The 47131-nt window shown below is 68.9% G+C and carries 92 protein-coding genes and 1 pseudogene (1 of these 93 cut by a window edge); 79 read left to right on the top strand and 14 right to left on the bottom strand.

The genetic code is table 11. The annotated features are described in order from the left end of the window. Together arsB and ACFYO9_RS37755 are read right to left on the bottom strand one after the other, a co-directional pair. On the bottom strand, positions 1–450 hold the 5' portion of the coding sequence (gene arsB, locus ACFYO9_RS37760) for an ACR3 family arsenite efflux transporter (protein ID WP_355814980.1). 687 nt of this gene lie to the left of the window's left edge; the window shows 450 of its 1137 coding nt (coding positions 1–450); it begins with the start codon at positions 448–450; its stop codon lies beyond the left edge, outside the window. Further along, on the bottom strand, positions 447–860 hold the full coding sequence (locus ACFYO9_RS37755) for a metalloregulator ArsR/SmtB family transcription factor (protein WP_355814982.1): 414 nt from the start codon (positions 858–860) through the stop codon (positions 447–449). Before ACFYO9_RS37755 ends, arsB begins: the two co-directional genes overlap by 4 nt. A 121-nt stretch (positions 861–981) precedes the next feature. Between ACFYO9_RS37755 and arsM the strand changes: the two genes are divergently transcribed. Both arsM and ACFYO9_RS37745 read left to right on the top strand, forming a co-directional pair. Next, positions 982–1788, top strand: a complete 807-nt coding sequence (arsM, locus tag ACFYO9_RS37750; protein WP_355814985.1) for an arsenite methyltransferase — start codon at positions 982–984, stop codon at positions 1786–1788. 128 nt (positions 1789–1916) lie between these two features. Beyond that, entirely contained in the window at positions 1917–2837 is a 921-nt protein-coding gene (locus ACFYO9_RS37745; protein ID WP_355814988.1) for an NADP-dependent oxidoreductase, read from the top strand. 87 nt (positions 2838–2924) lie between these two features. Here the strand turns inward: ACFYO9_RS37745 and ACFYO9_RS37740 are convergent, their stop codons facing one another. Continuing rightward, a complete protein-coding gene (locus ACFYO9_RS37740) occupies positions 2925–3815 on the bottom strand; it encodes a LysR family transcriptional regulator (RefSeq protein WP_355814991.1) in 891 nt (296 codons plus the stop codon). 223 nt (positions 3816–4038) lie between these two features. Here ACFYO9_RS37740 and ACFYO9_RS37735 point away from each other — a divergent pair, with 223 nt between their 5' ends. After that, positions 4039–4383, top strand: coding sequence for a DoxX family protein (locus ACFYO9_RS37735; protein WP_355814993.1), 345 nt, complete (start codon positions 4039–4041; stop codon positions 4381–4383). A gap of 61 nt (positions 4384–4444) precedes the next feature. Here the strand turns inward: ACFYO9_RS37735 and ACFYO9_RS37730 are convergent. The 3 genes and pseudogenes from ACFYO9_RS37730 to ACFYO9_RS37720 all read right to left on the bottom strand — a co-directional run. Next, a pseudogene (locus ACFYO9_RS37730) lies at positions 4445–4585 on the bottom strand (undecaprenyl-diphosphatase); the annotation flags it as partial. Beyond that, positions 4582–5970, bottom strand: a complete 1389-nt coding sequence (locus ACFYO9_RS37725) for an integrase (RefSeq protein ID WP_388667315.1) — start codon at positions 5968–5970, stop codon at positions 4582–4584. The pseudogene ACFYO9_RS37730 and the gene ACFYO9_RS37725, both read right to left, overlap by 4 nt. 419 nt (positions 5971–6389) lie before the next feature. Continuing rightward, positions 6390–6830 carry a hypothetical protein gene (locus tag ACFYO9_RS37720; RefSeq protein ID WP_388667313.1) on the bottom strand — a complete coding sequence of 147 codons (441 nt, stop codon included), beginning with the start codon at positions 6828–6830 and terminating at the stop codon, positions 6390–6392. Between the two features lie 175 nt (positions 6831–7005). Here ACFYO9_RS37720 and ACFYO9_RS37715 point away from each other — a divergent pair, with 175 nt between their 5' ends. The 29 genes from ACFYO9_RS37715 to ACFYO9_RS37575 all read left to right on the top strand — a co-directional run bounded on the left by ACFYO9_RS37715 (position 7006) and on the right by ACFYO9_RS37575 (position 18851). Continuing rightward, positions 7006–7239 (top strand): helix-turn-helix domain-containing protein, encoded by a 234-nt coding sequence (locus ACFYO9_RS37715; RefSeq protein ID WP_388667311.1) that lies wholly within the window; start codon positions 7006–7008, stop codon positions 7237–7239. Between the two features lie 13 nt (positions 7240–7252). Beyond that, complete coding sequence (locus ACFYO9_RS37710) at positions 7253–7540, top strand: hypothetical protein (protein ID WP_388667309.1); 288 nt, start codon at positions 7253–7255, stop codon at positions 7538–7540. A gap of 111 nt (positions 7541–7651) precedes the next feature. Continuing rightward, entirely contained in the window at positions 7652–8083 is a 432-nt protein-coding gene (locus tag ACFYO9_RS37705; protein WP_388667306.1) for a hypothetical protein, read from the top strand. Then, positions 8080–8475, top strand: coding sequence for a hypothetical protein (locus ACFYO9_RS37700; protein WP_388667304.1), 396 nt, complete (start codon positions 8080–8082; stop codon positions 8473–8475). Before ACFYO9_RS37705 ends, ACFYO9_RS37700 begins: the two co-directional genes overlap by 4 nt. Next, positions 8472–8702, top strand: coding sequence for a hypothetical protein (locus ACFYO9_RS37695; protein WP_388667301.1), 231 nt, complete (start codon positions 8472–8474; stop codon positions 8700–8702). Before ACFYO9_RS37700 ends, ACFYO9_RS37695 begins: the two co-directional genes overlap by 4 nt. Further along, positions 8699–9079 (top strand): hypothetical protein, encoded by a 381-nt coding sequence (locus ACFYO9_RS37690; protein ID WP_388667299.1) that lies wholly within the window; start codon positions 8699–8701, stop codon positions 9077–9079. Before ACFYO9_RS37695 ends, ACFYO9_RS37690 begins: the two co-directional genes overlap by 4 nt. Continuing rightward, on the top strand, positions 9076–9606 hold the full coding sequence (locus tag ACFYO9_RS37685; RefSeq protein WP_388667296.1) for a hypothetical protein: 531 nt from the start codon (positions 9076–9078) through the stop codon (positions 9604–9606). The genes ACFYO9_RS37690 and ACFYO9_RS37685 overlap by 4 nt, the downstream gene beginning before the upstream one ends. After that, complete coding sequence (locus ACFYO9_RS37680; RefSeq protein WP_388667293.1) at positions 9603–9875, top strand: hypothetical protein; 273 nt, start codon at positions 9603–9605, stop codon at positions 9873–9875. Before ACFYO9_RS37685 ends, ACFYO9_RS37680 begins: the two co-directional genes overlap by 4 nt. Beyond that, the gene (locus ACFYO9_RS37675; protein WP_388667291.1) at positions 9872–10120 is read left to right on the top strand and encodes a hypothetical protein; all 249 of its coding nucleotides are present in this window, start codon (positions 9872–9874) and stop codon (positions 10118–10120) included. The genes ACFYO9_RS37680 and ACFYO9_RS37675 overlap by 4 nt, the downstream gene beginning before the upstream one ends. Next, positions 10120–10302: a hypothetical protein gene (locus ACFYO9_RS37670; protein WP_388667289.1), complete on the top strand. Its 183-nt coding sequence runs from the start codon at positions 10120–10122 to the stop codon at positions 10300–10302. Before ACFYO9_RS37675 ends, ACFYO9_RS37670 begins: the two co-directional genes overlap by 1 nt. Continuing rightward, positions 10299–10523 (top strand): hypothetical protein, encoded by a 225-nt coding sequence (locus tag ACFYO9_RS37665; protein WP_388667287.1) that lies wholly within the window; start codon positions 10299–10301, stop codon positions 10521–10523. The genes ACFYO9_RS37670 and ACFYO9_RS37665 overlap by 4 nt, the downstream gene beginning before the upstream one ends. Further along, positions 10511–10729: a hypothetical protein gene (locus ACFYO9_RS37660; protein ID WP_388667284.1), complete on the top strand. Its 219-nt coding sequence runs from the start codon at positions 10511–10513 to the stop codon at positions 10727–10729. Before ACFYO9_RS37665 ends, ACFYO9_RS37660 begins: the two co-directional genes overlap by 13 nt. Beyond that, on the top strand, positions 10726–10857 hold the full coding sequence (locus ACFYO9_RS37655; RefSeq protein WP_388667281.1) for a hypothetical protein: 132 nt from the start codon (positions 10726–10728) through the stop codon (positions 10855–10857). Before ACFYO9_RS37660 ends, ACFYO9_RS37655 begins: the two co-directional genes overlap by 4 nt. Beyond that, positions 10854–11114, top strand: a complete 261-nt coding sequence (locus tag ACFYO9_RS37650) for a hypothetical protein (protein ID WP_388667279.1) — start codon at positions 10854–10856, stop codon at positions 11112–11114. The genes ACFYO9_RS37655 and ACFYO9_RS37650 overlap by 4 nt, the downstream gene beginning before the upstream one ends. Continuing rightward, on the top strand, positions 11111–11584 hold the full coding sequence (locus tag ACFYO9_RS37645; protein WP_388667276.1) for a hypothetical protein: 474 nt from the start codon (positions 11111–11113) through the stop codon (positions 11582–11584). The genes ACFYO9_RS37650 and ACFYO9_RS37645 overlap by 4 nt, the downstream gene beginning before the upstream one ends. Then, on the top strand, positions 11584–12363 hold the full coding sequence (locus ACFYO9_RS37640) for a DNA-methyltransferase (RefSeq protein WP_388667321.1): 780 nt from the start codon (positions 11584–11586) through the stop codon (positions 12361–12363). The genes ACFYO9_RS37645 and ACFYO9_RS37640 overlap by 1 nt, the downstream gene beginning before the upstream one ends. A 172-nt stretch (positions 12364–12535) precedes the next feature. Continuing rightward, positions 12536–12928, top strand: coding sequence for a hypothetical protein (locus ACFYO9_RS37635; protein WP_388667273.1), 393 nt, complete (start codon positions 12536–12538; stop codon positions 12926–12928). A gap of 103 nt (positions 12929–13031) precedes the next feature. Then, the gene (locus tag ACFYO9_RS37630; protein ID WP_388667270.1) at positions 13032–13892 is read left to right on the top strand and encodes a PD-(D/E)XK nuclease-like domain-containing protein; all 861 of its coding nucleotides are present in this window, start codon (positions 13032–13034) and stop codon (positions 13890–13892) included. After that, entirely contained in the window at positions 13889–14710 is an 822-nt protein-coding gene (locus ACFYO9_RS37625; RefSeq protein ID WP_388667267.1) for a hypothetical protein, read from the top strand. Before ACFYO9_RS37630 ends, ACFYO9_RS37625 begins: the two co-directional genes overlap by 4 nt. 64 nt (positions 14711–14774) lie before the next feature. Continuing rightward, entirely contained in the window at positions 14775–15176 is a 402-nt protein-coding gene (locus ACFYO9_RS37620; RefSeq protein WP_388667264.1) for an ASCH domain-containing protein, read from the top strand. After that, the gene (locus ACFYO9_RS37615; RefSeq protein WP_388667261.1) at positions 15173–15475 is read left to right on the top strand and encodes a hypothetical protein; all 303 of its coding nucleotides are present in this window, start codon (positions 15173–15175) and stop codon (positions 15473–15475) included. Before ACFYO9_RS37620 ends, ACFYO9_RS37615 begins: the two co-directional genes overlap by 4 nt. Beyond that, entirely contained in the window at positions 15472–16233 is a 762-nt protein-coding gene (locus ACFYO9_RS37610; RefSeq protein WP_388667259.1) for a hypothetical protein, read from the top strand. Before ACFYO9_RS37615 ends, ACFYO9_RS37610 begins: the two co-directional genes overlap by 4 nt. Beyond that, positions 16233–16610: a hypothetical protein gene (locus ACFYO9_RS37605; RefSeq protein WP_388667256.1), complete on the top strand. Its 378-nt coding sequence runs from the start codon at positions 16233–16235 to the stop codon at positions 16608–16610. Before ACFYO9_RS37610 ends, ACFYO9_RS37605 begins: the two co-directional genes overlap by 1 nt. Next, the gene (locus ACFYO9_RS37600; protein ID WP_388667253.1) at positions 16607–16735 is read left to right on the top strand and encodes a hypothetical protein; all 129 of its coding nucleotides are present in this window, start codon (positions 16607–16609) and stop codon (positions 16733–16735) included. Before ACFYO9_RS37605 ends, ACFYO9_RS37600 begins: the two co-directional genes overlap by 4 nt. Then, entirely contained in the window at positions 16732–16947 is a 216-nt protein-coding gene (locus ACFYO9_RS37595; RefSeq protein WP_388667250.1) for a hypothetical protein, read from the top strand. The genes ACFYO9_RS37600 and ACFYO9_RS37595 overlap by 4 nt, the downstream gene beginning before the upstream one ends. Next, positions 16944–17333: a WhiB family transcriptional regulator gene (locus tag ACFYO9_RS37590; RefSeq protein ID WP_388667247.1), complete on the top strand. Its 390-nt coding sequence runs from the start codon at positions 16944–16946 to the stop codon at positions 17331–17333. Before ACFYO9_RS37595 ends, ACFYO9_RS37590 begins: the two co-directional genes overlap by 4 nt. Continuing rightward, positions 17330–17752 carry a hypothetical protein gene (locus tag ACFYO9_RS37585; RefSeq protein ID WP_388667244.1) on the top strand — a complete coding sequence of 141 codons (423 nt, stop codon included), beginning with the start codon at positions 17330–17332 and terminating at the stop codon, positions 17750–17752. The genes ACFYO9_RS37590 and ACFYO9_RS37585 overlap by 4 nt, the downstream gene beginning before the upstream one ends. Next, positions 17749–18699 (top strand): DNA cytosine methyltransferase, encoded by a 951-nt coding sequence (locus tag ACFYO9_RS37580; protein WP_388667241.1) that lies wholly within the window; start codon positions 17749–17751, stop codon positions 18697–18699. Before ACFYO9_RS37585 ends, ACFYO9_RS37580 begins: the two co-directional genes overlap by 4 nt. Continuing rightward, positions 18696–18851 carry a hypothetical protein gene (locus ACFYO9_RS37575; RefSeq protein ID WP_388667238.1) on the top strand — a complete coding sequence of 52 codons (156 nt, stop codon included), beginning with the start codon at positions 18696–18698 and terminating at the stop codon, positions 18849–18851. Before ACFYO9_RS37580 ends, ACFYO9_RS37575 begins: the two co-directional genes overlap by 4 nt. Positions 18852–18943: 92 nt before the next feature. Here ACFYO9_RS37575 and ACFYO9_RS37570 read toward each other — a convergent pair whose 3' ends face one another. Then, complete coding sequence (locus tag ACFYO9_RS37570) at positions 18944–19402, bottom strand: hypothetical protein (protein ID WP_388667235.1); 459 nt, start codon at positions 19400–19402, stop codon at positions 18944–18946. Between the two features lie 15 nt (positions 19403–19417). After that, on the bottom strand, positions 19418–19618 hold the full coding sequence (locus ACFYO9_RS37565) for a type II toxin-antitoxin system prevent-host-death family antitoxin (RefSeq protein ID WP_388667232.1): 201 nt from the start codon (positions 19616–19618) through the stop codon (positions 19418–19420). A 119-nt stretch (positions 19619–19737) separates the two neighbouring features. Between ACFYO9_RS37565 and ACFYO9_RS37560 the strand changes: the two genes are divergently transcribed. The 24 genes from ACFYO9_RS37560 (at position 19738) to ACFYO9_RS37445 (ending at position 31839) form a co-directional block, all read left to right on the top strand. Continuing rightward, the gene (locus tag ACFYO9_RS37560) at positions 19738–19908 is read left to right on the top strand and encodes a hypothetical protein (RefSeq protein WP_388667229.1); all 171 of its coding nucleotides are present in this window, start codon (positions 19738–19740) and stop codon (positions 19906–19908) included. Further along, complete coding sequence (locus tag ACFYO9_RS37555; protein WP_388667226.1) at positions 19905–21755, top strand: DEAD/DEAH box helicase family protein; 1851 nt, start codon at positions 19905–19907, stop codon at positions 21753–21755. The genes ACFYO9_RS37560 and ACFYO9_RS37555 overlap by 4 nt, the downstream gene beginning before the upstream one ends. Continuing rightward, on the top strand, positions 21752–22330 hold the full coding sequence (locus ACFYO9_RS37550) for a hypothetical protein (RefSeq protein WP_388667224.1): 579 nt from the start codon (positions 21752–21754) through the stop codon (positions 22328–22330). The genes ACFYO9_RS37555 and ACFYO9_RS37550 overlap by 4 nt, the downstream gene beginning before the upstream one ends. 76 nt (positions 22331–22406) lie before the next feature. Continuing rightward, entirely contained in the window at positions 22407–23555 is a 1149-nt protein-coding gene (locus ACFYO9_RS37545) for an HNH endonuclease (RefSeq protein ID WP_388667221.1), read from the top strand. After that, on the top strand, positions 23552–24316 hold the full coding sequence (locus ACFYO9_RS37540) for a hypothetical protein (protein ID WP_388667218.1): 765 nt from the start codon (positions 23552–23554) through the stop codon (positions 24314–24316). Before ACFYO9_RS37545 ends, ACFYO9_RS37540 begins: the two co-directional genes overlap by 4 nt. Further along, positions 24313–24648: a hypothetical protein gene (locus ACFYO9_RS37535; RefSeq protein WP_388667215.1), complete on the top strand. Its 336-nt coding sequence runs from the start codon at positions 24313–24315 to the stop codon at positions 24646–24648. Before ACFYO9_RS37540 ends, ACFYO9_RS37535 begins: the two co-directional genes overlap by 4 nt. After that, complete coding sequence (locus ACFYO9_RS37530) at positions 24645–24932, top strand: hypothetical protein (protein WP_388667213.1); 288 nt, start codon at positions 24645–24647, stop codon at positions 24930–24932. The genes ACFYO9_RS37535 and ACFYO9_RS37530 overlap by 4 nt, the downstream gene beginning before the upstream one ends. A 298-nt stretch (positions 24933–25230) precedes the next feature. Then, complete coding sequence (locus tag ACFYO9_RS37525) at positions 25231–25509, top strand: helix-turn-helix domain-containing protein (protein WP_388667210.1); 279 nt, start codon at positions 25231–25233, stop codon at positions 25507–25509. After that, complete coding sequence (locus ACFYO9_RS37520; protein ID WP_388667208.1) at positions 25509–26039, top strand: AAA family ATPase; 531 nt, start codon at positions 25509–25511, stop codon at positions 26037–26039. Before ACFYO9_RS37525 ends, ACFYO9_RS37520 begins: the two co-directional genes overlap by 1 nt. Positions 26040–26223: 184 nt before the next feature. Then, the gene (locus ACFYO9_RS37515) at positions 26224–26454 is read left to right on the top strand and encodes a hypothetical protein (RefSeq protein WP_388667205.1); all 231 of its coding nucleotides are present in this window, start codon (positions 26224–26226) and stop codon (positions 26452–26454) included. Further along, a complete protein-coding gene (locus ACFYO9_RS37510; RefSeq protein WP_388667202.1) occupies positions 26451–26666 on the top strand; it encodes a hypothetical protein in 216 nt (71 codons plus the stop codon). Before ACFYO9_RS37515 ends, ACFYO9_RS37510 begins: the two co-directional genes overlap by 4 nt. A gap of 28 nt (positions 26667–26694) precedes the next feature. Further along, on the top strand, positions 26695–26922 hold the full coding sequence (locus ACFYO9_RS37505; protein ID WP_388667200.1) for a hypothetical protein: 228 nt from the start codon (positions 26695–26697) through the stop codon (positions 26920–26922). Positions 26923–26999: 77 nt separating this feature from the next. Then, positions 27000–27587, top strand: a complete 588-nt coding sequence (locus tag ACFYO9_RS37500) for a hypothetical protein (protein ID WP_388667197.1) — start codon at positions 27000–27002, stop codon at positions 27585–27587. Between the two features lie 89 nt (positions 27588–27676). Then, positions 27677–27877, top strand: coding sequence for a hypothetical protein (locus ACFYO9_RS37495; RefSeq protein ID WP_388667195.1), 201 nt, complete (start codon positions 27677–27679; stop codon positions 27875–27877). Between the two features lie 21 nt (positions 27878–27898). Then, complete coding sequence (locus ACFYO9_RS37490; protein ID WP_388667192.1) at positions 27899–28219, top strand: MazG-like family protein; 321 nt, start codon at positions 27899–27901, stop codon at positions 28217–28219. Beyond that, positions 28219–29139, top strand: coding sequence for a hypothetical protein (locus tag ACFYO9_RS37485; RefSeq protein WP_388667189.1), 921 nt, complete (start codon positions 28219–28221; stop codon positions 29137–29139). Before ACFYO9_RS37490 ends, ACFYO9_RS37485 begins: the two co-directional genes overlap by 1 nt. Before the next feature lie 55 nt (positions 29140–29194). Next, positions 29195–29569, top strand: coding sequence for a helix-turn-helix domain-containing protein (locus ACFYO9_RS37480; RefSeq protein WP_388667186.1), 375 nt, complete (start codon positions 29195–29197; stop codon positions 29567–29569). After that, positions 29566–29997, top strand: coding sequence for a hypothetical protein (locus ACFYO9_RS37475; RefSeq protein WP_388667184.1), 432 nt, complete (start codon positions 29566–29568; stop codon positions 29995–29997). The genes ACFYO9_RS37480 and ACFYO9_RS37475 overlap by 4 nt, the downstream gene beginning before the upstream one ends. A 25-nt stretch (positions 29998–30022) precedes the next feature. Then, positions 30023–30313 (top strand): hypothetical protein, encoded by a 291-nt coding sequence (locus tag ACFYO9_RS37470; protein ID WP_388667181.1) that lies wholly within the window; start codon positions 30023–30025, stop codon positions 30311–30313. After that, a complete protein-coding gene (locus ACFYO9_RS37465; protein ID WP_388667179.1) occupies positions 30310–30501 on the top strand; it encodes a hypothetical protein in 192 nt (63 codons plus the stop codon). Before ACFYO9_RS37470 ends, ACFYO9_RS37465 begins: the two co-directional genes overlap by 4 nt. After that, complete coding sequence (locus ACFYO9_RS37460) at positions 30498–30656, top strand: hypothetical protein (RefSeq protein ID WP_388667176.1); 159 nt, start codon at positions 30498–30500, stop codon at positions 30654–30656. Before ACFYO9_RS37465 ends, ACFYO9_RS37460 begins: the two co-directional genes overlap by 4 nt. Then, positions 30653–31141 (top strand): LuxR C-terminal-related transcriptional regulator, encoded by a 489-nt coding sequence (locus ACFYO9_RS37455; protein ID WP_388667173.1) that lies wholly within the window; start codon positions 30653–30655, stop codon positions 31139–31141. Before ACFYO9_RS37460 ends, ACFYO9_RS37455 begins: the two co-directional genes overlap by 4 nt. Next, positions 31138–31341, top strand: a complete 204-nt coding sequence (locus ACFYO9_RS37450) for a hypothetical protein (RefSeq protein ID WP_388667170.1) — start codon at positions 31138–31140, stop codon at positions 31339–31341. The genes ACFYO9_RS37455 and ACFYO9_RS37450 overlap by 4 nt, the downstream gene beginning before the upstream one ends. A 156-nt stretch (positions 31342–31497) precedes the next feature. Then, positions 31498–31839: a hypothetical protein gene (locus ACFYO9_RS37445; protein ID WP_388667168.1), complete on the top strand. Its 342-nt coding sequence runs from the start codon at positions 31498–31500 to the stop codon at positions 31837–31839. Here the strand turns inward: ACFYO9_RS37445 and ACFYO9_RS37440 are convergent, their stop codons facing one another. Further along, the gene (locus tag ACFYO9_RS37440) at positions 31840–32076 is read right to left on the bottom strand and encodes a hypothetical protein (RefSeq protein ID WP_388667166.1); all 237 of its coding nucleotides are present in this window, start codon (positions 32074–32076) and stop codon (positions 31840–31842) included. Between the two features lie 118 nt (positions 32077–32194). Between ACFYO9_RS37440 and ACFYO9_RS37435 the strand changes: the two genes are divergently transcribed. From ACFYO9_RS37435 to ACFYO9_RS37425, 3 genes are read left to right on the top strand one after another with little or no spacing between them, the layout of a single operon-like run. Next, complete coding sequence (locus tag ACFYO9_RS37435; protein ID WP_388667163.1) at positions 32195–32479, top strand: hypothetical protein; 285 nt, start codon at positions 32195–32197, stop codon at positions 32477–32479. 18 nt (positions 32480–32497) lie between these two features. Further along, positions 32498–32740: a hypothetical protein gene (locus ACFYO9_RS37430; protein ID WP_388667160.1), complete on the top strand. Its 243-nt coding sequence runs from the start codon at positions 32498–32500 to the stop codon at positions 32738–32740. Between the two features lie 29 nt (positions 32741–32769). Beyond that, entirely contained in the window at positions 32770–33099 is a 330-nt protein-coding gene (locus ACFYO9_RS37425) for a hypothetical protein (RefSeq protein WP_388667158.1), read from the top strand. A gap of 93 nt (positions 33100–33192) precedes the next feature. Here the strand turns inward: ACFYO9_RS37425 and ACFYO9_RS37420 are convergent, their stop codons facing one another. From ACFYO9_RS37420 to ACFYO9_RS37405, 4 genes are all read right to left on the bottom strand, one after another. Then, positions 33193–33492, bottom strand: a complete 300-nt coding sequence (locus tag ACFYO9_RS37420) for a hypothetical protein (protein ID WP_388667155.1) — start codon at positions 33490–33492, stop codon at positions 33193–33195. A 342-nt stretch (positions 33493–33834) separates the two neighbouring features. Continuing rightward, positions 33835–34296 carry a GIY-YIG nuclease family protein gene (locus ACFYO9_RS37415; protein WP_388667152.1) on the bottom strand — a complete coding sequence of 154 codons (462 nt, stop codon included), beginning with the start codon at positions 34294–34296 and terminating at the stop codon, positions 33835–33837. 137 nt (positions 34297–34433) lie between these two features. After that, positions 34434–35195 carry a GntR family transcriptional regulator gene (locus ACFYO9_RS37410; RefSeq protein ID WP_388667149.1) on the bottom strand — a complete coding sequence of 254 codons (762 nt, stop codon included), beginning with the start codon at positions 35193–35195 and terminating at the stop codon, positions 34434–34436. Between the two features lies 1 nt (position 35196). Then, positions 35197–35733, bottom strand: coding sequence for a UTRA domain-containing protein (locus ACFYO9_RS37405; protein ID WP_388667146.1), 537 nt, complete (start codon positions 35731–35733; stop codon positions 35197–35199). A 213-nt stretch (positions 35734–35946) separates the two neighbouring features. On the opposite strand from ACFYO9_RS37405, the gene ACFYO9_RS37400 reads away from it, so the two are divergent. The 20 genes from ACFYO9_RS37400 to ACFYO9_RS37305 all read left to right on the top strand — a co-directional run bounded on the left by ACFYO9_RS37400 (position 35947) and on the right by ACFYO9_RS37305 (position 46704). Beyond that, positions 35947–36132, top strand: coding sequence for a helix-turn-helix domain-containing protein (locus ACFYO9_RS37400; protein WP_388667143.1), 186 nt, complete (start codon positions 35947–35949; stop codon positions 36130–36132). Further along, a complete protein-coding gene (locus ACFYO9_RS37395; protein ID WP_388667323.1) occupies positions 36132–36365 on the top strand; it encodes a hypothetical protein in 234 nt (77 codons plus the stop codon). The genes ACFYO9_RS37400 and ACFYO9_RS37395 overlap by 1 nt, the downstream gene beginning before the upstream one ends. After that, the gene (locus ACFYO9_RS37390; protein ID WP_388667140.1) at positions 36362–36625 is read left to right on the top strand and encodes a hypothetical protein; all 264 of its coding nucleotides are present in this window, start codon (positions 36362–36364) and stop codon (positions 36623–36625) included. The genes ACFYO9_RS37395 and ACFYO9_RS37390 overlap by 4 nt, the downstream gene beginning before the upstream one ends. Positions 36626–36807: 182 nt before the next feature. Further along, a complete protein-coding gene (locus tag ACFYO9_RS37385) occupies positions 36808–36981 on the top strand; it encodes a hypothetical protein (protein ID WP_388667137.1) in 174 nt (57 codons plus the stop codon). Positions 36982–37072: 91 nt separating this feature from the next. Further along, positions 37073–37852 carry a hypothetical protein gene (locus ACFYO9_RS37380; protein ID WP_388667134.1) on the top strand — a complete coding sequence of 260 codons (780 nt, stop codon included), beginning with the start codon at positions 37073–37075 and terminating at the stop codon, positions 37850–37852. Between the two features lie 34 nt (positions 37853–37886). After that, complete coding sequence (locus tag ACFYO9_RS37375) at positions 37887–38186, top strand: hypothetical protein (RefSeq protein ID WP_388667131.1); 300 nt, start codon at positions 37887–37889, stop codon at positions 38184–38186. Then, a complete protein-coding gene (locus tag ACFYO9_RS37370; RefSeq protein WP_388667319.1) occupies positions 38186–38776 on the top strand; it encodes a nucleoside 2-deoxyribosyltransferase domain-containing protein in 591 nt (196 codons plus the stop codon). The genes ACFYO9_RS37375 and ACFYO9_RS37370 overlap by 1 nt, the downstream gene beginning before the upstream one ends. 100 nt (positions 38777–38876) lie before the next feature. Next, positions 38877–39065: a hypothetical protein gene (locus ACFYO9_RS37365; protein WP_388667129.1), complete on the top strand. Its 189-nt coding sequence runs from the start codon at positions 38877–38879 to the stop codon at positions 39063–39065. Positions 39066–39163: 98 nt separating this feature from the next. Next, positions 39164–39376: a hypothetical protein gene (locus tag ACFYO9_RS37360; RefSeq protein WP_388667126.1), complete on the top strand. Its 213-nt coding sequence runs from the start codon at positions 39164–39166 to the stop codon at positions 39374–39376. A gap of 132 nt (positions 39377–39508) precedes the next feature. Further along, entirely contained in the window at positions 39509–39919 is a 411-nt protein-coding gene (locus ACFYO9_RS37355; protein WP_388667124.1) for a hypothetical protein, read from the top strand. Between the two features lie 130 nt (positions 39920–40049). Further along, positions 40050–40223: a hypothetical protein gene (locus tag ACFYO9_RS37350; RefSeq protein ID WP_388667121.1), complete on the top strand. Its 174-nt coding sequence runs from the start codon at positions 40050–40052 to the stop codon at positions 40221–40223. Positions 40224–40300: 77 nt separating this feature from the next. Then, positions 40301–41617: a hypothetical protein gene (locus ACFYO9_RS37345; protein ID WP_388667119.1), complete on the top strand. Its 1317-nt coding sequence runs from the start codon at positions 40301–40303 to the stop codon at positions 41615–41617. 23 nt (positions 41618–41640) lie between these two features. Then, a complete protein-coding gene (locus ACFYO9_RS37340) occupies positions 41641–42234 on the top strand; it encodes a hypothetical protein (protein WP_388667116.1) in 594 nt (197 codons plus the stop codon). Positions 42235–42294: 60 nt separating this feature from the next. Next, a complete protein-coding gene (locus ACFYO9_RS37335; protein WP_388667112.1) occupies positions 42295–44499 on the top strand; it encodes a hypothetical protein in 2205 nt (734 codons plus the stop codon). A gap of 186 nt (positions 44500–44685) precedes the next feature. Then, positions 44686–45096 carry a hypothetical protein gene (locus ACFYO9_RS37330; protein WP_388667109.1) on the top strand — a complete coding sequence of 137 codons (411 nt, stop codon included), beginning with the start codon at positions 44686–44688 and terminating at the stop codon, positions 45094–45096. 17 nt (positions 45097–45113) lie between these two features. Then, entirely contained in the window at positions 45114–45305 is a 192-nt protein-coding gene (locus ACFYO9_RS37325) for a hypothetical protein (protein WP_388667107.1), read from the top strand. A gap of 5 nt (positions 45306–45310) precedes the next feature. After that, the gene (locus ACFYO9_RS37320) at positions 45311–45556 is read left to right on the top strand and encodes a hypothetical protein (protein WP_388667104.1); all 246 of its coding nucleotides are present in this window, start codon (positions 45311–45313) and stop codon (positions 45554–45556) included. 88 nt (positions 45557–45644) lie between these two features. Then, positions 45645–46169: a hypothetical protein gene (locus ACFYO9_RS37315; protein ID WP_388667101.1), complete on the top strand. Its 525-nt coding sequence runs from the start codon at positions 45645–45647 to the stop codon at positions 46167–46169. A 20-nt stretch (positions 46170–46189) separates the two neighbouring features. After that, positions 46190–46489, top strand: coding sequence for a hypothetical protein (locus ACFYO9_RS37310; protein WP_388667098.1), 300 nt, complete (start codon positions 46190–46192; stop codon positions 46487–46489). Positions 46490–46491: 2 nt separating this feature from the next. After that, entirely contained in the window at positions 46492–46704 is a 213-nt protein-coding gene (locus ACFYO9_RS37305) for a hypothetical protein (protein WP_388667096.1), read from the top strand. A 7-nt stretch (positions 46705–46711) separates the two neighbouring features. Here the strand turns inward: ACFYO9_RS37305 and ACFYO9_RS37300 are convergent, their stop codons facing one another. Continuing rightward, the gene (locus ACFYO9_RS37300) at positions 46712–46906 is read right to left on the bottom strand and encodes a hypothetical protein (RefSeq protein ID WP_388667093.1); all 195 of its coding nucleotides are present in this window, start codon (positions 46904–46906) and stop codon (positions 46712–46714) included. Between the last annotated feature and the right edge of the window lie 225 nt (positions 46907–47131).

Genomic DNA, 47131 nt, shown 5'->3' with positions numbered 1-47131 from the left:
GGCCGCGGCTTCGCGGTCGCCGCAGGCCAGGTCGTTCCAGATGATCACCATGGCGATACAGCGGGCGAGCCCGACGATGATCAGGCCGGTCCGGTATTCCGGCAGGTCCGGCAGGAGGAGCCAGGCCAGCGCGAACATGAGCGCGGGCCCGAGGATCCAGTTCAGGACCAGGGAGGGGATCAGCAGGCGGCGGTCGCGGGTGACGGAGTCGAGCCGGTCGTAGCGGACCTTGGCCAGCACCGGATACATCATCACCAGCAGGCCCAGCGCGATCGGCAGCGAGACGCCGGTGACCGTCACCTTCGCGAGTGCGTCCCCGAGCTCAGGGACGAGACGGCCCAGGCCGAGGCCGGCGGTCATCGCGATGAGGATCCACACCGCGAGGAACCGGTCCAGGAGCGAGAGCCGGCCCGCGACCGGGGCCGCCGCGGCGGAGGTCGTTTCGCTCACGAGGCGGCCCCCGCCGGGTTTTCCACGGGCGCATCGGGGCGGACATCCGGGGTGCCCGGGCGGGTCAGGGCTTGGGCCAGCCCGTCGGTCATCGCCGGCAGCAGCCGGTAGTACACCCACGTCCCGCGCCGTTCGGAGGCGATCAGCCCGGCCTGCCTGAGCAGCTTGAGGTGGTGGGAGATCGTCGGCTGGGACAGGTCGAAGGCCGGGGTCAGGTCGCACACGCAGATCTCCCCGCCCTCCCGCGAAGCGATCATCGACAGCAGCCGCAGCCGCACGGGATCGCCCAGGGCCTTGAACACCTTCGCCAGCTCGACGGCCCGGTCCTCGTCCATGGGGGCGGTCAGCAGGGTCGGGCAGCACCCCTCGGCGCTGTCCTGGCCGAGCACGACCAGCTCTTGTTTCGACATGCGTCTATGTTGACATCCTTCGATCCAGGGCGCAATGTTGCATCGAGAAACGTCAATGCAAGACGCATCGACGCACGTCGAACCGGGCCTCGCCGGGCCCTGTCATCGAGGGGTGAAGGTCATGAACGAGCAGACAGACGACCTGCGCGAAACCGTCCGCCGCCGCTATGCCGCGGCCGCCGTCCAGGTCACCGCGGGCGGCACCGGCTGCTGCGGACCGGCCGCGATCGAGGTCGACGAGAACTTCGGCGGCACCCTCTACGCCGCCGACGAGCGCGACCAGCTGCCCGCCGAGGCGGTCGCCGCCTCACTGGGCTGCGGCAACCCCACCGCCGTCGCCGATCTGCGGGAAGGCGAACGCGTCCTGGACCTCGGCTCCGGCGGCGGCATCGACGTCCTCCTCTCCGCCCGCCGCGTCGGCTCCACCGGCAAGGCCTACGGCCTCGACATGACCGAGGAGATGCTCGCCCTGGCCCTCGCCAACCAGAAGAAGGCCGGCGCCACCAACGTCGAGTTCCTCAAGGGCACCATCGAAGCGATCCCGCTGCCCGCACACACCGTCGACGTGGTCATCTCCAACTGCGTGATCAATCTGTCCACCGACAAGCCCGCCGTCTTCGCCGAGATGATCCGCGTCCTCACCCCCGGCGGCCGGATCGGCATCTCCGACGTCGTCGCCGACGACACCCTCACCCCGGCCCGGCGCGCCGAACGCGGCGACTACGTCGGCTGCATCGCCGGCGCCCTCTCCTTCGCCGAATACCGCCAGGGCCTCGAAGCCGCCGGCTTCACCGACATCGAGATCACGCCGACCCACTCCGTCGCCGACGGCATGCACTCGGCCGTCGTCCGCGCCGTCAAGCCCACCGCCGCCCGGGGCGTTCCCGCCTCGGAGGCTCCAGCGAGTACCCGCTCCGCGCGGGGGTGACCCGGCAACTGGCCCAGCCAAGTCGGCCGCCATTGGCCCAGGTGTCCGGGCCGCATCACCTCTAGGGTCGGAAATGCACCGACAGCGTGACCTCGTCACGGAATGTCCGCCCTCCGGAGGAGCACCGCATGCAAGCCATCACCGTTCACGACCGCGACGCCGGCGTCTCCGGTCTCGCCCTCACCGACCTTCCGGACCCGCACGCCGGGGAGAACGACGTGATCGTGCGCGTCCACGCCGCCGGATTCACCCCGGGCGAGCTCGCGTGGCCAGGCACCTGGACGGACCGGGCAGGCCGGGACCGTACGCCCAGCGTTCCCGGCCACGAACTGTCCGGCGTCGTCACGGAACTGGGCTACGGCACCACAGGCCTGAGTGTCGGACAGCGCGTCTTCGGCCTGGCCGACTGGACCCGTAACGGCACGCTCGCCGAGTACGTCGCCGTCGAAGCCCGCAATCTCGCTCCGCTGCCGGCCGACATCGACCACGTCACGGCCGCCGCTCTGCCGATCTCCGGACTCACCGCCTGGCAGGCCCTGTTCGACCACGCCCACCTCACCACCGGTCAGACGGTGCTCATCCACGGCGCGGCGGGCGGCGTGGGCTCCCTGGCCGTGCAACTGGCCCGCGAAGCCGGGGCCCGGGTCGTCGGCACCGGCCGGGCCGCCGACCGGGACACCGCCCACGACCTGGGCGTGGACACCTTCGTGGACCTCCAGGCCGAGCGCCTCGAAGACGTCGGTCACGTCGACGTGGTGTTCGACGTGATCGGGGGCGAGATCCTCGACCGGTCCACCGCCCTGGTACGCCCCGGCGGCACGCTGGTCACCATCGCCCGCCCCGTCACCGTCCACCCCGCGGACGGGCGAGCGGTCTTCTTCGTCGTCGAGCCCGACCGCGCCCGGCTGGCGGACCTCGCCGCCCGCGTCCGCGACGGGCGCCTCAAGCCGATCGTCGGCTCCGTACGTCCACTCGCCGAGTCCCCGGACGCGTTCGCTCCCGGCCGGCGGACCCCCGGCAAGACGGTCATCCGCGTCACGGAGGGCTGAGTCGCACGCCGCCACGCGCACGCCGCCACGCGCACGCCGCCACGCGCACGCCGCCACGCGCACGCCGCCACGCGCACGCCGCACGTCTTACATCGGACGGGACCCCGCGGTCTCCGCGGCCCGGACGAACGCACGGATCAGCGCGGTCTCGCCGCTGGTGCGCCAGACAAGTGCCCATGAGGTGGGGGAGGCGTCGGGAAGGGGCAGGAACTCCACCCCGGGGTGGGTGTAATAGCGCTGCACATGGGCGTTGAGCGGGCAGACCGCCCTCTTGGCGGCCACCTGGGTCAGGAGCTCGTGAAAGGTCCGCACCCTGGGGCCGGCCTTGACGGGCCGTCCGCCAGGGGTGTGCGGCGGGAGCAGCGACGCGCGCCACTCCGGTGGCGCCCCGGGGCCCGGATCGGGCACCGTGCGGCCGGCGAGGTCCTCCAGGTCGACGCTGTCCCGGCCCGCGAGTTCGTGCCCGGTCCAGACCGCCAGCACCCGCCCCTCGGTCAACAGCACCGGGCCGACGGTCAGATCCGGCTCGTCCACGGGGAGCCAGAGCAGCACGAGGTCGGCGGAGCCGTCGCGCAGCGGCCCGAACGGATCCGAGAAGTGCACTTCGCAGAACCGGACTTCACGGCCGGGGTGCTCGGCGCGGAACCGTTCGACCACGTCGCGGATCTCGTGCCCGAGCGCGCCCATGATGCCGATCGACAGCGTGCCCGACAGGCTGCGGGCGGCCTCCGTGGCCTCGGTGAGCGCCGTGCGGATGGTGTCGTGCCCGAGCCGCAGCCGTTCGGCCAGCCGGTCGCCGATCGGCGTCAGCCGCACCGACCGGCTGGTGCGCTCGAACAGGGCGGCGCCGATCAGTCGCTCCTGCTTCCGGATCGCCTGGCTGACCCGGGCCTGCGAGATGAACAGCCGCTCGGCGGTCCGCCCGAAATGGAGCTCCTCGGAGAGCGTCAGGAAGATCTCGATGTCCCGCAGTTCCATTCCGGCCCCCGATCGACAACCCGGAGATTAATCGATAACCCGGGGATTATGGGTGGCGGCGGAATCCGCCGTTGATCACCGGCCGGGGTGGGGGCAGGCTCGGAACACGCCGCAGCTGCAGGCCGTCTCCCGGACCGGTACCGGGTCGGGGGCCGTGCTCCGGCGGACGCCTCCCGCCCGTTCCCGCCGGTCGTATCCGGTCCGCCCCTCCAGGAGCACGCCCATGTCCACCACCGCAGTCGTCCTCACCGTCCTGACCTCCGCCTGGGTCGCCTTCTCCGGCGTCTCCCTACTGCGCCGCGCCGCGTTCGTCGTCGACCCGCTGATCGCCTACGGTGTGCCCCGGTCCTGGTGGCCGTGGCTCGGTACGGCCAAACTCCTGGGCGCGGCGGGCCTGTTGGTGGGCCTCGCGGTGACCGCCGTAGGCTTGGTGGCGGCGATCGGCCTGGTCGTCTATTTCGTCGGCGCGGTGGTCACGGTGGTCCGCGTGCGCTCCTGGAAGACGCTCGCCTTCCCGGTCCTCTACCTGGCTCCGGTGGCGGCCACGCCGACCATCGGTTTCGCCTGAGCCGCCCGGTCGCCGGGCGAAGGCCGGCCGCAGGCGACGGTGTGCCGCCGCCGAGCCGCGGCTATCCCGCCGACTCACCCGCGTGAGGGCTCAGCGAACCCGCCCCCACCAGGGCGAACAGCACGATGCCCAGCAGGATCCGGTAGTACACGAACGGCATGAAGCTCTTGGTCGTGATGAACTTCATGAACCAGATCATCAAGCACGGTGCTGCACCGCTGTGACCTGCCGGTTCCACCACTCGACAAGAGAAACTGGGAGAGAAGTGGGAGAACCGTCCGGCAACTCCGGCCTAGCCTCCCGCAGGAACCGCTCGAAGCGCTCCTGCAACGAATCCATGATGGCCCGCTCCATCGCCGTTGTCACGTTCGCATACAGCCCCTCGACGCCAGCCACTTCGTGCCCCATCCGGCTCTCTGTAGCGATCCGGCTGTGCCCGTCCTCGTCGATCCACTCCTTGTGGCCGTGCCGCAGCAAGTACAGGCGCTTCCCGGCGTAGGCAGTCGCCGGTATCTCCGGCAGGGGCCTGCGGGAAGTGACCGTCTGACGCTGGCCCAGGCGGGTCCGCTCGAACTCCGCCGAGGCGTCCCGGCCGTCTGCGATTGGCCGCCAGTAGTAGTAGGTGAAGTTCGCGTTCGCCAGCAGGCCGCCCGTCACCGACCGGAAAACGTACTCGCCCTCATGGCTGGCGAGCAGCAGCCCCAGCAGCGAGGTGAGGAACGGGGGCAGGACCAGGGCCCGCCGCGACTCGTACTTCGGCGGGAACAACTGGACCCTGCCGTTTTTCCGCTGGTGCTGCCACTGGACACGCACCGCGGGCATCAGGCCGGAGCCGTAGCGCTCGAGATCCTCCGCGTGCCGCTCGGCACGGTCCAACTCGTCCGGGTCGTCGAGTGGGTCGGAGGCAGGCCAGGCGGGGTGTGTGTAGACCCGGCGCAGCGCGTACAGCTCCGCAGGGCGCATGCCGGTGCAGGCCATCGTCCACACGAAGACGAAGCCGTCCAGGCCCCAGAACGTGAGCGCGTTGCAGGCCAGCTGGTGGACATCGGCGATGCGCATCTCACGCTTCCGCTCGCGCGGCTTCTTCTTGTACTTCCCGCGGCGGGCCTGCTTGCCTTTCGGGACCGGCGAGGCGGCGCGCAGACCGTCATCGACGGCGTCGTCCATAAGCATGGAGAAGACGGTGAGGATCTCCTCGCCGTATTTGTCGCCGACGTTCGGCTGCGCCTTGAGCTGGATCTTCCACGCCCGGTATGCCGACGGCTTGATGTCCCCGACCGCGGCGTCGCCCCAGCGGGGCACGATGTACAGCCGCAGCATGGACCGGATTGCCTTGTCGCGAAGGTGTCCGACGTCGAGAGTCTCTGGCCAGGTGCGGCAGTAGTCCCGCATGAGCAAGGAGCCGTCACGCTTGCTGATGTAGCGGTCGTTGCGGATGTCGGCCTCGCGGTCGAGGCCGTATTTCTTGGCGACGGTTTCGTCGTTGAATCCGCCCTGCTGGTCGTAGATCCACTTGCCGCGGTCGTCCTTGGCCCCGGTGTTCCACACGACTCTGCAGGTGTTCCCGCGCCATTCGACATAGGCCATGGCTGCCCCTTGGGTTTGCTGTGCGGTGACCGGCCGGCACCCCTACCGCCGGTCCTCCGCCGCCCCTGCTCCTACTACTCGTGTCTGCCTATGACGCAGTTACGGCAGTCGGCGCAGGCGCCTCCTTGACGCTCGATGAGGCTGCGCACTCTGCTTCGTGCTTGCGCATCGTGCTCAACCATCGGCGTCGCGACACACACGATCCTCCCAGCCACGCGACCATGGAAACCGAAGAAACCGGGACCCAAGTCGACCATGAGCAGCTCGTGCATGGGCTCCCCCTTTCGGGTGCGAGGGAACCTCCCAAGTACTGGTTGATGCTGCCATGTTGACGGGCTGTTGTGACCGGAATCGTCCGGAGTGGTGGCTGATATCAGATAACGAATCGGTGTATCGGAAAGGTTGTACGGCCTTCTTGGTCAACTGTGCTCAATTCCGCGCTCTTTCCATCGCTGCAGCACCTCGTTGACGGCTTGCTGCTTGAGGGCGCGAATCTGTGCGGCGCTGAGATCGTCGCTGACCGAGATGGCAGCGTTCTGTACGGCATCGCCTACATCCTTCGCCAAGTCTTCGACGTGAAGGGGGGAGATGGTGGCGGGGCTGCGCCGCTCGATGAGGGTGGGCGCGGTGGCGCCGTTGAGGATGTCCGTGCACGTGCCCCGGGCCCAGCCGAGCACGTTCTCGACCTTGCCGTAGGTCGTAGGACGCACGGGTTTCGCATCCTCGATCTTGCTGTAGGTGTTGATCTGCAGCTCCGCGGCCCGCGCGACGTCGATCTTGTTGTAGCCGAGGTCGACGCGTTGCTGGGTGACGGCGGAGGCGAGCCGCTGAAGTGCGGCTGCGTCATAGGGGGGTGCCATGACGCACATCATCGCAGGAGCTCTCAGGAACAGCTAGGAACACCCTGCTATCTGGCCGGAACCTTAACGATTCCGGTACCCGCGTGAGCCGCTGGGCCGCGATCAATTACGTGTTTCTGCATGTTACTGCGAAGTAGAGGTAGCGTAAGCGCGTAGAAACGCGTAACTTCAGTGCATGGAAAGACCCCCAGCCACCTACCAGGTGCACGGGCCATCGCTCCGAAGACACCGCATGGGCCAGGGCCGCTCAGTCCAAGCAGTCGCTGAAGCGGCAGGGATCTCACGCAGCTACCTGCAACGGCTTGAAACCGGCACCCGGGAGTGCATGGGACCCGAGCGCTACATACGGCTCCGCACCGTCCTCAACGCCACAGACGACCAGATCCTCGCCCCAACAGAGGACCCATAGAAGAGAGGTGAACGTGTCCACTCCCACCCCCACCGACCAGCCTGCGACCGCAGACACCGAGTCGATGATGCGCCGCGACGGCTACCTTCCGCCCGACGAAGCCGCCGCCGACCTCGGCTGCGGCAAGCGCTGGCTCCTCGACGGGCTCAACAGGCACGGCTTCCCCCACACCCGCATGGGCCGCGCGAAGTGGCTCAGCCCCGAAGACCGTCAAGAGATCCGCAAGCTGTGCCGCGTGCCGGCCGAGCCCGCGAAGATCTCCCGCCTGCGCCGCCGCAAGCCCGCCAAGTCCGCCGCTTAGGGCGGTATGCGGCCCCAACCGCCGGTTTCTGGCGAGTCACCGGCAGCCGGAGCCACTGCGACCCGTAGGTCGCTAGATCCACCCGCATCCCTCAGAGAACAGGAGTGGACCTTGTCCACATCGTCGCACGCCAAGTCGATCAGCGACACGAAGGCGTTCACGGCCCTCGTCGCTGCGATCGACCGCAATGTATCGCCGGATCGGGCGGCCGAGCTGCTGGCCGACTTCCGCAACGCCGTCCGCACCGAGACCTTCGCTTCGGCCGAGATCGACAGCACTGTCTACCGCGTGGTGCAGGACGCCGAGACCCTCGGGACCTACACCACCGCCGTCGAGGCCCGTAAGCACTGCGAGTCTGTGGCCCGCGAGGAGTATGGCGGCGAGCACAGCCTCTTCTGGTGCGAGGGTGAAGACACCGTCGATCAGCCGGAGCAGGGCCCGGCGTGGCTGGTGCAGAGCCCGCGCCCCGGCGTGAAGCTGCCGACCGGTCTCGCGATCTCTCCGATCGCCGTGAAGTCCGCGTTCGAGGCAGGTGCCCGATGAGTGACCTGACTGACTTCGAGGCCATGGTCGTAGGCCACCCCCAGTTGGTGATGACCCCGCTGCAGGCGATGTTCGCCGAGGCGGAGGAGGAGCTGCGGGCTGAGTGCCCGGATGGTTTCGAGGTCCACGAGATCGTCGAGCGGGCGTTCTTCCAGCTTCCGGAGGCCGAGCGCGAGGCGGCGCGTCGCGAGCTCAACACCGTGTATTGGGAGGCTCGGATCGCCGACGAGGCGAACTTGGCCCACTCGGACGAACTGCAGGCTCAGCGCCAGGAACTCCGGCGCCTGCTCGGCCGGTTCGAGGATCTCGCGCAGGGCTCCGGGATGGTGCCGTATGCGCTGCTCGCTGAGATCGCCCGTCTGTCCCTTCCGCTGATGGGGACGGCGTCATGACGACTTCGATCCCCGCCTTCCTGTCCGCCCTGTCCGGCGGTGACCTCCCCGCGACTGCGGTGGCGGAGGAGCGCTGCCTGAAGCCTCCGATCGGCTGCGGTGAGCCGCTGACCGACGACGGAGACGACCGCAGCGCTGAGGCGGCCCGCTATCAGGCGGAGTGGCGAATCACCGGACTGTGCCCCAACTGCCAGGACTCCCTCGAAGGCGAGGAGGTGGCGTCATGAGCGCCCGCCTGTCGCCGCAGTGCGAAGCCGAGACGGTGGCTGCCCGCAAAAGGATCGCCGACCTGCTCTGGTACAGCGTCCCGTCCAGTGACGACGCCGAGGCCAAGTCCATCACCGAGGATCTGCTCGACAAGCTGGTCGAGGCCGTTCGCGCAGAGTCTGCCACCGAGTTGGCTGCGGTCCGCGCCGAACGCGACGAGGTGAAGGACCGCTTCGACGAGTTGGAGGCGCTCGGTCGGGAGCTGCTCGACCACTGCACCGCGGAGTACGGCGGACCTGGCTACACGCACTGTGAGCTCCCTGCCGGGCATGGCGGACAGCACGAGTCGGCGATCGGCAACCTGCAGCGCGCCACGTGGGGCGGTGAGTCCCGATGACGACGACTGCCGAGGCTCGCCTTGCGCAGTACGGCGAGCGCACCAAGACGTGGTCCACGGCCACCTACGACACCGGTACCGAGCGAGCCCTGCACCAGATCGCCTTGGAGCTCAAGGGCGAGCTCGACCGGCTGCGCGTCGAGCTGGCGAAGTACGTCGGCCACGAGCCGACGGTCGCCGAGGAGATGTCCGAGCTCGCCCGCCGCCTCGACAACGTGCACGCCGTGTGCGACGAAGCCGAGGAGGAGTCGCTCCGCTGGGAGCATCCGCTGCCCGTACCGGAGTGGGTGCCCGTGGTCCGCGAGGCCGCCGACGGTGTACGGCCCGAGAGGAAGCGGCGCCCCGCTGAAGCCGCCCGGCCGAGCGCTAATCGCGACGAGCTGAAGCAGCGCATCGCGCGCGCCATCTACGCCCTGAAGTCGCCTGCACCGTCCGGCTCCGAGCACTACCGGTCCGGCTGGGACAACGGCCTCGAAGCGTCGATCGACGCCGCACGTACCGCCGTGGACGAGGGAGCAAGCCGATGACCGCGAACCCGATCGAGCGCCTGGACGTGCCGCTGAAGCAGGTCGCCGCGGTGGCCGTGCTCCTGGAAGCGAAGGTCCGCAGCTGGTCTCCGTCGGACCGGCTCGCCTGGAGCCTCGACCAGCAGCTCGTCACCCACCCGGAGGCGCCCGTCGCCACCGACAGCGACTACCCCGGATGGGCCGAACACATCGCCGCCCTCCAAGCCCACAACGCCAATGCCCGCATCGCCCTCACCCACACCGACGCGCCCCCCGGAGGTGCCGCATGACCGCCCGCATCATCGGCAGCCTGAGCGTCGAACTCGACGACGGCCCGGTCCGTACCCGCTACGACCGCGACACCGACGGCAAACAGCGCGCCACGCTGCTCCTCGGCGAGGGCAGCCACGAGATCGGCATCACCGTGACCGCCAGCAGCCCCGAACTCCTCGACCTGCTCGCCGACAAGGTCGCCGAACTCCGCGACTGGGCGATCCGGCAGGAACGGCTCGCGAAGCTCCCGGAGGTGGCGTGATGGCCACCGTGATCAGTCGCCCGTTGGCGGACCGCGAGGAAGACGCGTTCATCGACGTCTACCGCTACGCACACCGCACCTTCGGCAACAACGAGGCGTTGTGGACGCCCGCCCAGTGGGACGCCGTCCGCGTCGCCTTGGCGACCGTGCACGCCGAGTTCGAGCAGGAGGCCGCCGCATGACCGCGATCCTCCCGGAGCGGCCGACCGTCCTCGACGAGCTGCCGCCGATGCCCGCAACGGCGCCGCCGGTCATCCTGCCCGGCCTCCTCTCCGCCGTCGGCCTCACCGAACGCCGCGTCCCCGCCTGGATCACCGACCCGGACCTCATCCAATCGATCCTCGCCGGCCACGTCGACATCCCCGACGAACTCATCCCGCAGGAGGCGTCATGCACGCCTTGACCGCCCGCCAGACACGCCTCCTGGAACGCCTGAGGGCCGACGGCGGCGACATCACCACCGGCCGCATCCACACCCTCAACCGCGAACTCGGCGCCCCGAAACGCACCACCGCCCGCCGCGACATCGCCGACCTCCACCGGCGAGGACTGCTCGCCCCGGGCCGCCGCGAAGGCGCCTACCACCTCACCCGGAAGGCCACCTCATGACCGCCGACACACTCCTGCTGCTCTTCTGCAGCCTGCTGTTCCTCGCCGGCGTCGAGGCGACCGTCCAGTCCACCCTCGCCCGCATCAAGACCGACCGTGCCGCCCGCACCTCCGGGAGCCCGCGATGACCTTCCCCGACCCGATCCTCCCGCCCGCCCCGCAGCGCGACACGGTGGCCCGCCTGGAGGCGGAGCTCCGGCAGTACAAGGACATCGTCGCCCGCCAGGACGAACTCCTGCGGGCACTTCAGACGGCGAATGAGGGCGCATACCGCGACCAGTACGACGCCGCCGGCGGACCCCACCTCTGCCCCGCCCACCCGCTCGGCGAAACCGTCGCCCGGCCCCGGCCCGGCATCCGCGACCTCGCAGGAGGCGCGCCGTGACCTTCACCATCCCCGGCCTGCGGGCCAAGCCGCTGAAGAGCGGCAACCCCCGCCACCGCGTCGACGACTACATCCGTGCCCTCAAGGACGGCCACGAGAAGCAGCTCGCCGAACTCCGCGACGAGAACGTGGCCCTGCTCAACGCGAAGGGCGCCGCGGATGACGGCGCCGCCATCCAAGAGCAGCTCATCGCCGACCTCGAAGCCGACGTCCGCAAGCTCAAAGAGCAGGCGCACATCGACCACAAACACCTCGCCCAGCAGGCGGGCATCATCCGCACCCTGCGCGAAGACCTCGACGAAGCCCGCGGGCGCCGCACCGACCGCACCAAGGTCGAGACGGCCACCACCGAAACCCAGCCGATCCCCGTCCTTCCGCTGCACCAGTCGCCGCTCGCCGCCGTCACCGACCCCGGCCGCGTCCGGCAGACGACGTGGGGCCGGGAGCGGGAGCGGGAGGGGGCGACGTGATGGACCCGTACTGGGAAGACAAGGAAGCCGGAATCGCTCTCTACCTCGGCGACATGCGGGAGATCCTCCCCGCACTCAATGTGCAGGCCGACCTGGTCGTAGCAGATCCACCGTATGAAGAGACATCGCACCAGTGGGACCGCTGGCCGGCTGGCTGGCTCGACACGGCGGCGACTGTAGCGAAGAGCCTCTGGTGCTTCGGCGGACTGCGGATGTTCATGCGCTACGCCCCCGAGTTCACTGCCGCGGGCTGGAAGCTCTCCCACGACACGATCGGCAAGGACGACGTCGACGTCATCTGGGAGAAGCACAACGCCTCCGGCCCGAACAGCGACCGCTTCCGTCGCATCCACGAGCAGGCCGCCCTCTTCTACCAGGGGCAGTGGCGAGATGTTCACCGTGAACCGCAGCGCATCACCTCCGGCGTCATCGAGCGTGGGCGAATCATCGGCAAGGGCGCGCAGGCGATAGTCCAGCGTGGCGAGTACGGCGATCGCAACTGGTCCGACGACGGGACCCGATTGATGACCTCCGTCATCTTCGCCCGGTCGATGCACAGGAACGGCGGGATCCACCCGACCGAGAAGCCCGTAGCTCTGCTAGACCCGCTGATCCGCTACGCCTGCCCAGAAGGCGGCCTCGTCGTCGACCCCTTTGCTGGCAGCTGCTCCACGTTGGACGCATCCCGGCAGGCCGGACGACGCGCGATCGGGGTCGAGCGCCACGAACCCTACGCGGAAGCCGCAGCGCGCCGTTTGGACGCGCTGGTCTTCACCTGAGACGGCCGGGCCGCTGGATGGCACCGGCCAGCGAGCCCGGCCCCCACACCCCCTATAGCCCGCCGCGTGGAGCAGCCGGCCAGCTCCGCGGCCTCCCAGGGCAGCTCGCCCCGCACCCACCCCCGGTCGGGGCGAGCTGCCCGCCACCCAGCACACCCTCAAGGAGCGCCACATGAACCCCATGAGCCCCACCATTCCACCAGACATCGCCGCTCACGTCCTCAGTCACTTCGGTCGCGGCGGCTACCCGGCAGGCGGCTGGACCGAGTCGCTGATCACGCTCATCGACCGGGCCGACATGAGCAATCGCGCCAAGCTCGTCACCGCGTTCCCAGAGGTTGGTGCGGCCGTCCTCCTCGCCAAGTACGACGAGGAAGGCATCGCCAAGCTCCAGCGGCTCGCCGGGGCCGACACGCCGAAACCCCAGTGCCCCGAAGCCCTCTTCAGCCCGGATACCGGCGACCTGCGCAGCTGCGTCCAGAACGGCCGACACGACGACCACCAGGCCGCCGACGGCGCCCAGTGGCGCATCGGCCTCGACGAGGCGACGGGGGTGCCGTGGTGATGGCCAGCAGCCAGCAGCCCCTCCGCTGCCCCGAATGCGGCAGCGAGGACGGCGACTTCGACCTCGAAACCGGACTCTGCGACGACTGCATGGAGGCCGCCGCATGACCGCCGCGGTGGAGGTCGAAGCTCCCGCCATCGTGGACGGGCTTCCGGCCGACGAGTACCACGCTGACAAGACGTCGATCTCCTCGACGGGCCTGCGCGCGCTCCTCGCACCCGGCTGCCCCGCCCAGTTCAAGTACGACCGCGACCACCCGCAGCCGCCGAAGAAGGAGTTCGACCTCGGCAACGCTGCACACGCCGCGGTGCTGGGGGAGGGCCACGACATCGTCGAGATCCAGTACCCCGACTACAAGGCCGGCGCCGCGCAGGCGGCGAAGCGCGAGGCCTACGCCGCAGGCAAGGTGCCGCTCCTCCCCAAGGAGAAGGACCAAGTCGACGCCATGGCCGCAGCGATCCGGCAGCACCCGATAGCCGGTCCGCTGTTCGCTCCCGGTACAGGCGTCGCCGAGCAGTCGATCTACTGGACCGACCAGGCGACCGGCGTCCGATGCAGGTGTCGCCCGGACTGGATGCCGCACCGCGGCGACGGCCGTCTCGTCGTCGTCGACTACAAGACCGCTAAGGCAGTCGACGAAGCCGCGCTGCAGAAGGCCGTGTACGAGCGGGGCTACCACGCGCAGGCCGCTCATTACCTCGACGGTGTCAAGGCTGCAGGCCTGCACGGCGATCGCGAGCCAGCGTTCGTCTTCGTCTTCCAGGCGAAGACGGCCCCGTACCTGGTGCACCTCGTCGAGCTCGACATGCCCGCCCTGTTCTTGGGTGCCGCCCGCAACGAGCGGGCCCTGCGCCGCTACGCCGAATGCGAGCGCACCGGTATCTGGCCGGGATTCAACGACCGCATCACCTACCTGCCGCTGCCTCCGTGGGCGGAGAAGCGCGACCAAGAGGAGTACTCGTGAACCAGCCCGTCCCCGTCCCCTCCAACAACGCCCCGGCCCGCATCGGGCAAGGCACCGCCGTCGAACAGTCCCGCGCGGCCGCCGAAGTGCAGGCCGCGGTCGTCGTCGCCCAGCAGTGCCCCCGCAACATCCAGGCAGCCGTCGCCGAGATGCGCGAGTCCTGCAAGCAGCAGGGCCTCGCCGAACGCGCCTTCTTCCGCTACAGCCGCGGAGGCCAGAACATCACCGGCGCCTCCGTGCACCTGGCCCGCGAACTGGCCCGCGTCTGGGGCAACGTCCAGTACGGGCTGGTGGAGATGCGCCGCGATGACGAGTACGGCCAGTCCGAGATGCAGGCCTTTGCCTGGGACGTACAGACCAACTCCCGCAACTCCTCCACGTTCATCGTTCCGCACCGCCGCGACACGAAGAACGGCCCCAAGCAACTCACCGACATGCGGGACATCTACGAGACGAACGCCAACAACGGTGCCCGCCGCGTCCGTGAAGCGATCTTCGCGATCCTCCCGCCGTGGTTCGTCGAGGAAGCCAAGGACCTCTGCAACCAGACGCTGCGCGACGGCGGAGGCAAGCCCCTCGCTCAGCGCGTCGCCGACGCCATCAAGACGTTCGAGGGCATCGGCGTGACCGCGGACCGCATCGAAGCCCGCCTCGATCGGGCGTCGGCGAAGTGGACCGAGCACGACGTCGCCCAGCTGATCGTCATCTTCAAGTCGATCCAGCGCGGCGAGGTCACCGCCGAGGACGAGTTCCCTGCTCCGCGCGTCAGCGCCGACGAACTCACCGGCGGCAAGACCGACAAGCCGGCCGCCGCCTAGCCCGCACACGCCTGAGCCGCCCGCGGGCTTAGCGCGGGCGGCTCCCTCCAAGGAGACCACACCCATGAAGTCACTGACCATTAAGCAGCCCTGGGCGGACGCGATCGCCCACAGCACGAAGCGGACCGAGAACCGCACCTGGACCACCCGCCACCGCGGCCCGATCCTCATCCACGCAAGTGGCGCCTACGACCAGACCGCCGGGCTGATGGTCCCCGACCTGGCCGCCCTCCACTCCTGGCCCGACTGCCGCGGTGCGATCATCGCCACCGCCGACCTCGTCGACATCCACTTCGCCGACGGCTGCTGCACGCCATGGGGCGAGCCCGACGTCTACCACTGGCAGCTCGACAACGTGCACGCCCTGCCCGAGCCCGTGCTCACCAAGGGCCGCCAGCAGCTGTGGAACCCGGCGCCCGCCATCATCCGCGCCGCCCTCGACCAGATCGAGGAGGACGAGTCGTGAGCTACCGCCCGATCACCGTGTACGCCGTCGCCTGCGACGCCACCGGCTGCCAGCAGACCGTCCACTTCTACGACTACGACGCCGACGACCAGTACGAGATGCGCCTCGACCAGCCGGAGATGAGTGCCGGGATCCGCCGCGAGATCGCGCAGCAGGGCTGGATCGTCTCCGGCCGCACCCTCTGCCCCGACGATGCCGCCGCAGCCACCGCGACCACCGTCGAGCGCATGGAGATCGAGCTCACGCATGAGGCGCTCTTCGAGATGCAGCAGGACGCCAAGACGGGAGACGTGTCATGAGCCGCTGGTTCCCGCGCCAGAACACGAAAGGTGGCGGCACCCGTCCGCCCCGCACGGCCGTCAACCGGATCGGCGAGGCATCCTCCGCGATGCGCCGCCAGGAACAGCGGATCGACGACAAGCGGATCCTCGCCAACTACGTCCAGCTCGCCCCCGGCGTCCTCGTCATCTGGGACCGCAAGCCGCACCGCGTCATCGAACTCGCCGAACGACCTCTCGACCTGTGGGGCGAGAAGCACGAGATGCGGTACGCGACCGCCCTCGAACACTGGGAGATCGGCGGGAGGCGCCGCGAACGGCCCGAGAAGACCACGTGGGAAGCCCGGCCTTACGTGTTCGTCCTCCAGACCGACGGCAAGCCGCAGGAGAAGCCACTCCACCTGATCGGCCCCGCCAACCACGTCTGGGACGTCCTGCCCGAGCACTATTGGATCTGCTCCGCGTGCGGCGAACTCCCGCCCTGCCGCCATGAAGAGGCCGAGTGGATCGCCGACACGCAGGCCGCCCGCGCCGACGTCCTCATGGACATCCCGCCCGGCCACTGCCTGGGCTGCGGCGAGTTCGTCACCAGCCGCCAGAAGGCCGCGCGCTTCCCCGGCCCCAACCTGTGGCGCCCCGATCTCCCCGAACACTCCGCGGTCTTCCACGCCCGCAGTGAGTGCTCTGGCGAAGTCGAACGCTACCGGCAGCAGTGGGAAGCCCGCGGCAACACCACCGAAGTCCAGCCCAGCCTGCTCAGCGATGAGGAGTCCGAGTAATGACCAAGCGCCTCACTGTCGCCGAGCGGCTCGCGTCCACCGCCAAGGACGCGCTCCTCGACGACATCGCCCGCCACTCCGAGTGGGACAAGTACCTGGTCGAGCAGGCCGTCCTCCACTTCGGGGCACACCACGACACGTTCAGTTGCAACGTGATCCGCGAGGTCCTCCCCGACCTAGGGACCGGCTTCCTCGGCGCCGCCATCAACTCGCTGCGCACCGCCGGGATCATCGAGCGGACCGGGCAGTACGTGCCCTCCACCAGCGGCCCCACCCACGGACATCCCATCGCCGTCTGGCAGTTGACCGACAAGGGCCGCCGCATCGCCGCCCAGCACCGTCGGGCCCGCGCACAGCAGCGGAGGGCGGCAGCGTGACGGACCGCCTCCTCAACAACTTGCCGCGCCTGTACGCCGCCCTCATCGCCGCCGGAGCCGTCGTCGGGGCGCTCGCCGCCACCGTCGACTGCCTCCTCGACACCCGGCGCGGGAGGCGGACGTGAAGACCGACGCCCTCGCCCTCATCGACGCCTACGCGACGGCCATGCAGTGGGCCATGTGGATCTGGGCTGGCTCCGCGCTGCTCCTCGCAGGGGCCGGCGCCTGGCTCGTCATCGCCATCGGCCGGCTCGCCTTCGACCACATCGGCGCCAGCTTCCGGCGCGCCCACCAGACCATCGCCGAAATCCAGCAGCCGAAGGAGGAGAAGCCGTGAGCCGCTACGACTGGATGGACTCTGCTCTCTGCGCACAGACCGACCCCGAGCTGTTCCACATCGACGGCAGCGGCGGCTCCTACGGCCAGGCCAACCAGATCTGCGCCAAATGCCCAGTCGCCCGAGCGTGCGCCGCCTTCGCCATCGCCGCAGAGGAGGGCTCCGCACACCACAGCCGCTTCGGCCTCTACGGAGGCATGTCGCCGCGGAAGCGGGTCGAGCAGGAAGACAAGAGGCCCCGCCGTGAAACCCACGCCACGATCCTGCGCCTCCACGACCGCGGCGGCTTCGACGCCTACCAGATTGCCGAGCTGGCCGATGTCGACCCGCGCACCGTCTGGCGGGTCGTCGCCAACAACCGGGACCAGCTCGGGGAGGCGGCATGAACACACGCAACGCGATCATCGAGCTGCTGCACGCCAACTACAGCGACAAGGCCATCGAACGGCAGCTCCACGTCTCCCGCCGCCGCGCACGCGACCTCCGCACCGAACTCGGCCTGCCCCGGCACAAGCCCGGCCCCACCCCCGCAAGCAGCCCGGAGGAAGTGCTGTGGCGCCGCGCCCAGCCCACCGATGACGGGCACCTTCTGTGGCCGTCCTACGCGTCCACGCACGGCTCCTGGATCCGTCACGGCGGACAGCGCCACTCCGTCCACCACATCGCCTTCCGGATCGGCAACGGCCGCGAACCCATCGGCCGCGTCACCACCGGCTGCGGCCGCGACGGCTGCATCCACCCCGACCACGTCGAAGACCAGCCCATGCGGGACACGTACCGGGCCATCTTCGGAGGTGGGGCATGATCGTCCACGGTTTCGCCGGAATCGGCTGGTCGGAGGCGCTCGCCGCCCGCGGCCTGTCTGACGTCGGCCTCGAACTCGACACCGCCGCCTGCCGCACCCGCATCGCAGCCGGCCACATCACCGTCCAGTGCGACGTCACCCAGTACCCCACCTGGCGGTTCAAGGGCCGCGACATCGAGAAGATCGACTCCCCGCCGTGCCCCGGCTTCGGGAAGTCCGGCAAGAAGCTCGGACTCCAGGATCTGCCCCGCGTCCACCAGGCCATCGAAGACCTGTCCCGCGGCAAAGACACCCGGGCGAAGATCGGCGACGCCTGCCTCGATGAGCGGTCGATCCTCACCGCCGAACCCATGCGCTGGCACTACGACTTGCAGCCCCGCTGGATCTGCATGGAACAGGTGCCGTCCGTGCTCGTCGTCTGGCAGCAGTACGCCGAGATCCTCTGCAGCTGGGGGTACAGCGCCGTCGCCGGAATCCTCGACGCCGCCGACTACGGGCTCGGACAGACCCGCAAGCGGGCCGTGCTCATCGCCTCCCGCGAGCAGAACGTGCAGCTCCCGGCTCCCACCCACGGCGGACTCGGCCAGCCGCCCCAGGTCGCCATGGCCGACGTCACCGGCTGGGGCTACACCCAGCGCCCCGCCCCGTCCGTCACCGGCGGCGGCACCTACACCGGGGGAGCCGAACCCTTCGGCAACGGGACCCGGCAGGCCATGAAGCGGGCCATGGGCACGCCGCTGTGGGCAGACCGGGTTGGCGTCCACCACCTGCGGCCGTCGATCGCCGAATGCGCCCGGCTCCAGGGGTTCAGGCCCGGCCTCCAGTTCCATGGCGGCGCCGGACAGAAGCACCTGATCGTCGGCAACGCTGTGCCGCTGCCGCTGGCCGACGCCGCGCTCGCTGCGGCCGGAGCGTTCGCCGAGACGTCGATGGCGGTGGCCGCATGACCTGCCTGACCGGCAAGCGCCGCTACCGGGACCGCATCGGCGCCCAGCTCGCCCTCGCCGTCATCCGACGCCGCGGCGGCCAACAGCGCCGCGAAACCCGCGCCTACCACTGCCACGGATGCGACGGCTGGCACCTCACCAGCAAGCCGTAACCGCCTGAGCCGGCCGCCGCGCCGGGACCTGCACCAGCCGCACAACAAAGCCCCGCACATGGCGGGGCTGGAGGAGAGGAGGAGGGATGCGATCAGTCGGACGACTCGGCACGCAGCCGGCGCTTGTGGGCGGCGACCTCTCGCTTGATGTACATGCGCAGATCCGCAGTGCGGGACAGCCCCTTGTCCCAGCACGCCGCTTCATAGGCAGCCCAATCCCCGTCGCTGGCTTTGACCTGTCGAGGCTGCGGCGCGCCCGGCTTGCGAGCAACGTGCTTGAGGTGCGGCCCGTCGACTTCGATGACGTTATATACGGGCGCCTCAGCCTTGATGGCGGCTACCTCGGCCTTAAGTGCGCCAGTGCGCGTCTCGTGCCACACCACGCGCCGCTCAATCACATCGCCCCACCACGGCTTCTCTGTGGCGTGGGCTCGCCAGCGGGCTTCGGGGTCGAACGCAATGCCCACGTAGAGCAGCCGACCTTCCGCATCGAAAAGGCGGTACAGGGCGGTGCGTCGACTGAAGTCGATCTGCTCGCCACGAAGCGGCATTGGGCTTCTCCTCGGTCAGACCGGGGAGTCGTCGCCCTCCGGCTGCTTCTTCGCCTCGATGGTTTCCGCGTCCGGTACGGGCACGATCGCGGCGATGCGGCGACCGCGGCTCGTCACGTAGGTGATGCGACCGCGCACGGCGGTCTCGTTCAGCACGTCGGACAGCGCGGCCCGCAGTTCGCGGATCCCAATCTCGTCGCTTGTGTTCGCAGGCATGCACTCATGGTAGCTGATGCACGCTCGCGTACCCAAGTGTACACTTGGGGCTACATTGGATCCATGCGGCATCACACAAAGGCCCCGGTTCCGCACGCCCAAACCCATAGGAGGGCGGCATGAGGCACCTCCGACTCGTCCCCGACGAAGACGACCTCGAGCCCTATGAGGTCGTAGCCACCCCCGACTGGCCGCCCGTCGCGATACCCGGACGCCCCGGCTGGTGGCGGCACTGCATCGACGGACAGCAAGTCGACCTGCCCCAAGTCGAAGCCACCGCAGAGAGATGACCAGGCGCTTCAACTCCAGCCAGCGCGTCGCCCTCTACCTCGCCGCCGACGGCCACTGCGCCGGATGCGGAGTTGAGCTCGAGCCCGGATGGCACGGCGACCACGTCAAGCCCTACTCCATCGGCGGCCCCACCGACGTCACCAACGGCCAAGCCCTCTGCCCCGACTGCAATCTCAAGAAAGGCAACCGCCACATGCAGCTCCGCCCCTGGCAGGAAGCAGCCCTCGACCTGTTCCTGAGTAGCCGAGACGACTTCCTCGCCGTTGCCACCCCGGGCGCCGGAAAGACGACGTTCGCGATCGTCGCCGCCCAGCGACTCGTCGACCGCGGCCTCATCTCCCGCATCATCGTCGTCGTCCCGACTGCTCACCTGCGCAAGCAGTGGGCCGAATCCGCAGCCCGCCTTGGCGTGCAACTCGATCACGGCTACGCGAACGGCGCCGGGAACCTCGCCCGCGACTATGACGGCACGGTCGTCACCTACGCCACCGTCGCTTCACAGCCGCTCCTGTGGCGCAAGCTCGCCACGCAGGCCCCCACCCTCGTCATCCTCGACGAGGTCCACCACGCCGGGGACGCCGAACACCTCTCGTGGGGACGCGCCCTGCAGGAGGCGTTCTCTCCCGCCGTCCGCCGACTTCTGTTGTCTGGTACGCCGTTCCGCTCGGACAAGCAGCGCATCCCGTTCATCCGTTACGACGGCACCGAGTGCGTCCCCTCCTACAACTACGACTACGGCATGGCCCTCCAGGACGGGAGTGTCGTCCGCCCCGTCTCGTTCCCCGTCCTCGACGGCGACATGCGATGGAGCAGCGCCGGCGTCGTCTCCCAGGCGCTCTTGTCTGAAGCGGGGGACGACCAGGCAAAGGCGCTGCTCGCCGCCTACGACCCGGCTGGAAGCTGGATCCCCTCCGTCCTGCGTCAGGCCGATGCGGACCTCACCCAGGCCCGCGAAGAGATGCCCGACGCTGCTGGCCTCGTCGTCGCCTCCAGCCAGTTCAACGCCCGTAGGTACGCGAACCTGCTGCAGCAGATCACCGGAGAGCCGGCGGCCGTTGCCGTCTCCGACGATCCCGAGGCATCGAAAATCATCGAGCGATTCGGGAAGGCCACCTCCCGGTGGATCGTCGCCGTACAGATGGTCGCCGAAGGTGTCGACATCCCGCGCCTCGCGATTGGCGTGTACGCCTCTCGGATCACAACGCAGATGTTCTTCCGGCAGGTCGTGGGCCGGTTCGTGCGGATGCGTGGCGCTGATGACACGACCACCGCCCGCCTCTATATCCCCTCGCTTGACACACTCCTCGACTACGCCCGCGACATCGAGCAGACCGTCGACAAGGTCCTCGCCGAGGAAGAGCGGAAGATCCGCTACCAGCAGGAGGAGTTCGACCTGCCGCGCGAGTCCCGGCAGTTCACCGAGGTTCTGCCGGTCGCCTCGTCGGAAGCGACACTGCACTCCACCATCTTCCGCTCCGACGAGTTCACCGCCGATGAGTTGAACCGTGCCCGCGAACTCGCCGACCTCGCCGGGATCCGGACCACGACAGTGGAGGAGGTCGCACGACTGGCCCGTTTGATGGGCAGTCGACCGGCTTCCGCTCCGGAGGACGCTGCGGTGGCGACACCGCGGCTGCCGGAGATGACGCGGGCCGAGCAGAAGAGCCAGCTCCGGTTGAGGATCCGCAACCTCGTCGCCCGGTACGTACACGCGTCGGGCGTCGAGTACCCGCAGGTGCACGCGAAGCTCAACAAGCTGTGCCACGAGAAGAGCATCAACCAGGCCACGATCGCGACGCTCGAGAAGCGCATCGAACTGCTGACGCAGTGGCTGGTGACGGCGTGAACGCCAAGGGGAACGCGGTCATCGTTGAGGCGCTTGGCTCGTCCTTGCGTCGGACCGGCAACGGCCTTGAGGCGGTGCCGGGCCTCGTAAAGGAGGTACTCCGCGAGGAAGCGTGGCGGGAATTCGTCACGCCGCGGGGCGAGTTGGTGCGGCACGAGCGGTTCGTCGACTTCGTGACGACGCCGCCAACGAAGGGTCTCGGTGCGTCCATCGATCTGCTTAAGCGGCTCGTGGCGCCGGATGCCGAAGCGGCCGATCTTCTCGACCGGGCTCTGCAGAACCGTGAAGGGAGCCCCGGAACTAATAACAACGTAATCAGTTCCGGCGAGACGAATCCTCAAGGCAATTCGCGAGCGCGCGCTCTCCGTCGCCTGCGCAAGGACGAGCCCGAGTTGCACGCCGACGTTCTTGCCGGTCGCCTCTCCGCGCACGCCGCCATGGTGCAAGCCGGCTTCCGCCCCAAGACGGTCAGTCTGCCTGTCAGCCAGCCGGACTCCATCGCCGCGGCACTGCGCCGACATCTCTCACCGGACGACATCGCCCGGTTGGTCAAGCTCCTGCTCGAAGGGCCATAGCCGCACCTTCTGAGCCCGCGCCGAACCCTCACCCGTATCGCTCGAAAGAAGATCGCCAATGCCTCGCATTCGCACAGTGAAGCCAGAGTTCTGGGAAGACGAACTCCTTGGCGTCATGCCGCGGGACGCCCGGCTGCTCTTTATTGCCACGTTCAACATGGCGGATGACGAGGGGATCCTGCGCTGGACGCCGGCGTACATCAAGGCGCAGGCGTTCATGTACGACAACGACATTGGTCCCAAAGAAGCCGACCAGTTGATGCGGTGCCTCACCGACACGGGGCTCGTCTTCCCGTTCATCGGGGGAGTAGCGCGCCAGCAGATGGCGCTGGTCGTCAACTTCCGCAAGCACCAGCGGATCAACCGGCCACAGAAGAGCAAGCTGCCGCCGCCGTCGACTGGCGCCTGGCAGGTGCGGGAGATGTACGCACGGCGCGACGGCTGGGTGTGCCAGCTGTGCGGCGGCGAGATCCCGCGACGGCTGGTCGCGAACGATGATCACAATCTCTGGGTCGATCACATCCGTCCGGTGGCCGCGGGGGGCACCGATCATCCGTCCAACGTCCGCGCCGTACACCGGGTGTGCGGACGTAGCCGGGGCGCCTCCACGGACGAGGAGGGCTTCATTCCGCCCGCCGGGCTGGCAGGCATTGAGGATTCACTGAACGATTCACTGAATCATTCAGTGAATGACACCGTGAAGGAATCTCACGCTCAGTCGAAATCTCACGACGTGACAGATACGCACGGTGAGTTTTCTTCCATGAACCATTCACTGACGGAAGGGAAAGGAAAGGAAGGGAACAGGGAAGGGAAGGGAAACCCCCCTACCCCCCGCGATCAGTCCGGCCGCCCCGCCGTCGCGCAGACGGGCGAGAGGGCCATCGAAGACCGGATGACCGACGCCTTCCTCGAGCGCTACGCCCGCGGCAACTCCTACAAGCGCCGCCAGATCCGCTCCACCCTCGCTGACGCACTCGCGAACGACACGGATCCCAGCGAACTGTGGCGCGCCCTCGAGCAGCTCGGCGAGACCAGCAAGCCAGTCACCGCCAACACCCTCCAGTTCGCATTCTCCAAGATCCGCGGCAACTACCAGCCCGGCAACGTCATCGACCTCACGTCCGGCCAGCCGCTGCCCGGCACCGACACCAACCTCGCCGGCTGGGGCGCCATTGCTGCGTCTCTCGCCGACTACGACACCAACTCCGAGGACTCTGCATGAACCCACAAGAGGCCGCTGCCCTGTTGGGGCACTGCGCCGCCTTCGACAACCGCAAGCCGTCCCAGGGAGCGGCGTTGGCCTGGGCCGCCGCTCTCCATGACGTTCCGCTCGACGCCGACGCCAAGGCCGCGGTCGCCACCTACTACACGACCGCCCCGAAGGATCCCGATGCGAAGCTGTGGATCCTGCCGCACCACGTCCGCACCCTCCGCTCGAGGATCCGCAGCGCACGTCTGGAGAACTTCCAGTACGAGCCGCTGCCTGATGAGACTCCGGCTGAGTTCATAGCCCGCTATCGCGGCCAGGTGCAGGCGATCGCCTCCGGCCGGGTGGCTGGACCCTCGAGCGCCCCGATGCTCACGGGCGGCCCGTCGCGCGAGTTTGTCGCCGAGCTCGAGGCCCGCGGCTGGAGTGTCGGCCAGGGCGTGCCGGATTCCGACGAGGAGCCGGTCGAGGCGGAGCTCCTGGAGTCGGTGCGCCGTTCGGGTCCGCTCGGCATCCAGTGCCCGGTGGAGCAGTGCCAGGCGGCGATCGGACGGCCGTGCAAGGGGCCGGGCGGGTCGGAGAAGCAGCCGATGGGCAAGCCGCGGCTCACTCCGCACCGTGCCCGTGTCCGGGCGGCGAGCGGCGAGTCGGAGCTGTCGGCGGGGGATCGCGCCGCGCAGGAGAAGGCGATCAAGGCCCGGTCGGAGCAGTTCCTCGCCCGGCAGACGGATGACATTCCCGACGCGGTGATCGTCGACGAGGGGGCCACCTCGTGACCGACGCCCGGATCCCCGATGACGACGGCATCCAGCCCGCCGACATTCGCGCTGTCCGCGGTGAGGGCCGCCGGGAGTTGCGGGCGTTGATGCGGGCGCAGATCGCGATCGGCCGCGCCCGCCGCGACCCGGCCGTCAAGCCGCCCCCGCCGAAGCCTCCCGGACACCGGCCCGGAACGTGGCCGCCCGGCTGCAGCCCGCCGGGCCCGCCGCCGGAGTGGAGCTACCCGCCCGAAGTGTGGCGGTCCGCTGCCCGGCACTACAGCAACGAAATCCATCGACCCGACCAGCCCTGCGACTGCGGCAACTGCCCGCCGAAGGAGCATCAGTGACCGACCTGCACCTGATCATCAGCCCGCCCGAGCCTGGCGAGTGGCACGGCCGCCTGGATGTCGTCGAGGCCCTCGAAGCAGCTGGCTGGACCGGCGACACCGACATGCCCCTCAGCATCCTTCGGCACGACTCCGGCGCTACATGGGCCGTCTGGAACGAGTCCGACGACTCGGGGTTGGACTGCCCGAACGGCTCGGTCATCGAGTTCCCCGGCACGACTCCGACCGTCGTCATCGTTGCTGCTTGCCTCGCCGCCGCAGCGTCCCCGGAGGTTTCCCGATGACGATCCGCCCCGGTGCCCCGATGCCCGAGACCCTCCGTCACTGGATGCGCGCCAAGGCTCACCCCGCCCGTTCCGTCGAGTGCCCGCAGTGTGGGGCTGGTGAGCACAAGCCGTGCCGCCTCAAGACCCGTAACCGCACTCTCACCGAGCCGCACCCGCAGCGGATCTCCGCGTGGGCTGAGCTCACTGCCTGCTGCCCCGACTGCCAAGTCGAGCCGACCGCGCCCTGCCACGACGAAGGCCGGGCCCGCGCCACCGTCCACGACCGCCGATACCAGGAAGCCGAGAGGTTCGCCGCATGAAGATCCGCGCCGACATCGCCGCCCTGATCCGTCAGGGGCACACCAACGCCTCGATCGCCCGCCGGGTGCACTGCGACGCGAACACCGTCGCCCGAGCCCGCGCCGCCCTCCGCCTGCCGCCCGCCGACATGCTGGGCCGCCTGTACGCCGAAGCCGTCCCCACCGGCCGCGTCGAGCGCTACAAGCCGCCCGCGGACCGCATGCCGCTCTCGCCGGCCCGGCAGGCAGCCAACCGGGCCGAGTTGCTCGCCGCGCTGCGGGGCGAGGCCGCCTGATGCCGCATCCCGATTCCCGCCCCGTCTTGCACCTGATGCAGGGCCTGCCGGCGGCCGGGAAGACCACCCTGGCCCGCAAGTTGATGGCTAACGCCGACCGTCCGGTCCGGTACGTGGGCTTGGACAGCCTGCGCCTGATGCTCGACGGGCAGACGCCGACGGCGTGGTGGGACGTGGGCGTCGAGGAGTCCACGGCCCGCGCCCAGGCCGCGCTGGTGGCCACGCTGCTGGCAGACGGTTGCGACGTGCTGGTGGATGGCACACACGTCTCGCCGGCCCAGGTCGCGCCGCTGCGGCAGGCGGTGGCGGGGCTGCGGTTCACGGTCCGCGTGCACGTGCTGCCGACGCCGGTGGATGTGTGTGTCGCCCGGGATGCCGGGCGTCCGCATCCGATCGGTGCGGCGTGTATCCGGCGGCTCGCGGCGGAGCGGGATGTGGCGGACGGGTCGGGGTGGCGGCTGACGGGGGAGTGGCTCGGCATGACTTCACGGCCTCTCGTGGCCCCTCAGCCCGCCTCTAGCGCGATTTAGACCCCTCAGGGCCTCCCGGCCGCCCCCAGGCCCGCAGACGGCCGTACAGCAGATCCGGGTCAACTCAGCCCGGCTACTGATCGGTTAAGTCCCTGACGGCCTCGACCCCCCGCCCTCGACACTCACCCGCGCCCACCCGTCAAAGGCCGCCCACGGCCGCATAGCCCGCCGATTTGAGGCATGAATGCCCGACACCCAAGACCCCTGGAAGCCCACTCGGCCCATTCCTGTCCACCGGCGGACCGGATCCGGCGCCCTCAGCCCGGAGCAACTCGCCCTCGCCGACGACCTCCACACCCGAGCCCTCGCCCTGCGCGCCGCCTCCGACGGAGACCTGTCGATACGCGAAGCCGTCCACCTCGCCGCCGTCCAACTCGGCCTCGAAACACCACACCCCGATGGAGAAGGCCAGTGACCACCACCGCGCTCCCGCAGCCGCTCATCACCCCGAGGTCCGACCCGAACGACGACGTCACACACCTGTGGTGCTGCGACCCGAACCTCGCCATGTGCGGTGAGGACGTCAGTGACAGCCCGGAGGTCGACGACGGCGTCGGCCAGGACTGCGTCGTCTGCGTGGACCTGTCCGGGACGACCTTCTGCGACTGCCCCCACCCCGCCCCGTGATCCCCAACCCGACCCGAAGGAGCAGCACATGACCCGCTTCAGTCCGACCGATCTGAGCCCCGAAGCGAAGGCTTCCCGCAGCGTCCCGAACAACCCGAACCCGCTGTGCCGGGACTTCCAGCCGAAGGCGGAGCCGTCCGGGTTCTGGTGCGTCAACTGCAACTGGAACCGGCCGATGCACGACGACGAGCGGACCCGTCAGGCGATCGCCGCCGAGCTCGACCGTCTGCCCGCTGGTGGAACCCCCACCCCGTGACCGAACGCACGCAGCGCCCGGCTCGTATCCGGGCGCTGCGGCAACCGCCACCCTCCCAGACCGCAACGGAGATGACCATGACCACTGACCCGACCGCCGCCGTCGAGGTGTGGGCGCGCATGCTGTGCGCCGCTGACGCTCACGTGAACGACGGCGACCACATCGCCTGGCAGCAGCTGCCTCGCCTGATGCAGGACGACTACCGCAAGGCTGCGCGGTGGCTGATGCCGCGGCTCGCCGTCGCCCACCCCGCCGCCCCGTCTGCGCCCACCGCCACCGACCTCCGTGACCGCATCCGCCGCGCCATCTGTGAAGCAGACGGCTTCGAATGGGACGACGACGGCTTGGAGCCCGACGAGTACGGCGAGCACGCCGATGCCGTCCTGGCCGTCCTCCCCGTGCCCGCCGACCGGGCCGCCGTGCTGCGCGAGGCCGCCGACGTCCTCGATACCCTCTCTGCCGACGCAACCAGCTTCGACAAGGCCGAGCACACGTACAAGGGCGGTGCCGCAGCCGAGAAGCTCCGCCGCATGGCCGACGAAGGGCACCAGGCCGAACGCTGCACGTGCACGGACGCTGGCCCCGAGTTCGCCCCCACTGGGCACTACGCCGACTGCCCGCATGCCGGTAAGGCGCGGCAGGCCGACACGGCGGGGGAGGCGTGATGGCGCTCTGCCGAGACTGCCACCGGATCATCCCCTGCCACTGCCACCTCAACGCACCCGCCCAAGTCCGACACGGCGAGGGAGAGCCGGTGCCCGCCGAGACGCCCGAGCCTGCCGACGGGCAGATCTGGCAGGACACCGACCCGCGCAGCAGCGGCCGCAAGGTCCGCATCGTCGAGATCGGCGAGACGCACGCCACCGTCCACGACGGCAAGCGGCAGTCCCGTATCCGACTCGACCGCTTCCGGCCCACCAGCACCGGCTACCGGTACATCGGCTCCGGCAACTAGCCCGCCACCAGGAGGAATCCCATGCTCAACACCGAACAGTGGACAACGATCAAGCGGCTCGTCGCCTGGCTCGACCAGCACAACGGGCGCAGCGACGCTGAGGTCAGCCTGCGAATCTTGAAGCTCACAGAGGAGGCAGGTGAAGTCGCACAAGCCTGGATCGGCGTCCAGGGCCAGAACCCGCGCAAGGGCATCACCCACGCCCACCCTGACGTCCAGGACGAACTGTGCGACGTCATCGTCACGGCCGCCGTGGCGCTCGCTTCCATCGTCGGCAACCCGGACTACGTCCTCGGCCAGAAGCTCGCCAAGATCGAAGCCCGGTCGCAGGCGGTGGCCTGATGCCGCGCCACATCCGGGCCCGCGACGTCGACGCCGTCCTTGAGTCCTACCCGCACTCCGAGTGGTCCGGCGACGACTGGATCCCCGGCTGGCGCACCACGCAGGACGGCCGACGCCAGGTCAACGTCTTCCACGCCGGGCCCGGGGAACAGGACAGCCTCGAGCAGACCGCCTCGAACTCCAAGCCGCCGGCTACTGCGTTGTCCCCGACCAGCAGCCAGGCGGCGGACGACGCCGACTCCACATCACCCGCACCTGACCAGGAGAACTCCATGACCACGTCACCGCCCCACAGCGAGTACATCGACGCCGTCGTCAAAGCCTGCACCCAGCAGGAGATCCCGCCATCCAACATGTGGATCGAGGACGACAGCCTGGACCGCTACCGCGACGACGAGCACTCCGGCGTCGCATGCATGCTCACCGCCATTCTCGAATGGGACGCCGACCACCCTGCCGTCGACACCCGCCTCCACCGGCACGGCATCACCCTCGTGTGGGAACACCCCGCACGGCACTGGCTGTGGGCGGCCCGGAAAGCGTCCGGCGCGCTCCTCCGCGACCCGGAGCCCCTGCCGGCGCTGCCCCTGTGGGCTGAGCCGCTCCTGCTGCCCCGTGTCGTTGAGTGCCTCGCCAAGGGCTACCGAGTGATGTTCGAACCGGCGCAGTTGTGGCCCGAGCATGTGGCCGCGCAGGCCGCAGTCGACGCATGGGAAGCCGCCGAGATCAGCGGCCAGCCCGTTCCGGTCCGACCTGCCCCGGACACGCGCATGATCTACCGGGCGAACCCCGAGGACCCGGGCGAGAAGGTTTTCGCACAACTGAGCGGCGATCTTCCCGAGGGTGCTGTGAGCGTCCTCTGCGAAGACGGCCGACTCATCACGGTGCCGGTACACCACCTCACTGACGCCACCAACTAGCCCCCTGGGGCGGTGGCTCTGGCCGCCGCCCCACCCCGAACCCGAGGAGACGCAGATGCCTGACCTTGCCGCCGCGAACGCGACCATCAACGGCCTGTACCTGGAAGTCGGCCAGCGGATGACCGCAGCCCGCAAGGCCCACGGCTACACCCAAGCCGACCTGGGACGCGCCGTCGGACTGTCCAGGTCATCGATCGCCAACATCGAATCTGCCGTCCAGCGCGCCCCGTTCCACACCCTCCTCGGCATCGCCCAGGCCCTCGGCGTCGACCCGGCCGGACTGCTCCTCAGCGACGACCCACCCCAAGTCGCGCCGCCAATGCCGTCGATCAACGTCAAGCTCCGCCGCAGACTCCTCGCTGCCCGCACCGAGATCGACACCCTCCTTGAAGCCATCCCCGACAACTACGACAAGGGAGACCAGTCATGAGTCGCCGCTTCCACCTCCAGCGCGATCACGACGTGACCGGCGTTTCCGGGACGGGCCGCGTCGCCGAGGGCACCCTCTGGTCCGACGGCACCGCCTCCGTCCGGTGGCTGGGCGACCGGCCGTCCACCGTCGCCTGGGACAACATCGCCGACGCCGAACACGTCCACGGACACGGCGGGCACACCCACATCGTCTGGGACGACCCCGAGCCCGCCGACTGGGACAACGCCGACATGACCTGCCCGCACTGCCCCGACGGACACACCCCGCCCACGGGCGGCTCCCAGCCCTGGAGCGCTTACCTGAGCCCCGCGCATGACGGCGACGGCCAGCCCATGCAGATCACGGTTGCCCGCTCCGGAGGCGCCCACGTAGCCGAGTCCGACGCGGAATGGGTCCGCGACACCCTCAATCGCCCCCAGCGGTAACTCGACCGAGCCTTAGGAGGCACACGTGCCCACCCGATACCGACGCCGTCCCACCCCCGTCCTGGCCGTGCAGTGGACCGGAGTCAACGAGGCCGAGCTGCGCAAGTTCGCCGGATTCCGGTTCGCGCTCATCGACGACAACGAGGAAATCGAGGTCGACGACATTGACGCCACGGCGCGGCTGCTGGATGAGACGCGAGGCGACTGGATGCCGCTCGTACCCGGCGACTGGGTGGTCCGATGCCGGGGCCGATACACCGCCGTGAGGACCGCCGACTTCGCCAAGGACTACGAGCTCGATGAGGAGCAGCCGTGACATCCCCGCGCCCCGCCGCCGCGACCGCGAAGCCGTCCCGCCGTCCGCAGGCCCGCAAGTACGTCAACCAGGCCGCCGGCGAACTCCTCGCCCGCTGCTTCCCCGGCCTCGTCCCCGCCCGCGTCATCGAAGAAGCGCTCCGGGAGAAAGCCCAGCGCGAAGGACGGCTCGCGAGGAGGCGGACGTGACCGTCACCTGGTCCGAACCCTGCGACCTATCCGACACCGACCTCCTCGACACCCCCGACCCCGCCCAGCCGCCATCCGACATACGCCAGCAAGGCATCACCGCCGCCCGCTGGAAGACGACCGAGACCATCGACGTGACCGGGGAGTGGCTATGACACCCCCACCGCGGCTCACCAGCCACGAGCGCACCGTCCTCCAGTACGTCGCCGACGGCTACGCACACAAAGAGATAGCCGAAGAACTCGCCGTCACCCGCAGAGCCGTGACCGCCACAGTCACCCGCGCCATGGAGAAGATCGGCGCCCTGAACTCACCACACGCTGTACTCCTCGGCTGCCGGCTCGGCCTCATCGACGGACGACCCCGCCACCCCACACCAGAACCACGTCAGCGTGGCCCGGTACGCCAGCCGCTGACCCCCCGCCAGATCGACGTCCTCACCGCAGCCGACGGCGCCAAGACTCTCACCGAAATCGCCGGACGGCTCGGCACCACCCGCCACCAAGTCGCCTCCCGCCTGTCCGAGGCGTACATCCGCCTCGACATCGACTGGATGCCCCGCGCCGACCGCCGCCACGCCGCAATCCGCATCGCCCGCAAACGCGGACTCATCCCCGCCGCGGCTAAGGACTCCGCGTGACCGACACCCCCACGCCCCGCCAGAAGCCGCCAGGAGCCGTCGTGAGCGCCCCGCAGGGCTCTGGAGGTCCCGGGGTCACCCCGGAGTGCCCGCAGGGGCTCCAGGGGGCCGTACAGGGCTTCGGGGGGCATGACGGGCCGACGGTCGCCGAGTTGGCCGCGAACGACCGCAACTGGGATCTCCAGAAGAACGGCGAGTAGCCGCACCACCGCCCCGCCCGCACCGTCAGCAAGGAGCACGCCGATGAACGCCGACGCCGCCATCGACGGACGCGCCATCGAACAGACCCGCACCTCGCACGAGTGGAATTGTCCGCACTCCGCATAGCCGGCCCGGCAACAGCGAAGGATCACCGCATGCCCATCATCGGCCCTGGCCACGACGACCCCGAATACGACGGCTACGACCCTGCCTGGAAGACGCAGGACACCCTCTTCCGGCGCTGGCTGGGCGAGAAACTGGCCGCGGTCGGCCTGGACCCGGACATAGCCACCATGTACGCCCCGGACAACCGCTACAACGGCCTTAGCCCCAGCACCATGGCGGACATCGCGCTGGTCACTGGGACCACTACGGAGGCTGTCCGTGCTGCGCACAAAGCCGACATCGCCGACTGGATGCGCGAACAGCAACTCCGCGACCACCCTGACCTCGCCGTCCTCGACGCTGACCTCGACCGCATCACACACCGCCACTGATCACCGCGCCTCATCTCGCGACGGCACCCTGGCAGCGAGCTCCGACAGCAGCCGCTCTGCCATCTCGCCATCCACCCGCTGGCCGGCCACCACCGCGGCCAGCACATCCATCACATCCTGCGCCTCCGACAGGGTGAGCACAGAGAGCAGCTCGTCGTCATTCATGACCCGCACAACCGAGGCCAGGAAGAGATGGTGACGGGTGTAGCGCCGCCTCTCCCGGACGCCGATCGGCACGACGATGAGGACACCCTCAGTGACACGACACGACCTGCGAGAACGCAAAGAACGGTATCGGAGCGGTATCACTCTCGGTACGCTCGACACGGAAAGGCCATCTCACCCGGAGGCAGCGATGAGCAGCGAGCCGTGGACCATCGAGTCCATCCGCGACGCCCTCGGCAACCCGACGCTCGCCCAGCGCTTCCTCGCCGAGATCAACAAGGCGCCCGCGCACGAACTCCTCGGTGTCTTCGCGAAATGGCAAGGCATCGCCCAGCGCACCCTCGACGCCGTCGAACGCGGGCGGGAAATCGCCGCCGCCGAAGCCCGCGGCGAAGCCCCTCCCGGCCGATGGATCGACGTCACCGACCGCGTCCTCGCCGAAGCTGCCCGAATCCGCTCACAGGGCGCCGCCTGACCTGACAGGCTGGAGCGCGTGTACCGGCTCCTCTGCGACGAGACGCTCCTAGCCGTCTGGGACTCCCTCCCCGACGACGCCAGCGCGCAACTCACCACCGCCCTCTCCGACGTGTGCCACGAGCCGTTCATCGAGACGGAGCCATGGGGCATCGACGACGGCATCAACCGCGTCCTCGTCCGCCCACTCGTCGCCGCGATCCTCGCCGTCAACGACGAAGCCCGCACCGTGCGGATCTACAACATCCAGCACCGCCACTGACACGCCCACGACCGAACAGGCGGAACCGCATGCCACTGGAGATCCGTCCCGTCGAGGACACCACCCACCACCTGTACGAAGAGGATGAACAGATCGGCCAGATCCGATGGGTCGGGCCGGTCGGCAGCCTCGGCGAAGACGGCTGGCGGATCGAGGAAGAAGCATGGGAAGTCGACGTCTGGAGCCTCACCGGCTCCGGCAAGACGTGGGGCGACAGCTGTACAACCCTCGAGGCAGCTCGTCGGCGGGCACACGAGATCTACGACGACTACCAGGCCGAGCGCCGCCGGGCCAACCAACCCGTCCCGGGTGGTGTGCAGGTCATCAGCAGCCCCATGGGTGGACAAAAGCGACGCTAGCCAAAACAGCTGTGTGCCCTCTTGCTAGATCACTCAGCAAGAGGGCACACGAATGACGAAGGGGCAGAGCACGTGAGCCCTACCCCCAACCAGTCACACGCCGGCAGACCGCGACACCACCATCGGCTCCGGCACCGGCGGACCACCCAGACCCAGCCCGTCCGACAACAGCATCCGAGCCACCGTGTCGCGCTCGAACCCGGAACGGCCGGTGGGCATCGACAGGATCCGCGAACCGTCCTTCAGCTCCACAAAGGCGCCGAAGAACCCGGCATCAGTGATCGACGAGGAGACCAGCTCCACGCCGTACTCCGACAGGAGCTCGGGCAGCGGAGTGTCGAGAAGCGGGTCAGGGGCGAGGGCCGCCACGGCGGCTTGCGCTAGAGTTGACATTAGTACGAGGCTCCTTATTGCACGAGGGACTCTTACTTGACTGGCGAGCAGCAACTCGCCGGTGGAACCGGCCGGGTGTTACCAGCACCCGGCCGTTCGCGTTCCTCGGAACCTATCTGACAGACAGGTCCCGGCCACTGATCTAGGTTGAGATTCGGCGGCAACTGTCAGGGTGTTCCTAGTACTTGGACAGTTACCGTCGTGAAAGTCCGCAGGTCGGGTGACCTTGCGCTTCCTGCGCGGCGCGACCGGACGCAAATTGCGTGGCGCAGATAACGGCACCCCGGAAGTGCCTCCAACATGGCCTGTAGTAGCGGGCGTATGGGTGCCCGTTCGGTCGTACTACTTCGGGCGGCGCAGGCTCGCGAGGAGATCAGCTCCCAAGAAGCGTTCTCGCTCCAGTGCCCCCTGTTCGAGGGCCTCGGCATATGGGAGGCCCTGTGCGATGAGCTCTTCCACCTTCCGTTCCATGGCCTTGCGGGCCTGCATGCCAAGGGATCGGCGGCGCCGACCTTCTGGCGAGACGGCCTTTGCGCTGGCGGCCAGCTTGTCCCGCCAGGCTTGCGTCTGGTGGAGGTTGTAGCGAGGGGACTCGGTAGAGATGGCTTCAGTCTCGGCCTGCTCCGCGGCCAGCCGGCTGTCGAGCCAGTCGATTTGAACCGCTTCGACGTCTAGCCACCATGGCTTGTCTATGCGGTGCGCGCGGAATCGAGCGTCGGGATTGATGCTTATGCCGACGTACAGCAAGTCGTCGGTGGCGTCGTAGAGGCGGTAGATCGCGGTGCGTGCGGTCCGATCGGGCATGCTACTCCTCACGGTGCGTGTGGCCTCGATCACTCCGTCACTGTAGGAGGATCGTTGAGAAGTCGGCAAGGTGTTGGACCACATCGAACGCGAAAGAGCCCCGTCGCTCAGGCGGCGGGGCTCGTTGTTGTTCCAGCTCAGAACTCGTATTCAAGCTCGTAAAGATGGCCAGCCTTGATCATGAACTCTGCTTGGATTGGGCGATCGTCCACGCTGTACGTCACCCGGAACTGGCGCAGTACCGGCAGCTTGGTAGGCATCTTCAACGCCTTCTGCTGCTCGGGAGTCGGCCATCGAGCGGCAACCTTGTCCACGCACCTCAAGGTCGGCAGACCTGCCTCCGCGAGGATTCGCCCGGCACCGCCCTTGATGCGCCGCTTCTCTGCGATCGGTGTGTCCCGGGCCACGTCAATCGGGAAGTAGACCTCCACCAACTCGCAAGGCTGATCGTCCAGGTGCAGCACTTGGCGGCGCAGGATGACGGTCTCCTCGGCGTCAAGCCCGAACGCTTCGCGCACGAGGTGCGGCGGTGCGACTTCCTCGACCGCCAGAAGCTCGGCCCGGCCGGCGGATCCCTTCCGCTCTGCAGCGGTGATCCACTGATACTTGCCCCCGTCCGTCGGGGGGTTCTTGTACTCGGCCGGTGTCATCGTCCTCTGGCGATGCTCTCTCGCGAAGATGCCAGCACCGCGGCGCGTGTAGACCAGCTCCTCGCGCTCCAGGATCTCCATCGCGTTCTTGATGGTCTGAGCGGCGGCCCCGAACTTCTCGTGCAGCTTGCGACTTGAGGGCAGCGCCTTGCCGGGCGGGAAGTCGCCGTTCAGAATTCCGTCGCGCAGGTAGGCAGCGATCTGATCCTGTACTGGCCAGACGGTCTCTTCTTCGGGCTTCTCAGTCATGTCAGTCGACCTCCATCGAGTAGTGGAGCCGCCCTATGCGGCCGGGGCTGACCATGACTGACACCTCGTAAGGCTGTTCGTCGAGGGTCGAGATCGTGCGGGTAAGAGTCAGAACCCATTCGCTGTTGCTGGCGAGTTGCAGGACTTCGGCTTCCTCCTTCGTAGGTGGCCGCGTCTGTACATCCTCGCTGACCGTTCCGGGTCGGTATCCGAGCTCAGCGAGGAGGGAGACGGCGCCGCCTCTGATCTTTATGGCTGTCGCCAGCTGTGTGCCCTCGGCGACGCTGGTCGGCCAGTACGAGTTGGCGTACTCGATCGGCTGGCCATCAAGCAGGATCAGCCGTTGCCGCGCGACGACGGTTGTACCTGGGGCGATTCGCATCGCCTCGGCGACAGCGAGAGGCGCAGGCTGCGAGCCCGCGCCGAGGATGCGCTGGGTTCCGGAGCGCCCTCTTGCGGCGGCTTCCTTGCCCCAGGCGTCACCACTGCCGCTCTCGATGTACGGCGTCGATGAGCCAACCCATCGGTCGTCTGTCACTCCAGCTCCTCTAGTGCGCGACATCTCTTGAGGCATCCATCAATTTCTCCACCATAAGCCCACGTCAAGTAGGGCTGCGGGGCTGTCGGGACCGACCGGCGCGAACGAGAGGGTTGATACCTCTCAAGAGACGTGGAACAGTCGTGTGTGTTACGCCCCCCGACTCCTGGATTGGAGAGCCCGATGCTGCCTTCGGCTCAAGTGCTGTTGACCGTGCGAGAGACCGCAGTCCTGCTGCGGGTCTCCAAGCAGACGGTCTACCGGTGGGCCGCTAGCGGAGATCTGCCGTCCATTCAGTACGGGCAGCCGCGGGCCGAAGGCGACACCAGGCGCGGGGGAGCGATCCGGATCCCGAAGGACGTCGTGATGGCGCTCCTTACTGCCGAGGAGGTGGCTTGATGGCCACGGCAACCCCCACCGCCCCCGCCTTGTCCCGGGCCGACGCCGCCGCGCATGAGGCTGCCTCGTTCGTCCGCCGTCGGATCCTGCACCGTGTCCCGGCGGGTAACCCGCGGGGCGTCTGGCCGGCGGAGGAGTTCGCCGCGGCTCGTCGTGCGGAGGGTGTTCTGGCGGAGGTCGTCATGGATCTCGCGTCGGACGCGTTCCTCGTGATCGTGAAGGTGGCGTCGTGATGGGCGTGCCGCGGTTCGGTCATGAGCATCAGGCCGGTATTGCGATCGGCCAGCTTCTCCACTCCGTTGATCCCGCCCCGGATGCCGCGCCGTTCATGCGGTTCCGGTTCGAGACGCCGTCGGGTGAGTGGTCCTGGGAGGGCCACGTCTCCGAGGCCGGTGCGGTGCTGGTCGCGGGTCTGCTGGAAGCGGAGGAGGACCGGCAGCGGTATCAGCGACCGCGTCTCGCCGTGGTCCGGCCGCTCCGCCTGGTCCGCTAACCCTCCCCCTGTTCGCCGCGGTGGCGGATGTCCACGGCTCCCCTCCACTCCGTCACCGCGGCTCCCACATCCGACGCCGTGCAGGCGCCCGACTCGCCCACCACGACGCGCACTACACACCCCGCGACGACATCGCCAAAGCCGTCTACGAACTCAACCCGATCTGACCAAGGAGACCCGCCATGCCCCGCTCCGAGCACCTCGCCGACATGACCACCGAAGGCCTCCGGGATGAGCGCGACGCCTGCCTGCTGCTCACCACCGACGCCTACGCGGGCAGCGAGCGCGTGAAGGAGTACCACGCCGACCTCGCCGACCGCGTCAGCGACGAAATCGACCGCCGCTCCACCCTCTGATCGCCGTGGGCGGCGGTGCTCGTAGCTCCCCTCCACCCGCCGCCCACGGCTCCACCTCCATCAAGTTCTTCCAGACCCGAGGAGAGATCACATGCTGGGTACGACGTTCCAGGTCACCGCCGACGAGCTGAAGGAAATCTTCAACGTCCGGCTCGCCCCCTACCTGCCCGCCCACCTCACCAAGGCCGAGCCCAACCCGTCCGGTTGGGGCAACACCTACACCTTCAAGCCCTTCACCGGCCGCGAGCCGAAGCCGGAGACGCCGCGCCGCTACTACGACGACCCCAAGCTCTGCTTCCGGCACCAGGACCGCGAGGCTGGCCGCCCGGAGGCAGACGAAGCCGAGTACGACCTCCGAGAGAAGGCCTGCCACTTCCTCGACCAGGTCTACGACCAGGCCCGCAGCGAGTGGCGGAACGCCCGGTACATCGCCGACCTGAAGACCGTCGTCAGCAACACCGGCGACCTGTTCAAGCAGCACGGGCAGGCCAAGACCGCCGTCGACGCCGCGTTCACCTACCTCCGCGACCCCAAGGCCGCCACGGAGTGGCCCGCCGCCGTCTCCCGCCTCATCGACACGCACAGCACCCTCATGGCTGCCGCCATCGCGTTCGACGAGCGCGCACGCCAGATCGCCGAGGTCCACGAGCAGCACCTGTACGAGGAGGCGCCCGGCTACGACGAGGCGCTGAAGGCCGCCGGCTACCCCCAGGCCCGTGACTGGCCGATCGCCTCGGTCCACGACTACGGCCGGAACTACCACGGCGAGTACGACCGCTACACGCTCTCCGGCCAGGCGCAGGCCCTGATCAAGGAGCAGGAAGAGCACGTCGCGAAGGTCGGCCGACTCACCGGAACCCCGACTGCCTGAACCCCTATCCCTGCGCCCCTGAGAGGACTCCCTCATGTCTGTTGACTTGTTTGACGCTGACCGTGCCGCCGCTTCCGCCGAGGTTCGGGCCGAGCGCGCCGCGACCACCACCCGTGACGTGTGGGCAGAGTTCGACCGGCAGGCGCCGGAGAACGCCCTGCCGCACGAGATCGCCGGCCGGTTCGCTGCGGCCCTCCGTGACGGCGATGACGATGCCCGTGTCCGGCTCGCCGTGCGGGCCCGGCAGCTGGACGAGCAGCAGCCGTTCGGGCCGCGACTCATGGACGAGATCCGGCGCATCGCCCGCGACCACGACGAGCCGGCGGTCGCGTGATGTCGGGCCTGTACTTCGAGGCGCCGGACTACTACCGGCCTCAGCCCGATGCTCCGCCGGCGGTGTTCCTGGCAGGCGGGATTACGGGGGTGGAGCGGTGGCACGACCACGCCGTCGAGGTGCTGCAGGCGGCTGGCCAGCCGCTGGTGGTGCTGAACCCGAACCGGCAGGACTTCCCCATCGGTGACCCGTCGGCGGGCTGGGAGCAAGTGAGTTGGGAGCAGCATCATCTGCATCTACCGGGTGTGGTAACGCTGTTCTGGTTCCCGGCGTCTGATCGTGCGGTGACGACGCAGCCGATCGCCATGTTCGAGCTCGGCCAGGCACTCGGTGAGGGGCGGCGCATCGTCGTCGGTGCGCATCCGGACTATCCGCGGCAGGCGGACGTGGACATGCTGTGCCGCCTCAACCGGCCCGGCCTGGTCGTCCTTTCCGACCTCGACGACGTGTTGCAGGCGGTCGTGGAGGAGTGCGGCAACGCTGAACGCCCGTTGCGGCCCGCAGCCTCCTCGTCCACGGTCATCACCGCTTTCACGGGCGTGGTCCACACAGGGCACGGCGACCAGACCGTCGTCCAGCACTTCGAGTAGCCGCCCCGGCCTCGGTCACGGTCTGCACGGACGTAGCCGCGAAGGCAAGCCGACGCGCTCAGGGCCCGTACAGGACGGGCCCGGCACCTAGGAGGACCACATGCGCAACCGCCACCTGATGACGAACCACTACTCGAAGGACGAGTACGTCGCGGAGATCGACCGCGACATCGAGGTCGCCCGGAAGGCGGCCAAGGAGTACGAGGACATCGGCCAGGAGGAGTCGGCCGTGACGATGCGGAACGCCGTCGACGAGTACCTGGATGAACGCTCGCGCTTCACCCGCTGACCGCCGCGCTGGCGGGTGACCGCGGGTCCCCTCTCGCCCGTCAGCGCGGCCCCGGCCCGGGGTGCGCACGACCACTTTCACGAGCTGAAAGGAACGCCATGTTCGGACGTAAGACCGCCGAGAAGCTCGACGATGCCGCCGCCGCCCTGTATCGGGCTGGCAAGAGGGTGGGGGGTGAGCGGGGCGGGCGAGTCGGTGATGCAGTCGCGTCGGCGACTCTCGACCTGGTCCGTGGCCGCATCGGCGTCGACTGCACCCGCTGCGCCCGCGGCACGTGCGAGGAGACCCAGCCGAGCCGTCCCGTCGATTAGGGGGCTCGCCGTGAAGCCTGAGGACTTCCACTGTGCTGGCTGCATGCAGCACTACCTGCTCCACAAGGGCGGACAGAACCTGCCCTGCACGTGGTGTGAGAGCCACGCCAAGACCGACGTCGACTGGTGGCGGTGATCGCCATGGCTTACCGCGGCACGCTCGCGACATCACTGTTCAACGACCGGCAGATCCGGGCCAAGGAGTACAGCCGCTGGCGCCAGTGCCACAGCGACTTCGCCCGCGGCAGGCGACGGGAGATCGTCGACCGCTACAAGGCGGAGATCGAACGGCGGGGCGCCCCGGAGCAGCCGATCTGGTTGGACGTCGACGACAAGTACGGCCACGTGTACGTCGGCGACGGACACCACCGGGCGGTCGCCCTGATGGAACTCGGTATAGGGGAGTTCGCCTTCCACTGGCGGCTGATCTCTAAGGGCGGCTGGTTCACCCAGCCTCCCCTCGAGTGTGTCCCGTTCCCGTACCACCTCCTCGGTCTCGACGGAGAGGCCGTCAGCCAACCCCCGAGAGGACAACACCGATGACCGACGAGCGGGACTGCTGGATCTGCGGAAGGCCGGGTGCCGAACCGGAGAGGACTCTCCTCGGCTTCAAGAAGCCGATCTGCCCTCCCGGCGCAGGCTGTTCCAGTCGCCAGAAGAAGAGGTGACCGGCATGCCGACCTGGATCTTCACCGTCACTTCCCGGACCGGCGCCAAGGTCAACCAGATCACCGGAGCTTCGTCGGACAGCATCGCCGTCTACGACGAGGACGACCTCGAGCAGCGCATCGCCGCTGCGAAGACCGACCCGCGGCAGTTGGACGTTCACGTCCAGAAGATCGCCTAAACACCCATCTAGCTCCCGAAAGGACACCGATCACCGTGACCGCCGCATCCGTCGAGAAGAAGGTCAACGGTCTTGCCGTGGCCTCGCCCGAGCCGCGGTTCGATCCGGTGGCGCTGGCCGAGGCGGAGGCGATCCGCACCCGAGCAGCTGCCGAAGCCGACGCCCTGCGCATCAAAGCCGAAGGCGACGCCGACGCCGCCCGCACCCTGGCTACCGAACAGGCCGAGAAGGACCGGCTCGCCAACGAGCGGGCCCGGATCGCCCTCGAGCGCAAGAAGGTCGACCACGACGCCTACGTGGCGAAGAAGGCTGCCGAGACCGCCAAGTCGCTTGCTGAGGAAGAGCAGGCACAGAAGGCGGAAGCCGGCGCGGCCGAGCGGGAGGCGCAGCTGCTCGCCGACCAGGCGCGCACCGAACGGTTCTGGAAGTGGAGCGCCCGCGGCATCTACCTCGTAGGTCTCGCCCTCGCCGGGCCCGTGCAGTTCATGCACTTCTGGGACCCCGAGCGGCCGTTCCTCATCGCCGCGCCCGCGCTCCTCGAAGGTTTCGCTCTTGCTTTCGCGTTCGGTGCGGCGTGGGCGGTCGCGCACCGCCGGAACGTCGGCCCGTACCGGGTGGGCATCATGCTCGGTGCGGTCATCGCCGCCGCCGTCAACCTGTACGGCGGCATGTCCGACCAGGCGATCGGCTTCAACGCCGGCCTCATCGGGGCCATCGCGTCCATTGGCGGCCCCATCGTCCTCATGATCTACGAGCGGGGTGTCGCGCAGAAGGCCGACGGAGAGCCCTCCCGGCGAGAGAAGCGGGCGGCCGAGAAGGAGGCCGCCGAGAAGGAGCGGGCGGAGGCGAAGGAGCGCTCCGCCAAGGCGGCTGCCGAGCAGAAGGCGGCAGCCGACAAGAAGGCTGCGGAGGAACGGGCCGAGGCCGAGCAGCAGCGTCGCGACGACGACCGGAAGGCTGCGCACCCGGCCGTGTGGGAGGTCGCCGATGCGATCCGTGCCGCCCGCGGTTCGCAGTACGTCACGGAGCAGATCTGGGCCGAAGCCTGGTACCGCGTCACCGGCTTCAAGCAGGTCGGTGTTGACCACGACATCGACGCGCTGACGCGTGCATCCGAAGCCCGCGCGAAGACCGCTGAGCAGGCGCCCGTATGGGGATCTTTCTCGCTGGTCGAATCCCAAATCAAGCGCCGCCCTAAGAAGGACCCGCAGCAGCCCGACGGACGCCGCAACAACGGGGGCACGCCGCCCGTTCGCCGGCCCGGCGACACCCCGTCCTACAGCCAGGGCGCCAAGCGGCAGGTCGGCTTTGAACATGCGGCCCGGAAAGCGCCGGAGACGGCTCTGGGACGGGCCACCGCCAACGCCAAGAACGCCCGACCGAACGTCGACTAACCCACCTCACTGGAGAGATCGTCATGAAGCAGACCATCCGCCGGATCGCCGTGTCGGGCAGTGCCGCGGTCGCCCTCCTCGGAGGCGCCGCCACCATCGGTGCCGCGACCGCGCCGCCCGCGTCCGCCACCACCATGCAGACCGTCATCGACGAGGCCACCGGAGCACCGGTGAAACTGCCCGGCGGCAAGACCACCTACGTCCGCGGCATGGACGCGGCCGCCTACCGGGCCAGCGACGAACACACCCGCACCATCACCCTCGCAGCCGCCGGGAAGGAAGACGACCCGGCCGATGAGATCGGCAGCGGCCTCACCCCCGACGGCGGGCAGGGCGCCCCCATCCAGAACCCCAACAACCAGGCGCCCGCCGGCCCCAACCAGCAGATCAACACTCAGGCAGGCGGCGGCACCATCGCCGTGAGCATCGTCGCCATCCTGATCCTCGGAATCCTGGTCTGGGTGAAGGTCAAGCACAGCGGCCTGAAGGCCATCGACGCCACCCTCGGAGTCCTGTTCGGGATCGCGCTGTCCGGCACGATCATCGGCTCCATGGGCTCCCAGATGACCAACTCCCTCGTCGGCTCGCTGGGCACCATGCTCGGCGGCATGGGCTGACCACACCACCGGCGGGGCGCGTACCTAGGCCCCGCCCCCGACACGGAAAGGATCAGACTGGTGGCCGCCGACGCGCCCGTAGAGCAGCAGCCCATGCCCGACCAACAGCCCACCCCGCCCCAGCCCAGCCGCGGCGAAAGGGTCAAGGCTGCCTTCAAGGAGCAGCGCGGTCACGCCGCCGCCCGCACCCGGGACTGGCTCGCCGGAGGCGACCTCGACCCCGTCGACCTCCTCCAGGCCGCCACCGAGAAGAAGCAGCGCAAGAGCAGCGACAAGATCGCCCAGCAGCAGCGGATCGTCGCCGAAGCCCACGGCCGTCTCGCCCACGCCAAGATGCGGGCCGAAGCCGAAGGCGCCCAGCCGGTGTCCGCAGCAACCCTGGCCCATCTCGGCGGCCGGGTTGCAGCCGAGGAGTCCAAGCTCGCCGCCATGCAGGCCATGCCCGTCATGCCGCCCACCGGCCGGGAGGTGACCCAGTACCGCCAGAGCAAGAAGGCCACGCGCGCAGCCGTACTCGCCGCGGGAGGCTTCGGTACCCTGCCCGCCCTCGGCACAGCGATCGAGCAGGCAGCCACCGGGCAGCCCATGATCCTCGCCGCCCTCGGTACCGCCGCCGGATACGGCTGGTACCTGGTCTCCCGCCCTTTCGTCGCCGGCCAGCATGCACCTGCCCCGACCATGGAGATGCAGCAGCTGGCTACCCCGACCGTGAACCTGTCGAAGCCTGAACCGCAGCCTGGAGTACGGGACTTCAACGCCCCGCCGCCGCCCGCTCTCACGGTTGAGGAACTCGAGGACGCGCTCCGCAACATCGGGAAGGTCAAGCAGACCGAAGAGATCAAGATCCTTGCCGTGCCGCAGAGGGACGGAGACGGCAACACCACCGTCGTCTTCGACCTTCCGCCACGCGTCACCGTCGCCGAACTCAAGAAGGATCTGCCCAGGCTCGCCGGGGCGCTAGGGCGGGATGCGTCCATGGTCGACGTCGAAAAGGCCGGCGCCGAGGTGCGCACCTCGCTGTGGATGACCGACCGGGATCCGTTCGAGGACACGCGCCCGTCACCGCTGCTGAGGGCACCCGCTCAGCTCGACGCGTTCAAGGACGGTGCGCCCGTCGCCTGGAACAAGCGGGGCGCCACCATCCGCCTGGCGATCAACAATCAGTCCTACGTCATCGCAGGCATGACCCGGTCCGGCAAGGGCGTCGGTGCCTCCAACCTCGTCGTCGGTACATCCTTCGACCCGAGGATCAACCTGCGGATCGTCGCGGGCAAGAACAACGGCGAGTGGGACCCCTACGCCAAGACGGGCGTCGCATCCACGTACTTCAAGCCCAGCCCGGACCGCCTGCTGGCCCTACTCAAGGCCCTCCTGGCCGACAAGGATCGGCGCGAGGCTGACCTGGGCAAGCTCGGCAAGTCCAAGCTCGTCGCGCCCGTCATCGAACAGATCGGCGGCATCGAGCTGCTGGCCATCGACGAACTCGCCACCTACACCCGGCCCGGCAAGCCCCTGCGGGACGAGATCCTCGAAGCGCTGATCGAATTGTCCGCGGTCGCTGCGGGTGCCGGGATCCTCATGGTGCTGATCACCCAGTACCCGGAGGTCGACGTCATCCCGCAGGCCCTCGCCATGAACTGCGGCGCCCGGTGGGCGATGCGCGTGGAGAACGCCACCCAGTCCAACGCGATCCTCGGTGCCGGGCAGGCCGGGGCTGGCCGGGACGCCTCCAAGTTCGACCCGCCGCGGCCGGGCTTCGGCTGGCTGGTCAACCCGTTCGCCGGAGTCACCGACCTCGCCCGGTCCTTCGATCTGGACGAGGACGACCGTGGCGAGATCACGCTGCTCCTGGAGAACGCGGCGAAGATCCGCGCGAAGGCGGGCCGGCTCGCCGGGCAGTGGGACGATCCGATCGAGAAGCACCTCCTCAACGCCACCGGGTTGTCGTCCGCTGCAGGCGGGCCCAAGCGGGACGGGGTGCCGGGCCGGAACGTGCTGCACCGCACGCCGGAGCAGCGCATACAGATTGAGGCACTGCGCGGCTGCCTGATCGCCATGAATGACCTCGGCCGGGACGTGGCGCAGACGGACGAAATGGCCAAGCTGATCGGCGGCGGCATGAACGAGGAGCGGCTCGGCGAGCTGCTGCGAGCCGGTGGCGCTGGCGGCTCGGTGAAGATCACGATTCCGCACAAGGAGGGCCGTGTGAACGGCTACCGGCGGGCTCAGATCGCTGACGCTCTCGACTTTCTAAATGGAGCCTAGGGGCGGCGTAATCGCCCGGTATCCACCCAGACGTCCCCCCGGACACCCCCCGGACGTTGATCTTGTCGCCCCGGACGTGACCCGGGTCGCGTCCACCCCCTGTCCGGGGGGACGTCTGGGTTGAAACCATCACATGTCCACCTGAGTAAAACGCATCAAATCAAACAAATTGGAATGGAGTTCGCAATGGCAGGCAAGACCTGGGAGCCCACCAAGAGGGGCGCCCGCGACCTCAACAAACACATCCGCAAGGGCACCGTTGTCTACACCGTCGCCGATGTGGCGACCAACCTCGCCCCCTACGAGGACGGGCAGCTCTACACCGCCCACACGTTCACTCACCGCAGTCCGGTCACCGGCAACTGGATGACCGGCCACCTCACCGCGCAGAGTCTCCTCGCCCAGTCCGGCACCGTCTACGAGCAGCCGCCCAGCGGACTCCGCAACGTCACCGCCCCCACCCCTCAGGTTGGTGCCCCGCTCGGCGACAACTACGAGGGCGTTCTCGACGAGGCAGAGCTGCGCGGGCTGGAGAAGCATGTCGCGCAGGGCAGCAACCCGTCCACGCGCCGCAAGCCCGGGATCTGGCGCGTCTGACCGATCAAGGAGACCTCATGCCCGACCTGAAGATCACCCATCAGTCTGTGCACGACTACATCGCCGCGAAGAAGCGCGGCGACCGCGCCACCACCGACCGCATCGTCCGCGAGGTCAACGCCCGCTTCGCCACCCGGAAGACCGATGGCACGGAGGCGGCCCAGCTGTTCCACGCGACTATGCACGTCACCTTCGGTGAAGGCGAGTGACCCTGATGGTCGACTACAGCGACCCGAACACCCTGCTCCCCGCTGGCACTTATACGTGGAGCGCCACCCTCACGCTTGGCCCCGCACGGCACGGATCGAACCCGGCACAGGACCGCACCGGCAGCTACAGCCCGCCACCCGGCGCCACCGTCGGCACCCTCCTCGACGGGATCCGCACCCTCCACGCGGAAGCGAACCAGATCCCCGCATCCGACGTGATCCTCGTGCGCTACTCCCTGCGCGAGAAATAGCTCAGCCGGGGCGCCCCTCCCAGCCTGGCAGCAGTCAGGGGCGCCCCTTCCACCCGCCACACGCGAACGTGCAGGAGGCACCACGAACATGACCACGCCCACCCTCGCCGCGGCAAGCCCGCCGAGGCAAGCCGCTGACCCGACGGAACTCGACCTCGACAGCCGGCTCGCCCTCACCGACGCCGGCATGACCGCCCGCCTCGCCCAGGCCGCCGTCGCCTTCGAGGTCAACACCGCCCACATCCCCACCGAACCCCCACCCGAACTCACCGGGCCACTGCCCTTTACTCCCACACTGCAGCCCACGCCCGACAGCACGCCGATCGTCGGCCTCCTCCAACGTGCCAGGCAGCGGCTCCAGCAAGACGGCTGGTGCCGCGATGCCCTCTACGACGAGAAGGGCGCCGTCTGCCCCATCCGCGCCATCCGCCTCGAAGCCCGCGGCAACCGCCGCCTAGCCGACGACGCGTGCGTACTGCTCCTCGAGGCCATCCAGCGCGACTTCACCTGGGCGCAAACCATCCCCAGTTGGAACGCCCGGCAGCCCGAGGCCGCCCCCGTACTCCTCGCCTTCGACCGGGCCGCCCAGCTCGCAGACACTCGCGGCCAGTAACCGACACAGAAGGGATCACCATGGGAATCAGCATCAGCGGAGTCTCCCGGACCCGCTCGGCACTCACTCTCAGCAACCTCGGCAACCAGCTCGCCCACGTCCTCACCGCCAGCGAATGGCGGGAGATCAGCTACCTGTTCGGCGGCCGTTTCGCTGACATCGCCAGCATCCCGCCCCGGGAAGCCTCGCGCATCGGCGACCTCCTCCACCAGGCCGCCGCCCACCGCCTGATGGGCGCCGAGTGGGGCACGCTCGCCCGAGAGATCGGCGACGCCGCCCGCCGGGCAGGCCACGGCGGCCAGCAGTGGACGTGGAGCTGACCATGGGAGAGATCCTCACGACCGAACCGGACCGCGGCAGCCAGATCTGCGGCTACCAGATCCAGGTCGGCAGTTGGCACAACAGCGGCCAGCAGTTCTGCGGCGAACGCAAGGTCACCGGCCTGTACTTCTGTCAGGAACACCACGACTGGGTCGCCCTCGACGAACCCGACGGAATCATCCGCATGGCACCCGGCAACGCCATCGGAAAGTGAAGCGCGACTACCTGTGCACGTCCAGGCCCCGACCGTCTCCGGTCGGGGTCTTCTGCGTGGGTGTAGCGCGGGCCATCCACCGGTTGTCCGACATCAGCCGCGGCAGCAGAGCCGGCTCTAGGTCGAGTTGGCGGCACAGGAGTTCGAGGGCCTGCTGGCACTCGCGCTCCGTGGACGCCTGCACCGCGAAACGCACCGACATGCGGACAGTGTGACGCGGGCAGTGGGGGAGCGGGGCGGGAACGGGTGGATCAGGTGCGGAGTGCGGTGGCTTGCGCGTCGAGGCGGGCGCGAAGCTCTGCGACCTGCTCCATGTCGGCCTGGACGTCCGGTGTCCGCGTACTCGTCTGAGTGCACCGCCGCGTACGAAGTTATGTGCACCAGTGCTCAGGCCACGTCGGTGTCCCGCTCGATGGCCTGGAGGCGG

Origin of the sequence: Streptomyces sp. NPDC005863 (genome assembly GCF_042871345.1) — a bacterium.
Classification (GTDB): domain Bacteria; phylum Actinomycetota; class Actinomycetes; order Streptomycetales; family Streptomycetaceae; genus Streptomyces.
Note: the sequence above shows the minus strand (reverse complement) of the source record. Positions and strands in the feature narration are given on the sequence as shown.

Bases quoted from the DNA above. Each gene is read 5' to 3' on its own strand.
- ACFYO9_RS37525 (WP_388667210.1), top strand. From the start codon at position 25,231: ATGAAGATCCGCGCCGACATCGCCGCCCTGATCCGTCAGGGGCACACC.
- ACFYO9_RS37605 (WP_388667256.1), top strand. From the start codon at position 16,233: ATGACCAAGCGCCTCACTGTCGCCGAGCGGCTCGCGTCCACCGCCAAG.
- ACFYO9_RS37330 (WP_388667109.1), top strand. From the start codon at position 44,686: ATGGCAGGCAAGACCTGGGAGCCCACCAAGAGGGGCGCCCGCGACCTC.
- ACFYO9_RS37315 (WP_388667101.1), top strand. From the start codon at position 45,645: ATGACCACGCCCACCCTCGCCGCGGCAAGCCCGCCGAGGCAAGCCGCT.
- arsM (WP_355814985.1), top strand. From the start codon at position 982: ATGAACGAGCAGACAGACGACCTGCGCGAAACCGTCCGCCGCCGCTAT.
- ACFYO9_RS37480 (WP_388667186.1), top strand. From the start codon at position 29,195: ATGCCTGACCTTGCCGCCGCGAACGCGACCATCAACGGCCTGTACCTG.
- ACFYO9_RS37575 (WP_388667238.1), top strand. From the start codon at position 18,696: ATGACCTGCCTGACCGGCAAGCGCCGCTACCGGGACCGCATCGGCGCC.
- ACFYO9_RS37555 (WP_388667226.1), top strand. From the start codon at position 19,905: ATGACCAGGCGCTTCAACTCCAGCCAGCGCGTCGCCCTCTACCTCGCC.
- ACFYO9_RS37485 (WP_388667189.1), top strand. From the start codon at position 28,219: ATGCCGCGCCACATCCGGGCCCGCGACGTCGACGCCGTCCTTGAGTCC.
- ACFYO9_RS37500 (WP_388667197.1), top strand. From the start codon at position 27,000: ATGACCACTGACCCGACCGCCGCCGTCGAGGTGTGGGCGCGCATGCTG.
- ACFYO9_RS37410 (WP_388667149.1), bottom strand. From the start codon at position 35,195: ATGACTGAGAAGCCCGAAGAAGAGACCGTCTGGCCAGTACAGGATCAG.
- ACFYO9_RS37640 (WP_388667321.1), top strand. From the start codon at position 11,584: ATGGACCCGTACTGGGAAGACAAGGAAGCCGGAATCGCTCTCTACCTC.
- ACFYO9_RS37565 (WP_388667232.1), bottom strand. From the start codon at position 19,618: ATGCCTGCGAACACAAGCGACGAGATTGGGATCCGCGAACTGCGGGCC.
- ACFYO9_RS37365 (WP_388667129.1), top strand. From the start codon at position 38,877: ATGCGCAACCGCCACCTGATGACGAACCACTACTCGAAGGACGAGTAC.
- ACFYO9_RS37520 (WP_388667208.1), top strand. From the start codon at position 25,509: ATGCCGCATCCCGATTCCCGCCCCGTCTTGCACCTGATGCAGGGCCTG.
- ACFYO9_RS37680 (WP_388667293.1), top strand. From the start codon at position 9,603: ATGACCGCGAACCCGATCGAGCGCCTGGACGTGCCGCTGAAGCAGGTC.
- ACFYO9_RS37670 (WP_388667289.1), top strand. From the start codon at position 10,120: ATGGCCACCGTGATCAGTCGCCCGTTGGCGGACCGCGAGGAAGACGCG.
- ACFYO9_RS37720 (WP_388667313.1), bottom strand. From the start codon at position 6,830: ATGGCACCCCCCTATGACGCAGCCGCACTTCAGCGGCTCGCCTCCGCC.
- ACFYO9_RS37630 (WP_388667270.1), top strand. From the start codon at position 13,032: ATGACCGCCGCGGTGGAGGTCGAAGCTCCCGCCATCGTGGACGGGCTT.
- ACFYO9_RS37395 (WP_388667323.1), top strand. From the start codon at position 36,132: ATGGCCACGGCAACCCCCACCGCCCCCGCCTTGTCCCGGGCCGACGCC.
- ACFYO9_RS37385 (WP_388667137.1), top strand. From the start codon at position 36,808: ATGCCCCGCTCCGAGCACCTCGCCGACATGACCACCGAAGGCCTCCGG.
- ACFYO9_RS37415 (WP_388667152.1), bottom strand. From the start codon at position 34,296: ATGCCCGATCGGACCGCACGCACCGCGATCTACCGCCTCTACGACGCC.
- ACFYO9_RS37580 (WP_388667241.1), top strand. From the start codon at position 17,749: ATGATCGTCCACGGTTTCGCCGGAATCGGCTGGTCGGAGGCGCTCGCC.
- ACFYO9_RS37320 (WP_388667104.1), top strand. From the start codon at position 45,311: ATGGTCGACTACAGCGACCCGAACACCCTGCTCCCCGCTGGCACTTAT.
- ACFYO9_RS37375 (WP_388667131.1), top strand. From the start codon at position 37,887: ATGTCTGTTGACTTGTTTGACGCTGACCGTGCCGCCGCTTCCGCCGAG.
- ACFYO9_RS37620 (WP_388667264.1), top strand. From the start codon at position 14,775: ATGAAGTCACTGACCATTAAGCAGCCCTGGGCGGACGCGATCGCCCAC.
- ACFYO9_RS37435 (WP_388667163.1), top strand. From the start codon at position 32,195: ATGAGCAGCGAGCCGTGGACCATCGAGTCCATCCGCGACGCCCTCGGC.
- ACFYO9_RS37370 (WP_388667319.1), top strand. From the start codon at position 38,186: ATGTCGGGCCTGTACTTCGAGGCGCCGGACTACTACCGGCCTCAGCCC.
- ACFYO9_RS37715 (WP_388667311.1), top strand. From the start codon at position 7,006: ATGGAAAGACCCCCAGCCACCTACCAGGTGCACGGGCCATCGCTCCGA.
- ACFYO9_RS37700 (WP_388667304.1), top strand. From the start codon at position 8,080: ATGAGTGACCTGACTGACTTCGAGGCCATGGTCGTAGGCCACCCCCAG.
- ACFYO9_RS37650 (WP_388667279.1), top strand. From the start codon at position 10,854: ATGACCTTCCCCGACCCGATCCTCCCGCCCGCCCCGCAGCGCGACACG.
- ACFYO9_RS37380 (WP_388667134.1), top strand. From the start codon at position 37,073: ATGCTGGGTACGACGTTCCAGGTCACCGCCGACGAGCTGAAGGAAATC.
- ACFYO9_RS37755 (WP_355814982.1), bottom strand. From the start codon at position 860: ATGTCGAAACAAGAGCTGGTCGTGCTCGGCCAGGACAGCGCCGAGGGG.
- ACFYO9_RS37635 (WP_388667273.1), top strand. From the start codon at position 12,536: ATGAACCCCATGAGCCCCACCATTCCACCAGACATCGCCGCTCACGTC.
- ACFYO9_RS37610 (WP_388667259.1), top strand. From the start codon at position 15,472: ATGAGCCGCTGGTTCCCGCGCCAGAACACGAAAGGTGGCGGCACCCGT.
- ACFYO9_RS37740 (WP_355814991.1), bottom strand. From the start codon at position 3,815: ATGGAACTGCGGGACATCGAGATCTTCCTGACGCTCTCCGAGGAGCTC.
- ACFYO9_RS37420 (WP_388667155.1), bottom strand. From the start codon at position 33,492: ATGTCAACTCTAGCGCAAGCCGCCGTGGCGGCCCTCGCCCCTGACCCG.
- ACFYO9_RS37425 (WP_388667158.1), top strand. From the start codon at position 32,770: ATGCCACTGGAGATCCGTCCCGTCGAGGACACCACCCACCACCTGTAC.
- ACFYO9_RS37475 (WP_388667184.1), top strand. From the start codon at position 29,566: ATGAGTCGCCGCTTCCACCTCCAGCGCGATCACGACGTGACCGGCGTT.
- ACFYO9_RS37325 (WP_388667107.1), top strand. From the start codon at position 45,114: ATGCCCGACCTGAAGATCACCCATCAGTCTGTGCACGACTACATCGCC.
- ACFYO9_RS37690 (WP_388667299.1), top strand. From the start codon at position 8,699: ATGAGCGCCCGCCTGTCGCCGCAGTGCGAAGCCGAGACGGTGGCTGCC.
- ACFYO9_RS37725 (WP_388667315.1), bottom strand. From the start codon at position 5,970: ATGGCCTATGTCGAATGGCGCGGGAACACCTGCAGAGTCGTGTGGAAC.
- ACFYO9_RS37340 (WP_388667116.1), top strand. From the start codon at position 41,641: ATGAAGCAGACCATCCGCCGGATCGCCGTGTCGGGCAGTGCCGCGGTC.
- ACFYO9_RS37505 (WP_388667200.1), top strand. From the start codon at position 26,695: ATGACCCGCTTCAGTCCGACCGATCTGAGCCCCGAAGCGAAGGCTTCC.
- ACFYO9_RS37735 (WP_355814993.1), top strand. From the start codon at position 4,039: ATGTCCACCACCGCAGTCGTCCTCACCGTCCTGACCTCCGCCTGGGTC.
- ACFYO9_RS37445 (WP_388667168.1), top strand. From the start codon at position 31,498: ATGCCCATCATCGGCCCTGGCCACGACGACCCCGAATACGACGGCTAC.
- ACFYO9_RS37305 (WP_388667096.1), top strand. From the start codon at position 46,492: ATGGGAGAGATCCTCACGACCGAACCGGACCGCGGCAGCCAGATCTGC.
- ACFYO9_RS37360 (WP_388667126.1), top strand. From the start codon at position 39,164: ATGTTCGGACGTAAGACCGCCGAGAAGCTCGACGATGCCGCCGCCGCC.
- ACFYO9_RS37665 (WP_388667287.1), top strand. From the start codon at position 10,299: ATGACCGCGATCCTCCCGGAGCGGCCGACCGTCCTCGACGAGCTGCCG.
- ACFYO9_RS37660 (WP_388667284.1), top strand. From the start codon at position 10,511: ATGCACGCCTTGACCGCCCGCCAGACACGCCTCCTGGAACGCCTGAGG.
- ACFYO9_RS37515 (WP_388667205.1), top strand. From the start codon at position 26,224: ATGCCCGACACCCAAGACCCCTGGAAGCCCACTCGGCCCATTCCTGTC.
- ACFYO9_RS37655 (WP_388667281.1), top strand. From the start codon at position 10,726: ATGACCGCCGACACACTCCTGCTGCTCTTCTGCAGCCTGCTGTTCCTC.
- ACFYO9_RS37350 (WP_388667121.1), top strand. From the start codon at position 40,050: ATGCCGACCTGGATCTTCACCGTCACTTCCCGGACCGGCGCCAAGGTC.
- ACFYO9_RS37585 (WP_388667244.1), top strand. From the start codon at position 17,330: ATGAACACACGCAACGCGATCATCGAGCTGCTGCACGCCAACTACAGC.
- ACFYO9_RS37300 (WP_388667093.1), bottom strand. From the start codon at position 46,906: ATGTCGGTGCGTTTCGCGGTGCAGGCGTCCACGGAGCGCGAGTGCCAG.
- ACFYO9_RS37560 (WP_388667229.1), top strand. From the start codon at position 19,738: ATGAGGCACCTCCGACTCGTCCCCGACGAAGACGACCTCGAGCCCTAT.
- ACFYO9_RS37675 (WP_388667291.1), top strand. From the start codon at position 9,872: ATGACCGCCCGCATCATCGGCAGCCTGAGCGTCGAACTCGACGACGGC.
- ACFYO9_RS37455 (WP_388667173.1), top strand. From the start codon at position 30,653: ATGACACCCCCACCGCGGCTCACCAGCCACGAGCGCACCGTCCTCCAG.
- ACFYO9_RS37570 (WP_388667235.1), bottom strand. From the start codon at position 19,402: ATGCCGCTTCGTGGCGAGCAGATCGACTTCAGTCGACGCACCGCCCTG.
- ACFYO9_RS37685 (WP_388667296.1), top strand. From the start codon at position 9,076: ATGACGACGACTGCCGAGGCTCGCCTTGCGCAGTACGGCGAGCGCACC.
- ACFYO9_RS37745 (WP_355814988.1), top strand. From the start codon at position 1,917: ATGCAAGCCATCACCGTTCACGACCGCGACGCCGGCGTCTCCGGTCTC.
- ACFYO9_RS37490 (WP_388667192.1), top strand. From the start codon at position 27,899: ATGCTCAACACCGAACAGTGGACAACGATCAAGCGGCTCGTCGCCTGG.
- ACFYO9_RS37540 (WP_388667218.1), top strand. From the start codon at position 23,552: ATGAACCCACAAGAGGCCGCTGCCCTGTTGGGGCACTGCGCCGCCTTC.
- ACFYO9_RS37310 (WP_388667098.1), top strand. From the start codon at position 46,190: ATGGGAATCAGCATCAGCGGAGTCTCCCGGACCCGCTCGGCACTCACT.
- ACFYO9_RS37695 (WP_388667301.1), top strand. From the start codon at position 8,472: ATGACGACTTCGATCCCCGCCTTCCTGTCCGCCCTGTCCGGCGGTGAC.